Consider the following 40,567-nt stretch of genomic DNA (forward strand, 5'->3'; position numbering starts at 1 on the left):
TGCTGACCGCGCTCGACGTGTTCCGCTTCGGCAGCCTGCTGGTCGGAGCCGGCCTGCTGACCGGTGCGGTCCTGCGCTGGACAGTGCCGAGCGTCGGCATGCTCGCCGTCCGCTCGCGCTTCACGGACATCGCCACGTACGGGATATTGGGCCTCGCGATCGTTCTGCTGGCCATGATGGCCCAGCCCCATGCGTGGCTGGAGATCCCGTTCCTGAAGGACACCCTGCACTTCACGCTCACCAAGTAGCGCCGCCCCGCGAGGCGGGTGGCCCGCGCGAACGGCGGCCCGTCCCCTCCCCCGAGCAAGGACGAGCCGCCGTCGGGATCCAGCCTTCCGTGCCATGAACCGCCTGTTCAACGGCTGTCCGCGCGTTGTGGCACGGAAGTGACCGTTCCGCCACGGTGTCCGCGCGCTGCCACATGTGTGCCGACCATGTCGATACCCGACGAACCGGGGATACGTTACGAAGACCCCGTGCAAGCGGGTGCACGACCGACGGGACAGATGCTCCTGTGCGCCCCCACTCCGGGAACTGGGATCCTTAGTCAGCGCATCCCCATGGGTAGCCAGAACGGGTGCCGGACCGGGGACCGGACCGGACCGGCGAAGTCACCTGCGGGAACGGCGCGGGGGACCGACAGCACCAACCGGGGGGAAAGAGGGGGGAAGCAATGCCTCGATGGAAAACCTTGCCGAATGAGCTGGATCCGCAGATCAAGGAGTTCACGAGCCAGTTGCGGCGGCTCGTGGACCGCAGCGGCCTGAGCATCGCGGCGCTGGCCGACCGGACCGGCTACAGCAGGACGTCCTGGGAGCGTTACCTGGGCGGCCGGCTGCTCGCGCCCAAGGGTGCGATCGTCGCGCTCGCCGAGGTCACCGGCACCAGCCCGGTCCATCTCACCACCATGTGGGAGCTGGCCGAACGGGCCTGGAGCCGGGCGGAGATGCGGCACGACCGGACCATGGAGCAGATCCGCATATCCCAGGCACGCGCCGCGCTGGGGGAGTTCGGGGCGGCCGAGGCGGAGGCGACGAGCGGCACCAAGACGGCCCACAGAGGCGCCGGCACCACCGCGCCCCCGGGCGTCGCCGGCCCGGCGGCCATCGCACCGACGATCCCGCCCCAGCCGACGGCGTCCGACGCCGACGGACGGGAGAACGCGGACCGCGCCCCGGCCTCCGGGGCCAATTCCTGGGGAGTGGCGGGCTATCAGGGCCCCTCACCGGCGAGCGCCCGGCCCGCGACCGGTGCGCGGCCCGCGCCCCCGCCGGACGGTCCGGGCCGGACCCCGGGCACCCCGAACCCGGACGACGGGCAGCCGCAGGCGCCGCGGCCCACCGGCCGCGCCACCGGCAAGGGGGACAAGCGGCGGCTGACGATGTTCCTCACGGGTGTCGTCGGTGTCCTCGTCGTCGTCGCAGCCGTCTTCTTCTTCACCCACCAGGGCGGCGGCAAGAACGAGGGCGCCGCCAAGTCGCCCTCCCCGACGGCCAGCACCGACCCCAGCCTGCCCGCCGGGGTCAAGTGCAGCGGCTCCTCCTGCACCGGCAAGGACGCGGAGGCCATGGGATGCAGCGGCGACCTGGCGGCCACCGCCAAGACCGCCACCGTCGGCACCGCCGCCCTGGAGGTGCGCTACAGCAAGACCTGCGGTACGGCCTGGGGAAGGATCACCGGCGGTGCCAAGGGCGACCAGGTCCGGCTCTCCGCGGGCAAGGCCCGGCAGACGGGTGACATCACCACCGCCGGGGACACCATCGCGTACACGCCGATGGTCGCCGTGAAGGACGCGGCCGAGGCCAAGGCCTGCGCGACCCTCGCCTCCGGGCGGACGGGGTGCACGAACTGAGACCGGAAGCCAAGGCGGCAAGCGGAGAGCGGAACCGACGACCGCAAGCGGAGAGCGGACGCCCAGACCGCAGCGGGGAGCGGAACCGACGACCGCAAGCGGAGAGCGGACGCCCAGACCGCAGCGGGGAGCGGAAGCGGAGACCGCAAGCGGAGAGCGGAAGCGAGGGGTGGCGGCGCGGGCGAACCAATTCGGGCGGATTTCCGGGGACGGACGCATGGCCCGCCGGATCCTGGGCACGCGAACCGTACCCCCACGGGAGTCCGGTAAGCCGGTACCCCCCACCGGCGGCCGTCCCCGTCCTTTCTCTCCCGGACGGGCGGCCGCCTCTTCGTGACCCGTGACATCCGGCTTGTGGGGTGAGCCACAGGGCCCCGGACGTCTCGCATGCCGGATGCGCGATAGCCTGACCGCTGGATCTCTCTTGATGCCAAGAGATCGATCATCCGCACGGGGCAGCGAAAGCCCCACCGCCAGCTGTCATACGGAGAACGCCATGACCCGCACTCCCGTGAACGTCACCGTCACCGGCGCGGCCGGCCAGATCGGTTACGCCCTGCTCTTCCGCATCGCCTCCGGCCAGCTGCTCGGCGCGGACGTGCCGGTCAAGCTGCGCCTCCTGGAGATCACCCCGGCACTCAAGTCCGCCGAGGGCACGGCCATGGAGCTGGACGACTGCGCGTTCCCCCTCCTGCAGGGCATCGACATCACCGACGACCCGAACGTCGCCTTCGACGGCGCCAACGTAGCCCTCCTCGTCGGCGCCCGCCCCCGCACCAAGGGCATGGAGCGCGGCGACCTGCTCGAGGCCAACGGTGGCATCTTCAAGCCGCAGGGCAAGGCCATCAACGACCACGCCGCCGACGACATCAAGGTCCTCGTCGTGGGCAACCCGGCCAACACCAACGCGCTCATCGCGCAGGCCGCCGCTCCGGACGTCCCGGCCGAGCGCTTCACCGCGATGACCCGCCTGGACCACAACCGCGCGCTGACCCAGCTCGCGAAGAAGACGGGCTCGACGGTCGCCGACATCAAGCGCCTGACCATCTGGGGCAACCACTCCGCCACCCAGTACCCGGACATCTTCCACGCCACGGTCGCCGGCAAGAACGCCGCCGAGGTCGTGAACGACGAGAAGTGGCTGGCCGAGGACTTCATCCCGACCGTCGCCAAGCGCGGTGCCGCGATCATCGAGGCCCGTGGCGCCTCGTCGGCCGCCTCCGCCGCCAACGCCGCCATCGACCACGTGTACACCTGGGTCAACGGCACCGCCGAGGGCGACTGGACCTCGATGGGCATCCCGTCGGACGGCTCCTACGGTGTCCCGGAGGGCCTGATCTCCTCCTTCCCGGTCATCACCAAGGACGGCACGTACGAGATCGTCCAGGGCCTGGACATCAACGAGTTCTCCCGCGCCCGCATCGACGCCTCCGTCAAGGAGCTCGAGGAGGAGCGCGAGGCGGTCCGCTCCCTGGGTCTCATCTGAGCCTGCCTCCGGCGGTTTCGCCGCGAGCCTGCGCGGGCCCTGTTCCGGTTTCGTCCGGAGCGGGGCCCGCGCCCGTTTTCACCGCTACTGTCGAAAGCAGTACAGGGAGGGTGTTTCGGGGGGTTCGTGATGAGCGGCTGGAGCGGGTGGAACAGCGAGAAGGGGCGCGAGCCGGGGCCCGAGCGCGAGCCGGGTGAGGAGAGAGGCAGGGCGGCCGGGCCACCCGGGGGGCCGGTCACGCCGCCGCCCTGGGCGTACGAGGAGACGCGGACCGGCCCGCTGCCACCGCCCGCGGCCCCCGCGGGCCCCCCGGCACCTCCGCCGCCGACCTGGGCCACCGCCCCCACCCACGCCGGCGGCCCGTCCGTACCGGCACCGGTGCCCCCGCCGTCGTACGGCCCCGTCCCCGCCCCTCGGCGGGTCCCCGGCGGCCGGTTGATCGCCCTGGTCACCGCCATGGCCCTGGTCGGCGCGGGCGCCGGCTTCGGAGTCTGGTACCTCGGCCGGGACCGCGCCGGTACCGGTTCCCCGGCGGCATCCGCTCCGGCCACCGGCGTCACCGTCTCCGCCTCGGCGCCCGCCTCCACCGCCTCACCCGTCTCCACCACCCCGTCCGTCCCGAAGGAGACGACCGCCGCGGGCTACCGCCTCGTCCGCGACCCCGTCGGCTACACCCTCTCCGTCCCCGAGGGCTGGGCCCGGCGGCAGAAGCAGGGGGAGAAGGCGACCGTGGTCTTCTACGACTCCCCGTCCGACGGCCGCCAGTTGCAGATCTTCGAGCTGGCCGAGGCCACCGTGACCGAATCCCTGGACCTCGCCGAGAACGACCCGGGCTACGGCTACGCCCGCGAGCCCGGCTACCGGGCTCTCGCCCGCCGCTCCGGTGACACCTGGGCCGAGCTGTCGTACCGCTACGACGACCCGGACAAGGGTGCCCGCCGGGTCGTCGACCACCGCTTCCGGGCGGCCGACGGCACGCTGTACGCGATCCGCGCGAGCGGACCGGAGCAGCCCCCACGGACACCTCCTGCACGTAGCCGGTCAGGAGCGCTACTCGGTTCGCCTTGCGCCTTTTCTTCCGATTTCCCCCGTCCTTTCAGTGACGCCGCTTACTTTCGGCCCCCGATTGCGCATGCGAGCGAAGGGCTCTGGGCAGGTGGTGGCGGTCCCCGACCGTGACACGTCTGTGACATAGGGGAACGGAACAGGAACGGAAGGCAATACCGATCATGGCGGACAGAACGGAACGACAGGTCCAGGCGACCATCCACGCGGGAGGCGAGTGGCTGCGGGCGGTCTCGGGTGCCACGCGCGAGATCCTCGACCCCGCGGACGCCCGGCCGTTCGCCGTGGTGGCGGAGGGTGACGAGAAGGACGCGGAGCGCGCGGTGACCGCCGCGCGCCAGGCATTCGACCACGGCCCCTGGCCCGGCACACCCGTCGCCGAGCGCGCCGCCCTGCTGCGCCGCGTTGCCGACCTCCTCGTGCGCGACCGCGAGGAACTGGGCCTGCTGGAGAGCCGGGACGCGGGCAAGACCGCCGAGGAGGGCCGCGTCGACATCGACTGCGTCGCGGACGCCTTCCGCTACTTCGCCGACCTGGTCGCGGCCGAGGCCCCGGGCCGGGTCGTCGACGCGGGCTCACCCGACATCCACAGTGTCGTCGTCCATGAGCCGGTCGGCGTCTGCGCACTGATCACACCCTGGAACTACCCGCTGCTCCAAGCCAGTTGGAAGATCGCCCCGGCGCTCGCCGCGGGCAACACATTCGTGATCAAGCCCAGCGAGATCACCCCGATGACGACCATCGCGCTGGTCGGTCTCCTGGCCGAGGCCGGTCTGCCCGCCGGTGTCGCCAACCTCGTCACGGGCCCCGGTCACACGGTCGGCGCCCGGCTCGCCGAGCACCCCGACGTCGACCTGGTCTCCTTCACCGGCGGACTGGCCAGCGGCACCAAGGTCGCCCAGGCGGCCGCCCCGACCGTGAAGAAGGTCGCCCTCGAACTCGGCGGCAAGAACCCCAACGTGGTCTTCGCCGACGCCTGCGCCACCGACGAGGGCTTCGACACCGCTGTCGACCAGGCCCTCAACGCCGCCTTCATCCACAGCGGCCAGGTCTGCTCGGCCGGCGCCCGCCTCATCGTCGAGGAGTCGCTGAGGGACCGCTTCGTCGCCGAACTCGCCCAGCGGGCCCGGCAGATCCGCCTCGGCCGGGGCACCGAGCACGGCGTCGAGTGCGGCCCCCTCGTCTCCGAGCAGCAGCGCGCCAAGGTCGAGGCCTACGTCGCCTCCGCGCTGGCCGAGGGTGCGGTGCTGCGCTGCGGCGGCAGGCGTCCCGAGCCGTCACCCGAGCGTCCGGAGAGCGGCTACTTCTACGAGCCGACCGTCCTCGACGCCTGTCACCGCGAGATGAAGGTCGTACGTGAGGAGGTCTTCGGCCCGGTCCTCACCGTGGAGACCTTCCGCACGGAGGACGAGGCCGTGTTCCTCGCCAACGACACCGAGTACGGCCTCGCCGGCGCCGTGTGGTCCGCGGACGCCTCCAAGGCCCGCAGGGTCGCGGGCCGGCTGCGCCACGGCACCGTCTGGATCAACGACTTCCACCCCTACCTGCCGCAGGCGGAGTGGGGCGGCTTCGGCCGGAGCGGCACGGGCCGCGAGCTGGGACCGGCGGGTCTCGCCGAGTACCGCGAGACCAAGCACATCTACCAGAACCTCGCGCCGAAGCCGGTGCGCTGGTTCGCCGGCTGACCCCGGCTCCCCGGTCTCCGGCCTCTTCGACCCCCGACTCCTCGATCCCCGGCCGGGTGCACCTCCCGCAGAGCACGAGCCCGGGAGCGGGGCCCCACATCCCCGCTCCCGGACTCCGCCCGTCCTCCCACCCCCCAGGAGTAACCACCCGATGCCCGATCACACCCACGAATTCGACTACGTCGTCATCGGCGGTGGCACCGCGGGTTCCGTCATCGCCTCCCGCCTGACCGAGAACCCGGACGTCACCGTCGCCGTCATCGAGGGCGGCCCCAGCGACGTCGGCCGCGACGACGTGCTGACCCTGCGCCGCTGGATGGGCCTGCTCGGCGGTGACCTCGACTACGACTACCCGACCACCGAGCAGCCCCGCGGCAACTCCCACATCCGGCACAGCCGGGCCCGCGTCCTCGGCGGCTGCTCCTCGCACAACACCCTCATCTCCTTCAAGCCGCTCCCGTCCGACTGGGACGAGTGGGAGGCGGCCGGCGCCAAGGGCTGGGGTGCCGTCGCCATGGAGGCCTACTTCGCCCGCCTGAAGAACCACATCGTCCCGGTCGACGAGAAGGACCGGAACGCCATCGCCCGCGACTTCGTGGACGCCGCCCAGTCGGCGCTCGGCGTCCCCCGCGTCGAGGGCTTCAACAAGAAGCCGTTCACCGAGGGCACCGGCTTCTTCGACCTCGCGTACCACCCCGAGGACAACAAGCGCTCCTCCGCCTCGGTGGCCTACCTGCACCCGGTCATGGACGAGCGCCCCAACCTCCGTATCTTCCTGGAGACGTGGGCCTGCAAGCTGGAGCTGGACGGCACCCGCGCCGAGGGCGTGCACGTGCGCACCAAGGACGGCGAGGAGCTGCTGGTCCGGGCCCGCAACGAGGTCGTCCTGTGCGCGGGCGCCGTGGACTCCCCGCGCCTGCTGCTGCACTCCGGCATCGGCCCCCGCGAGGACCTCGAGGCGCTCGGCATCCCCGTCGTGCACGACCTGCCGGGGGTCGGCGAGAACCTGCTCGACCACCCCGAGTCGGTGATCGTCTGGGAGACCCACGGGCCGATCCCGGAGAACTCCGCGATGGACTCCGACGCGGGCCTGTTCGTGCGCCGCGACCCCGAGCACCAGGGCCCGGACCTGATGTTCCACTTCTACCAGATCCCGTTCACGGACAACCCGGAGCGACTGGGCTACGAGCGGCCGGAGTTCGGCGTCTCGATGACCCCGAACATCCCCAAGCCCAAGAGCCGCGGCCGCCTGTTCCTGACCAGCGCCGACCCGTCCGTGAAGCCCGCCCTTGACTTCCGGTACTTCACCGACGAGGACGACTACGACGCCCGCACCCTGGTCGACGGCATCCGCATCGCCCGCGAGATCGCCAGGACCGAGCCGCTCGCCGGCTGGCTCAAGCGCGAGGTCTGCCCCGGCCCGCAGATCCTGGGCGACGCCGAGCTGAGCGAGTACGCCCGCAAGGTCGCGCACACCGTCTACCACCCGGCCGGCACCTGCAAGATGGGCGCCGTCGACGACGAACTCGCCGTGGTGGACCCCGAACTGAAGATCCGAGGCCTCGACGGCATCCGCATCGCCGACGCCTCCGTCTTCCCGACCATGCCCGCCGTGAACCCGATGATCGGGGTGCTCATGGTCGGGGAGAAGGCCGTCGAACTGATCGGAGGTGAGGCCCGATGACTCTCACGGTGCCCACTCGCAAACCGCCCACCGACACCCCCGCCGAGACCCCCGTCTTCTCGGTCGAAGGCCTGTGGAAGGTGTTCGGCCCGAAGGCCGACCGCGTCCCGGCCGACCCGGAACTCGCCGCGCTCAGCCCCGCCGACCTGCGCTCCCGCACCGGCTGCACCGCCGCCGTCCAGGGCGTCTCCTTCGACGTGCGCAAGGGCGAGGTCTTCGTCGTGATGGGCCTGTCCGGCTCCGGCAAGTCCACCCTGGTGCGCTGTCTGACCCGGCTCATCGAGCCGACCGCGGGCACCATCGCCATCGACGGCGAGGACGTCCGCTCCATGGACCGCACCCGGCTGCGCGAGCTGCGCCGCCACCGCGCCGCGATGGTCTTCCAGCACTTCGGTCTGCTCCCGCACCGCACCGTCCTCGACAACGTGGCCTATGGCCTGGAGATCCAGGGCATGGCGAGGTCCGAGCGACGCGAGCGTGCCGCCGAGGTCGTCGCCAAGGTCGGGCTGGAAGGCATGGAGAAGCGCCGCCCCGGCCAGCTCTCCGGTGGCCAGCGCCAGCGCGTCGGGCTCGCCCGCGCCCTCGCCGTCGACCCCGAAGTCCTTCTCTTCGACGAGCCGTTCAGCGCCCTCGACCCGCTGATCCGGCGGGACATGCAGGACGAGGTGGTCCGCCTGCACCGCGAGGAGGGCCGCACGATGGTCTTCATCACCCACGACCTCTCCGAGGCCCTCAAGCTCGGCGACCGCATCGCCCTGATGCGCGACGGCCGCGTGGTCCAGCTCGGCACCCCGGAGCAGATCGTCGGCTCCCCGGCCGACGACTACGTCCGCGAGTTCGTCCGCGACGTCCCGCGCGAGCAGGTCGTCACCTGCCGTACGGCCATGCGTCCCGCCACCCCCGACGAGGCCGTCGACGGGCCCGCCCTGGCCCCGGACGCGACGGTCTCGGAGGCCATCGAAGCGGTCGCCCGCACCGGATCCGCGGCCCGCGTGGTGGACCGGGGCCGCTGTCTGGGGGTGGTCGACCACGAGCAGCTGCTCGCGGTCGTGGCCGGAACGGAGCGGCCCAAGGAGACGGCGTAATGGCGACGATCACCACCACGTCCACCTCCCGCCCCGGGCTCCCCGGCATCCTGCGCAGGCCCGCCACGCACAAGCTGCTCGCGCTGGCCGTCGTGGCCGCGGTCCTCGTCCCCCTGGTCAACAGCCGCTGGGGAAGCGGCAGCTGGCCGCACGCACTGACCGTCGACCTGTCCAAGCCGCTCGCGAGCGCCAGTGACTGGGTCATCGGCAACCGGGACAGCCACCCGCTGTTCCTGTACTTCTTCGGCTACATCAGCAACGCGGTCGTGCTCTGCGTACGCGCCGTGTACCTCACGCTGCTCGCGGCCGGCTGGGCCGGCGTCACCGTCTTCGGCGCCCTGGCCGCCTGGCGGCTCAGCGGCCCGCGCCTCGCGCTCGGCACCGCGGTCGCCTTCCTGACCTGCGGGTTCCTCGGTATGTGGGTGCCGACCATGCAGACCCTGGCGCTCATGGTGGTCGCGGTCATCGCCTCCGTGCTCGTCGGCGCGCTGCTCGGCCTCGCCGCCGGGCTCTCCGACCGGCTGGACCGCGCCCTGCGCCCGGTGCTGGACACCATGCAGGTGCTCCCGGCGTTCGCGTACCTCCTCCCCGTCGTCCTGGTCTTCGGCATCGGCGTGCCCGCGGCCGTCCTCGCCACCGTCGTCTACGCAGCCCCGCCGATGGCCCGCCTCACGGCGCTCGGCCTGCGCGGCGCCGACCCCGAGGTCCTGGAGGCCGTGGAGTCGCTCGGCGCCACCGCCCGCCAGCGGCTGCTGACCGCCCGCATCCCGCTGGCCCGCAAGGAACTGCTGCTCGGCCTCAACCAGACGATCATGATGGCGCTGTCCATGGCGGTCATCGCCTCCGTCATCGGTGCCGGCGGCCTCGGCGACCGCGTCTACCAGGCCCTCGCCTCCGTCGACGTCGGCGCGGCCCTCGCGGCGGGCATCCCGATCGTGCTGCTCGCGGTCGTCCTGGACCGCGTCACGGGCGCCGCCGGAGACGGCACCACCGGCTCCCGGACGATCGGCCGCCCGTACGCCCTCGCCGTCACCGTGGCCGTCGCCGTGGCCGCCCGCCTCCTCGGCCGCCTCGACTGGCCCGCCTCCTGGACCCTGGACATCGCCGAACCGGTCAACCGCGCCGTCGACTGGATGACCGCCCACCTGTACTCCGGCGTCCCGGTGATCGGCGGCACCGCCGACTGGGCGGCTCACTTCACCACCTGGATCCTGGACCCCGTGCGGTCCGGTCTGCAGTGGCTGCCGTGGTGGTCGGTGCTGCTCGTCGTGGCCGCGACGGCCTGGCTGATCGGCACCTGGCGCACCGCCCTGACCGCCGTCCTCGCCATGGCCGCGATCGGCGTTCTCGGGGTGTGGGGGCCGTCGCTCGACACCCTCTCCCAGGTGCTGGCCGCCGTTGCCGTCACCCTCGTCCTCGGCTTCGCGACCGGTATCGCGGCCGCCCGCAGCGACCGTGTCGAACGGGCCCTGCGCCCGGTCCTGGACGTCTTCCAGACCATGCCGCAGTTCGTGTACCTGATCCCGGTCGTCGCCCTGTTCGGGGTCGGCCGCGCGCCCGCCGTCGCCGCGGCCGTCGTCTACGCCCTCCCGGCCGTCGTCCGGATCACCGCGCAGGGCTTGCGCCAGGTCGACCCGGCCGCGCTGGAGTCGGCGCGCTCGCTCGGCGCCACCGGCCGCCAGCAGCTGTGGCAGGTCCAGCTCCCGCTCGCCAGGCGGTCCTTGCTGCTCGCCGTCAACCAGGGCGTGGTCCTGGTCCTCGCCGTCGTCATCATCGGCGGCCTGGTCGGCGGCGGCGCCCTCGGCTACAACGTGGCCTTCGGCCTCGCCCAGGGCGACCTGGCGACCGGCCTGGTCGCCGGTGCCGCCATCGTCTGCCTCGGCCTGATGCTCGACCGGGTGACCCAGCCGACCGAACGCCGCCCGAAGAAGGGAGCGTGACATGCGCTTCAGTACGACCCTCACGGTGGCCGCCGGCGCGTCCGCGCTCGCGCTGCTCACCGGCTGCGGTGCCGCCGACATGACCAAACAGGCCTCGCCGTTCGCCAACGCGCACGGCGCGAAGTCCGTGACCCTGTCCGTGCAGTCCTGGGTGGGTGCCCAGTCCAACGTGGCCGTCGCCCAGTACCTCCTCGAACACAAGCTGGGCTACCGCGTCGACACCGTCCAGGTGGACGAGGTGCCCGCCTGGGACGCGCTCAGCCAGGGCCGGGTCGACGCGATCCTGGAGGACTGGGGCCACCCCGAACAGGAGAAGCGGTACGTCGAGGACAAGAGGACGATCGCGCACGCCGGCGACCTCGGGGTGACCGGGCACATCGGCTGGTTCGTCCCGACCTACCTCGCCAAGCAGCACCCCGACATCACCAACTGGAAGAACCTCGACAAGTACGCCTCGCTCTTCCGCACCGCGGAGAGCGGCGGCAAGGGCCAGCTGATGGACGGCTCCCCGTCCTACGTCACCAACGACAAGGCGCTGGTGAAGAACCTCAAGCTCAACTACCAGGTCGTCTTCGCCGGTTCCGAGGCGGCTCAGATCACCCAGATGAAGCAGTTCGCCAAGGAGAAGAAGCCCTTCCTGACCTACTGGTACTCACCCCAGTGGCTGTTCCGGAAGGTCCCCATGACGGAGGTGAAGCTGCCGCCGTACAAGGAGGGCTGCGACGCGGACGCGGCCGAGGTCGCCTGCGCCTACCCGCACACCCCGCTGCAGAAGTACCTCAACGCCGGCTTCGCCAAGTCCGGCGGCAAGGCGGCGGCCCTCCTGAAGAAGTTCCAGTGGACGACCGAGGACCAGAACGAGGTCTCCCTGATGATCGCCGACCAGAAGCTCTCGCCCCAGGAGGCGGCGAAGAAGTGGGTGGACAGCCACCCTGCCGTGTGGAAGCGGTGGCTGTCCTGAGCCGGATCAGCGGAGCCGGGCGGCGATCTCTCCCAGAGCGGCCGTGGCCCGCCGCTGGAGTCCCGGTCCGAACGTGACGCGGCTGGCCCCGAGTTCGCCGAGCACGGCGGGCGAGGGGCCCGCGCCGTCCAGCCGGGCCACCATGTTCAGTGGCCCCTGGATGCCCGACCGCAGCAGCGGCAGTACGTCGACCGGGGCGAGGATCGGATACACGCAGTCCGCGCCCGCCGCCACGTACAACGCCGCCCGCTCGATGGCCCGTCGGGGATCGCCGTCGCCCCGTACGAAGGTGTCGACGCGGGCGTTGACGAAGAGCCGGTCCGCGGCGGCCGAGCGCACCTCGGCGAGGTAGTCGGCGTGCTCGTGCGGATCCTTGAGGACACCCCCGTTGCCCGAGTCCTCGAGGTTGCACCCCACGGCACCGGCCTCCAGCAGCCTTTCCACCAGCTCCCTCGGCACGAGCCCGTACCCGCCCTCGACATCCGCCGACACCGGCACGTCCACCGCCCGCACGATCCGGGCCACCGCCGCGAACATCTCGTCCGCCGGGGTCGCCCCGTCCTCGTACCCGAGGGAGGCGGCGACGCCCGCGCTGGGCGTGGCCAGGGCGGGGAACCCGGCCTCCACCAGCACCCGGGCACTGGCCGCGTCCCAGGGGCCGGGCAGCACCAGCGGGTCACCCTGGGCGCGCTTCAGGTGCAGCGCGCGGAACAGGTCTGCCTTGCTCATCGGCCGACCTCGCGGTCGAGCAACTGGGTGCGGCTCACCGGTGCTGGCCCGGCCGGTAATGGCCCGGGGTCATCCGGGTGCTCACACCGAACCGGTTCCACGCGTTGATCACCGTGATCGCGGCGATCAGCTGGGCCAGCTCGGCCTCCTCGAACTGCCCGGCGGCCCTCTCGTAGACCTCGTCCGGCACGAAGCCGTCGGTCAGCACGGTGATCGCCTCGGTCAGCTCGAGCGCCGCCAGCTCCTTGCCGGTGTAGCAGTGCCGCGACTCTTCCCATGCGCTGAGCTGCACGATCCGCTCCACGCTCTCGCCCGCCGCGAGCGCGTCCTTGGTGTGCATGTCGAGGCAGAACGCGCAGTGGTTCAGCTGCGAGGCCCGGATCTTCACCAGCTCGTACAGCGTCGGGTCCAGGCCCTGCCTGGCCGCCGTGTCCAGGCGGATCATGGCCTTGTAGACCTCGGGCGCGTGCTGCGCCCAGCGCAGCCGCGGGGCCTGTTCGGCGGCGTACTCGACGGTCTCCTGTGCAGTGGTCATGCTTCGACCCTAGGAGCGAGGAAGCCCAGGAGTATGGTCCATTTCCATGGCGAATTCATGGGCCACTCTGGGGGTAGACCTGCACCTGGAGCCGGCCGGGTCCAGCGGGCTGCGCCGCGGTCTGACCGACGCGCTGCGCGATGCCGTCCGCACCGGCCGCCTCGCCCCCGGCACCCGGCTGCCCTCCTCCCGCAGCCTCGCCGCCGACCTGGGCATCGCCCGCAACACCGTCGCCGAGGCCTACGCCGACCTGGTCGCCGAAGGCTGGCTCACTGCCCGCCAGGGCTCCGGAACCCGGGTCGGCGAGCGGGCGGCCCTCCCGCCGGCGGACACCGCACCACCCCGGCGCCGCGAACCGGAAAGGCCCCTCTACAACCTCGTCCCCGGCACCCCCGACCTCGCCGCCTTCCCGCGCACCGAGTGGCTCAAGGCCGCCCGCCGCGCCCTGGCCACCGCGCCCTTCGACGCCCTCGGCTACGGCGATCCGCGCGGCCGCCCCGAACTGCGCACCGCCCTCGCCGGCTACCTCGCCCGCGCCCGGGGCGTCCGCACCGACCCCGAGACCATCGTGATCACCGCGGGCTTCTCGCACGCCCTGCGCCTCCTCGGCCTCGTGCTGCGGGCACGCGGAGTGCGGACGGTGGCGGTGGAGTCGTACGGGCTCGACGTCCACTGGGGACTGCTGAAGGGCGCGGGTCTGGCGACCCGCGCGCTGCCGTACGACGAACTGGGCACGGACACCGGCGCGTTGGGCGACGAGGGGGCGGTGCTCGTCACCCCCGCGCACCAGTTCCCGATGGGCACACCCCTGCACCCCGGCCGGCGGACCGCCGTCGTGGAGTGGGCGCGCCGGACCGGCGGGCTGGTCCTGGAGGACGACTACGACGGCGAGTTCCGCTACGACCGCCAGCCCGTCGGCGCCCTGCAGGGCCGCGACCCCGACCACGTGGTCCACCTCGGCACCGCCAGCAAGTCCCTCGCCCCCGGCCTGCGGCTGGGCTGGATGGCGCTGCCGCCGTCCCTGGTGGAGGAGGTGGTCGCGGCCAAGGGACCTATCGACACCTGCGGGGTGCTTGACCAGCTGACCCTGGCCGAGTTCCTCACCTCCGGCGCCTACGACCGCCACGTGCGCTCCTCCCGTCTGCGCTACCGGCGCCGCCGGGACGCCCTCGCCGCCGCCGTCGCCGGCCGCGCACCCGAGGGCTCCCGCATCGAGGTGACCGGGATCGCGGCCGGGCTGCACGCGGTGCTGAGGTTGCCGCCGGGCACCGAGCAGTCGGTGATCCAGGCCGCCACCTGGCAGGGGCTGGCCCTGCACGGCCTCGCCTTCCACCGTCATGAGCAGGCTGTCGCCGAGCCGCTGGACGCGCTGGTCGTGGGCTACGGGACGCCGCCGGACAGCGCGTGGGCGGGGGCGCTGGAGGCGTTGTGCAAGGTGTTGCCGTGACCGCGCCTCCTCGGCCCGTCCGGCGTTCGAGGACGAGACCCGTCGGAGCGGTGGGGAAGGGGGCCTGGTCGGCCCAGCGGGCCGGCGGCCTCCGCACCGTCGGAGCGGCGGGGAAGGGGGGCCCGGTCAGCCCAGCGGGCCGGCGGCCTCCGCGGCTTTACCGCCGGCGGCCGGCGCCTCCCCGAACCGTGCCAGCGCCAGCGCGCCCGCCACCGCCACCGCGAACCCGAGCACCGCAAGCCAGGCCAGGCCCTCGCGGGTGCGGTCGCCGAGCCAGATGACGCCTACCGCGGCCGGGCCGATCGTCTCGCCGATCACCATGCCGGCCGTCGCCGTCGTCACCGATCCGCGCTGCAGGGCCGAGGTCAGCAGCATGAAGGCGGCACCTCCGCCGATCAGGAGGGCGTAGGCCGCCGGATCGGTGAGCAGGGCCACCGGCGCCAGATCGTCGATCAGACGGACCGACACCTCCACCACGCCGAAACCGAAACCGGCCCCGAGCCCCAGCACCAGGGCCCGCATGCGCCCGGACAGCCGGCCACCCAGCAGCGCGAGCACCAGCATGCCGACCGCCGTCGCGAGCATCGCGTACCCCAGGGCGTCCGGCCCGCCCTCGGCTCCCTCCGGCCCGGCCGCCAGCCCCAGCATCGCGAGCCCGGCGCACACCACCCCCACCGCGCCCCACTCCGTGCCGCTCAGGCACACCCGCAGCAGACGCGCCGCGACCACTGCCGTCACCGCGAGACTCGACGCCAGTGCCGCGCTGACCGCGTAGATCGGGATCGACCGCAGGGCCGCGATCTGGAACAGGAAGCCCAGCCCGTCCAGCGCCAGCCCGGCCAGATACCGCCACTGCCGCAAGGCCCGCAGCAGCAGTGCCGCCTCGCCGCCCCCGCCCGTACCGGCCTCCCGCGCGGCGACCGCCTGCAGCACCGTCGCCGTACCGAAACAGACCGCCGCGGCCAGCGCGCACACCATTCCCCAGAGCACGAAGCGACTCTAGGGGAGCGCCGCTAGACCTCCAGCACCGCCCGCAGCTGGGCGAGCCCCCAGTCCAGGTCCTCCTCGCCGATGATCAGCGGCGGGGCGATCCGGACCGTGGAACCGTGGGTGTCCTTCACCAGCACCCCGCGGTCCATCAGCCGCTCCGACACCTCCCGGCCGGTGCCGAGTCCCGGGGCGATGTCCACGCCCGCCCACAGCCCCCGCCCGCGCACCGCCGTCACGCGGCCGGTGCCGAGCAGCCCGGCGAGCTGCCGGTGCATCCGCTCGCCCAGCTCCGCCGCCCGCGCCTGGAACTCGCCGGAGCGCAGCATCGCGATCACCTCCAGCGCCACCGCGCAGGCCAGCGGATTCCCGCCGAACGTCGACCCGTGCTCGCCCGGCCGGAACACCCCGAGCACCTCTGCGCTGGACACCACCGCCGACACCGGCACGATCCCGCCGCCCAGCGCCTTCCCCAGCACATACGCGTCGGGTACGACGCCCTCGTGCTCGCACGCGAACGTCCGCCCGGTCCGCCCGAGCCCCGACTGGACCTCGTCGGCGACGAACAGCACGTTCCGCTCGCGCGTGAGCTCCCGCACCCCCGGCAGATAGCCGGCCGGCGGCACGATCACCCCGGACTCGCCCTGGATCGGCTCCAGCAGCACGGCGACGGTGTTCTCGGTCATCGCCGCCTTCATCGCCGTCAGATCCCCGTACGGCACGATCTCGAACCCCGGCGTGTACGGCCCGTAGTCCGCGCGGGCCTCCGGGTCGGTCGAGAAGCTGATGACCGTCGTCGTACGGCCGTGGAAGTTGCCGCCCGCGACCACGACCTTCGCCATCTCCGCGGGCACCCCCTTCACCCGGTACCCCCACTTCCGGGCGGTCTTCACGGCGCTCTCCACGGCCTCGACGCCGGTGTTCATGGGCAGCACCATCTCCATGCCGCACAGCTCGGCCAGCTCCGTGCAGAACGCCGCGTACCGGTCGTGGTGGAAGGCGCGCGAGGTCAGCGTCACCCGCTCCAGCTGCCGCCTGGCCGCCTCGACCAGGCGCCGGTTGCCGTGCCCGAAGTTGAGCGCCGAGTAACCGGCCAGCAGATCCAGATACCGCCGCCCCTCCACGTCCGTCATCCACGCCCCCTCCGCCGTGGCCACGACGACGGGCAGCGGATGGTAGGTGGGCGCACTGTGCGCCTCGGCGGCGGCGATGAGGTCTTCAGCAGTGGTCACGGCCTCTCCCGGAAAAGACGGTGAGCCCCTTCCTATCCTCGCTCGCATGGTGGACGCGGGACCTCCCGCTCCGGCGCGCCCGGTAGGCTGATCAACGGGCCGTGACTGGCGCGCTGGGATGGGACGGACCATCGGGGAGCGGCCCGAGCGGGAATTCAGTGCCGTGCGCCTGGGCCGAACGTGAACGCTGAACGCACGCCGTCCGGAGGTCCCCATGCCAGAGCAGCAGCCCCTCTCCACCGAGTCCACCGCCTTTCGTGCCGCCCTCGACGTCATCCGCGCCGTCGAGCCGGCAGTGGCCGACGCCATCGGCCAGGAGGTGGCCGACCAGCGCGAGATGCTCAAGCTGATCGCCTCCGAGAACTACGCCTCCCCGGCCACCCTGCTGGCCATGGGCAACTGGTTCAGCGACAAGTACGCCGAGGGCACCATCGGGCGCCGCTTCTACGCCGGCTGTCGCAACGTCGACACGGTGGAGTCCCTGGCCGCCGAGCACGCCAAGGCGCTCTTCGGCTCCCGGCACGCCTACGTCCAGCCGCACTCCGGCATCGACGCCAACCTCGTCGCTTTCTGGGCCGTCCTCGCCGACCGCGTCGAGGCCCCGTTCCTGGAGAAGACCGGCGCCCGCCAGGTCAACGACCTCACCGAGGCCGACTGGGCCGAGCTGCGCCAGGCCTTCGGCAACCAGCGCATGCTCGGCATGTCCCTCGACGCGGGCGGCCACCTCACCCACGGCTTCCGTCCGAACATCTCCGGCAAGATGTTCGACCAGCGCTCCTACGGCACCGACCCGGCCACGGGCCTCATCGACTACGACGCCCTGCGCGTCCAGGCCCGTGAGTTCAAGCCGCTGATCATCGTCGCCGGCTACTCCGCGTACCCGCGTCTGGTGAATTTCCGGATCATGCGGGAGATCGCGGACGAGGTCGGCGCGACCCTGATGGTCGACATGGCCCACTTCGCGGGCCTGGTCGCGGGCAAGGTCCTCACCGGTGACTTCGACCCGGTCCCGCACGCCCAGATCGTCACCACGACGACCCACAAGTCCCTGCGCGGCCCGCGCGGCGGCATGGTCCTGTGCGACGACTCCCTCAAGGACCAGGTCGACCGCGGCTGCCCGATGGTCCTCGGCGGCCCGCTCCCGCACGTCATGGCCGCCAAGGCCGTCGCCCTCGCCGAGGCCCGCCGGCCCTCCTTCCAGGACTACGCCCAGCGCATCGTCGACAACTCCCGCGCTCTCGCCGAGGGCCTGATGCGGCGCGGCGCCACCCTGGTCACCGGCGGCACGGACAACCACCTCAACCTGATCGACGTGGCCACCTCCTACGGCCTCACCGGCCGCCAGGCGGAGACGGCCCTGCTCGACTCGGGCATCGTCACCAACCGCAACGCCATCCCGGCCGACCCGAACGGCGCCTGGTACACCTCCGGCATCCGCATCGGCACGCCCGCCCTCACCACCCGCGGCCTGGGCACGGCGGAGATGGACGAGGTGGCGGGCCTCATCGACCGCGTCCTGACCACCACCGAGCCGGGCACCACCAAGTCGGGCGCCCCGTCCAAGGCGGCCCACGTGCTGGACGAGAAGGTGGCGCAGGAAATCGCCCAGCGAGCCACGGACCTGGTCGCGGCGTTCCCGCTCTACCCGGAGATCGACCTCGGCTGAGCCGGCCTGAACGGGCGCGGGGAACTGCGCGACCGGTCCCACACGGTCCGCGGTTCCCCACGCACCGAACCCCCTCGAGCTCTCTGAGACAATGAGAGACATGGCGACTGACCGACCCCGCGTGCTCTCCGGAATCCAGCCCACCGCCGGCTCGTTCCACCTCGGCAACTACCTGGGCGCCGTCCGCCAGTGGGTGGCCCTGCAGGAGTCGCACGACGCGTTCTACATGGTCGTGGACCTGCACGCGATCACGATGCCGCAGGATCCGAAGGAGCTGCGCGCCAACACCCGCCTCGCCGCGGCGCAGCTGCTCGCCGCAGGACTGGACCCGGATCGCTGCACCCTCTTCGTGCAGAGCCACGTCCCCGAGCACGCCCAGCTCGCCTGGATCATGAACTGCCTCACCGGATTCGGCGAGGCGAGCCGCATGACCCAGTTCAAGGACAAGTCGGCCAAGCAGGGTGCCGACCGTGCGTCCGTCGGTCTGTTCACGTACCCGATCCTGCAGGTCGCGGACATCCTGCTGTACCAGGCCCACGAGGTGCCGGTCGGCGAGGACCAGCGCCAGCACATCGAGCTGACCCGTGACCTCGCCGAGCGCTTCAACGGCCGCTTCGGCCAGACCTTCACCGTCCCGAAGCCGTACATCCTCAAGGAGACGGCGAAGATCTACGACCTGCAGGAACCGTCGGTCAAGATGAGCAAGTCGGCGTCCACGCCGAAGGGCCTGATCAATCTGCTCGACGAGCCGAGGACGACGGCGAAGAAGATCAAGAGCGCGGTCACGGACACCGACACGGTGATCCGTTTCGACGCCGAGAACAAGCCGGGCGTGAGCAATCTGCTCACCATCTACTCGACCCTCACCGGGACGGGCATCGCCGACCTGGAGGCGCAGTACGAGGGCAAGGGCTACGGCGCGCTCAAGACGGACCTCGCCGAGGCCATGGTCGAGTTCGTGACGCCGTTCCGGGAGCGCACCCAGCAGTACCTGGACGATCCCGAGACGCTCGACTCGATCCTGGCCAAGGGCGCGGAGAAGGCGCGCGCCGTCGCCGCGGAGACGCTCGCCGAGGCGTACGAGCGCGTGGGCTTCCTGCCGGCGAAGCACTGACCGGCGCCCCGGGCACCCCGGGGCGCGGGGAGGCGCCCGGGGGGCACGAGGAGGCGCCCGGCGGCACCGAGGAGCACCGCGGCGCACGCCGCACACGTGTCCGAGAGGGCAGAGCGCTGCACATCACTTCTGCTGCGCCTGCCCACAGGACATCCGTGGCCGTACAGTCGATAGCCGACGGCACGGACGAAGACGACCGAGAAGACAGCACGCGACGACAGGAGACGACGTGGGGACCGTAACGATCGGCGTGTCGATCGCGGTCCCGGAGCCTCACGGCAGCCTGCTCCAGGAGCGGCGCGCGGGCTTCGGCGACGCCGCGGCTCACGGCATCCCCACCCACCTCACCCTGCTGCCGCCGACCGAGGTGGACGAGGCCGACCTGCCCGCTGTCGAGGCGCACCTCAGCGGGGTCGCCGCGGCCGGCCGCCCGTTCCCGATGCGGCTGTCCGGGACCGGCTCCTTCCGGCCCCTGTCGCCGGTCGTCTACGTCCGCGTGGTCCAGGGCGCCGAGGCGTGCACCTGGCTGCAGCAGCGGGTCCGAGACGCCTCCGGGCCGGTGGCGCGCGAGCTGCAGTTCCCGTACCACCCGCACGTCACGGTCGCGCACGGCATCGACGAGGCGGCGATGGACCGCGCCTTCGCGGAGCTGGCCGGCTTCGAGGCCGAGTGGCCGTGCACCGGGTTCGCGCTTTACGAGCAGGGCCCCGACGGCGTGTGGCGCAAACTGCGGGAGTACACCTTCGGGGGATCCGTGGTGCCGCCGCAGGGCGGCCAGGCCGATGTCGAGCGCGGGACGATCGCCAGCCGGTAGCCCCGCACGGTCAGAGCGGAAGTCTCCGGAACACGGCACGTGGCGCGTGCCGCACGGCCGACATCACCAGGCGCAGGGCGCCCGGTACCCACACCGTCTCCGAGCGGCGGCGCAGGCCGAGTTCGACGGCCGTGGCGACCGCCTCGGGGGTGGTGGCGAGCGGCGCCGGGACCAGGCCGGCCGTCATCCGCGTACGGACGAACCCAGGGCGTACGACCATGACGTGCACGCCGGTGCCGTACAGCGCGTCGCCGAGGCCCTGGGCGAAGGCGTCGAGCCCGGCCTTGCTGGAGCCGTAGATGAAGTCGGCGCGGCGGGCGCGCTCACCGGCGACGGAGGAGAGGACCACCAGGGAGCCGTGGCCCTGGGTCTGCAGGGCGCTGGCGGCGACCAGGCCGGCCGAGACGGCTCCGGTGTAGTTGGTCTGGGCGACCCGGACCGCGCGCAGGGGCTCGCGTTCGTCGTGGGCCTGGTCGCCGAGGATGCCGAAGGCGAGCAGCACCATGTCGATGCCGCCCTCGGCGAACACCTTGTCGATGACCGCCTCGTGGGACTCGGGGTCGAGAGCGTCGAAGGCGACCGTGCGGACGTCGGCGCCCAGGGTGCGCAGGTGCCCGGCGGCCTCTTCCAGGGCGGGCGAGGGGCGGCCGGCCAGCCACACGGTACGGGTGCGGCGGGCGATCAGGCGGCGGGCGGTGGCCAGCGCGATCTCGGACGTGCCGCCGAGGACGAGCAGGGACTGGGGCAGGTCGGTCGCATCCTTCATGACAACTGACCGTATAGCCCGCATATGACCGTCTTGCCGAAGAAACGCGGTGTTGACGCTCACTCGGAGCGGGCACAGTCCGATCATGGACTGGCTGAAGAAGCTTCCCGGGATCGGGCCGATCGTCACCCGGCTGACGCTCACGCACGCCTGGCGGTCCTACGAGCGTCTGGACCGGGTGAAGTGGACGCGGCTTGCCGCGGCGATGACCTTCGTCAGCTTCGTCGCGCTGTTCCCGCTGCTGACGCTGGCCGGGGCGATCGCCGCCGCCACGCTCAGCGAGTCGCAGCAGAAGAACCTGCAGAACAAGATCGCCGAGCAGATCCCCGGACTCTCCGACCAGTTGGACATCAACTCCCTGGTGCAGAACGCCGGCACCGTCTCAGTCATCGCCGGCGCCGTGCTGCTGTTCACCGGCATCGGCTGGGTCGGGCAGGTGCGCGACTGCCTGCGCACCGTGTGGGAGCTGCCCGACAGCGAGCAGAACCCGCTCATGGCCAGGGTCAAGGACGCGGGCATCCTGGTCGGTCTCGGCGGGGCCGTCGTCGCCACGCTCGCCATCTCCACCGTGGCCTCGGCCATGGTCGGCTGGATCACCGACCAGCTCGGCATCGACCGGATGAGCTGGGGCAGTGTGCTGCTGCGCACCGCCGCGTTCGCCGTCGCCGTGCTCGCCGACTTCCTGGTCCTGCTCTGCGTCCTGACCCTGCTGCCCGGCGTCGAACCCCCGCGCCGCCGCCTGCTGGTGGCCGCTCTCACCGGCGCGGTCGGCTTCGAGCTGCTGAAGCTGCTGCTCAGCGGCTACATCCAGGGAGTCGCCGCGAAGAGCATGTACGGCGCGTTCGGCGTCCCGGTGGCCCTGCTGCTGTGGATCAACTTCACCGCGAAGCTGGTCCTGTTCTGCGCCGCCTGGACGGCGACGCAGAGCAAGGAGACCGCATCGCAGGACGTCAGGACCGCGTCCGACGGCGCATCAGATCCGGCAGTGGCCAACGGCGGTTGACCAGGAACACCGCGCCGCCGAGCAGCACCAGCAGCCCGCCGGCGACGGCCAGGGCGGTCCCGACACCGCCGGAGTCGTGCCCGGTGGTGGCGCTCACCACCGAGCCGGACCCGCCGGTCCCCTGGGCCTGTCCGACCGGGGCGGTGGCGCCGGGCGGGTCGGTGGGCCTGCCGGCGCTCTTCGGCGGGACCAGCTCGCCGACCGGCTGGACCTTGCCGGCCGCCTGGAAGCCCCAGTCGAACAGCTTCGCGGTCTCCTTGTAGACCTCGTTGTGCTCGTGCTTCTCCGGGTTCATCACCGTGACCAGCAGCACCTTGCCGTTCCGTTCGGCGACGCCGGTGAAGGTGGCACCCGCGTGGGTGGTGTTGCCGTTCTTCACACCGGCGATGCCCTGGTAGACGGGCACATCGGTGTCACCGCTCAGCAGCCGGTTGGTGTTGCGGATCTCGGCGGAGCCGAAGGTCGCGCTCACCGTCGAGCAGTAGTCGCGGAAGTCCTTCTTCTGCAGTCCGGAGCGGGCGAACAGCGTCAGGTCGTACGCCGACGACACCTGCTCCGGCTCGTCGTAGCCGTCCGGGCTGACCACGTGGGTGTCCAGGGCCTGCAGTTCGTCGGCGTGTTCCTGCATGTCCTGGACGGTCTGCGCGACACCGCCGTTCATCGCGGACAGCACGTGCACGGCGTCGTTGCCCGAACGCAGGAAGACGCCGAGCCACAGGTCGTGAACGGTGTAGCTGTGGCCCTCCTTTATCCCGACCACGCTGGAGCCGGCACCCATGCCCGCCAGGTCGGACGGCACCACCTTGTGCTCCGTCGTCTTCGGGAACCTCGGCAGCACGGTGTCCGCGAACAGCATCTTCAGGGTGCTCGCCGGGGGCAGCCGCCAGTGCGCGTTGTGCGCGGCGAGGACCTCGCCCGACTCGGCGTCGGAGACGATCCAGGAGCGGGCGGTGATGTCCTTGGGGAGCACGGGCACGCCCTCGGCGAGGTTCACCTGCGTCCCGGGCTGTCCCAGCCGGGCGCCGCCGACCTGGGACATCTGCGCCGGGGGAGTGGCCGTCGGGCTCGTCAAGGGGGTCGGGGCCGCGAGGGCGGCGGGTGCGGTGACGGAGAGGGACAGCAGCGTGGCGGTGGTGACCAGCAGGGATCGCCTGACGGTCTTCTTGGGTGCGGGCACGGTCGAGAACGTACCTGGCACGCGCCGCGAAGTCCCGCCCAGCACCCCACCCCGGACACGCAACCGCACGGCGGACGGCGATACTGGTCCCATGCTGTGCTCATCCGGGGGGCACTGCATCCGATTGCTGCTGTGCGGCGGGCCGGATCCCCGGCCGCCCGCGGGTGCCCGGCATTGCGTGGAAAGGTCAGTCCCAGTGAAACTCAGCCGCCCGGTCTCCTGGTTCCTGCTCGCCTTCGGGGTGTGGAGCTGGGTCATCTGGGTCACTTTCGTCAAGAACCTGGTCAAGGACAGCAGCGGGCTCGCCTTCGACGACGGTCACCCGACCGCGTACTTCTGGGTGCACCTGCTGCTGGCGGTCGTTTCCTTCGTATTGGGGACGGTCATCGGGGTCATCGGGTTGCGCGGACTGCGCGCACTGCGCCGCACGTCATAGCGGGGGTTACGGCAGCGTGGTCATCGTCTTCGTCCTCGTCGCGCTGGTCGCCCTCGCCGTTGTGGCGCTGGGGCACTGGTACGTGTGGCGCCGCCTGGTGCGTGACACGACCCGCGGCCCGGGCCTCGCCCGCCGCGCCGGCACGGCGGTCTTCGTCGCCGGCCCGCTCCTGATGATCACGGCCTTGGTCGCCGAACGCTCCGGCGCCTCCTTCTGGCTGCAGCGCACACTCGCCTGGCCCGGCTTCCTGTGGATGGCGCTGGCGCTGTACCTGCTGCTGGCGGTGGTGGCGGGAGAGGTCGTACGGCCCCTGCTGCGGCGATTCCTGGAGCGGCGGGCGCGCGCCGCGACCCCCGTACCCGAGCCGGAAACCGTACCGGCGGGGCCGCCTCCGAGCGAGCCGGAGTCCCTGTGGGTGGCGAGCGAACCGGAGGCCCCGCGGGCGGCGCGGGAGGCAGTGCCCGCGCCCTCCCGCCGTCTCTTCGTCTCCCGGGTCGTCGGCGGGGCCGCGGCGACCGCCGCAGTCGGCACCGTCGGCTACGGCACCTACGGTGTGCTGCGCGGGCCGCGTGTGAAGCGTGTCACTGTGCCGCTCGCCAAGCTGCCGCCCGCCGCGCACGGTTTCCGGATCGCGGTCGTCAGCGACCTCCACCTGGGCCCCGTCCTCGGCCGCGGGTTCGCCCAGCGGGTCGTCGACACCGTCAACGCCACCCAGCCCGACCTGATCGCGGTCGTCGGTGACCTGGTGGACGGCAGCGTGAAGGACCTCGGCCCGGCCGCCGCGCCCCTCGCCCGGCTCACCGCCCGGCACGGCGCCTACTTCGTCACCGGCAACCACGAGTACTTCTCCGGCGCCGAACAGTGGGTCGCCGAGGTACGGACCCTCGGTCTGCACCCGCTGGAGAACGCCCGCACCGAACTGCCGTACTTCGACCTGGCCGGGGTGAACGACCTGCAGGGCGAGAGCGAGGGCCAGGGACCCGACTTCGGGAAGGCGCTCGGTGACCGGGACCCGGCGCGCGCGTGCGTGCTCCTCGCCCACCAGCCGGTGCAGATCCACGAGGCCGTCCGGCGCGGCGTCGACCTCCAGCTCTCCGGCCACACCCACGGCGGCCAGCTCTGGCCCGGCAGCCTCATCGCGGCCGCCGCCAACCCGACCGTGGCCGGTCTCGAACGCTACGGCGACACGCAGCTGTACGTCAGCAGGGGCGCGGGAGCCTGGGGGCCGCCCACGCGCGTGGGGGCGCCGTCGGACGTGACGGTCATCGAGCTGGCCGCCACACGCGCCTGACCAACACCGCCCCCGTGCCTGTGAAGGTGCTGTGAAACCGGGTCGAAACAACGCCTCGGTAAGTTCTTGCCCATCTGGTCAGAAAGCCCTTCCCCCCGGTGAAAGCCGTGTGATTGGGTGAGCCGCGTCACTTAGGGGTGTGGCGACATTGTGCTGCCAGGGGTAGGGCCCTGGAGGGCCGGGGGAGGGCACCACCATGCGATCTGTTCGCATGCGTATTCTCGTGACGCTGCTCGTACTCGCCGTCGTGGGAATCGGCGGCCGGCAGTTACTGCCGTCGCAAGAGGACAAGAACAAGACCATCACGGTCGGCACGACGGACGCCGTCACGTCACTGGACCCGGCCGGCGCCTACGACGCCGGTTCCTGGGCCCTGTTCAGCAACGTCTTCCAGACGCTGCTGACCTTCGAGCCGGGCGGCGTCGAACCCGTCCCGGACGCGGCGAAGGGCTGCGCCTTCGAGGGCGGCGGCCTGAAGACGTACCAGTGCCGACTGCGCGACGACATCACCTTCCCGAGCGGACGCAGGATGACCGCCGAGGACGTGAAGTACTCCTTCGAACGGGTGAAGAAGATCAACTCCGACGTCGGTCCGGCGTCCCTGTTCTCCACCCTCGGCTCGGTGACCGTCGACAGCGCGACGACGGTCACCTTTCATCTGGTCTCGCCGGACGCCACCTTCCCGCTGAAGATCGCCACCGGCGCCGGTTCGATCGTCGACAAGGACGCCTACCCGGCCGGCGCGCTGCGCACCGGCACCGGTGTCGACGGCACCGGCCCGTACACGCTGACCTCGTACACGAAGAACAAGAAGGCCGTCCTCGAGCCGTACCACAACTACAAGGGCTACCTGAGCGGTACCGGCCGCCCGATCGAGCTGCGCTACTACGCCGACTCCCAGAAGCTCAGCAGCGCCTGGAAGGCCAAGCAGGTCGACGTCGCCACCCGGACGCTGCCGCCGAACGTGCTCTCCGAGCTGAACCCGAGCGACCCGAAGCAGCGCGTCACCGAGTCCGACAGCTCCGAGACCCGCAACCTCTACCTCAACACCCGCGCGAACTCCCCGCTGCACGACGTGCGCGTGCGCCGCGCCATGGCCTGGCTGGTCAGCCGTGAGCGGCTGGCCACCAAGGTGTACGAGGGCACGGTCGACCCCCTGTACGCGCTGATCCCGACCGGCATCACGGGCCACACCACGTCCTTCTTCGACGACTACCCGACGCAGAGCACCGCGAAGGCGCGGGAGCTGCTCACCCGGGCCGGGGTGACCCTGCCGGTGCACTTCACCTTCGGCTACGGCAAGAACCGGGGCGCCGGTGCGGAGGAGGCCGCCGAGCTGAAGAAGCAGTTGGAGGCGGGCGGCCTGTTCAAGGTGGACGTCCGGGGCTATGAGTGGACCGACTTCCAAAAGCGCTGGGCCACCGGGAAGATGGACGCCTGGGCGGTCGGCTGGGTGGCCGACTACCCCGACGCGGACACTTTCGGCTCCCCGCTCGTCGGCACCGGCTCCACCATGAGCACCGGCTACAGCAACAAGCTCGTGGACACCCTCATCCTGCACAGCCAGCAGTACGCCGACCGCACGCGGGCCGCGGGCGACTTCCGCGACATCCAGGCGGACGTGGCGACCGACGTGCCGCTGATCCCGCTGTGGCAGCGCAAGGAGTACGTGGTCAGCACCGAGGACGTCGGCGGCGGCCAGTACCTGACGGACGGCACGGGCGTGTTCCGCCTGTGGCGTCTGCAGTGGATCTGAGCGACTCCTTCCCGGGGCGCGGTCAGTCCTCGCGTCGCGCCCTGGACCCCGGGTCCGGCAGAGCCTTCGTCATGCCCGGCAGGAAGTCCGTGAACAGCTCGTGGACTTCGAGCACCAGGGGGCGCAGCACCCGGAAGCGGGCCAGGGCGACCCCGCGGGCGGTCAGCCGTGCCCCCCGGCGCGCCAGCCGGTAGCTGCGCTCACGTCCCTCGGTCCGGTCGAACACCCAGTACAGGACGAGCCCCATCTGGGAGAGCCACATCAGCTCCGGGAGGACGTCCCGGAGCTCGGGTGCCACCTTGGACCTGGACCCGGCCAGTACCTCGCGGTGGACGCTGATGGCCTGCTCGCGGGCGTGCTCGCTCTCGGGTGAGAAGGGGCTGAGCGGGCTGTCGGGGTCGGCGGCGTTCTTGAAGAACTGCACCGCGAACTCGTGGTACGGCTTGGCGATGTCCAGCCACGCGGTCAGCACGCCGGCGAGCCGTGCCTCCAGGTCGGTCTCCCGGTCGAGGACCTTCCGGACCGCCACCTGGTGCTCGGCGGCGATCCGGTCGTAGAAGCCCTGGATCAGGTGCTCCTTGCCCTCGAAGTAGTAGTAGGCGTTGCCGACGGAGACGCCGGCCTCCTTGGCGATGGCCCGCATGGTCGTCTTGTCGTAGCCGCGCTCCTGGAAGAGCCGCATCGCGGTCTCCAGGATCAGCGCACGGGTCTGCTCGGACTTGCTCTGGGGGCCGGCCTCGGGGCCGTCGTTCTTCGCGGGCACGGTAGGAGCCTAACCAGTGGCGCAGGCGCCCTCGGAGCAGGACGGCGGCTCATGGGTCCAGCCCCGGCTGGGGTGGTACGACCACCCGTCGGCCCTCCGGTAGATCCGCTGTCCGCCCCACTGCGCACCCCGCCACTTCGCGGCCGCCAGCACCGCCCCGCGGGCCAGCCTGGCCCCCGCCGGGGTGCTCAGCCGGTGGGCGAGCGGGCGGTGTTCGCGCAGGGCCCACAGGACGACGATCCAGGCGCGGGACCCCTGGTAGACCTGTCCGGCGTCGCCGATCGCGGTGATCTCGTCGAGGGTGGCGGCGTGGTCGAGCCCCGGGAAGCGCCGGCGGGCCTCGGCGGACCCGGCCGGAACCAGCTCCAGCGGCACCAGCTGCGACTGCCGTACGAGCCAGCCGCGCAGGTGGGCGCAGAGGGCGCACTCGGCGTCGTACAGGACGGTGAGCCCGCGGACCGGGACGCCGGCGGCGCCCCGGCCCTCGGTGGAGGTCACGGTGGTCACGCCCCGACGGTCGGCGGGAGCCAGCCCTGGGGGTTCACCGGGGGCTGCTGCTCCCGCTCCAGGAGCCCGCGCCGGCGGATCTTGTTGAGCACGTACACGTTGCCCAGGTGCATCACGCCGAGCACCAGCAGCACCACGCCGAGCTTGGCCGACAGGGCCTCGAAGATGCCGCGGGTGTCGTCGATGTCCCCGCTGTCGCTCAGGTACAGCGCCACGAAGCCCAGGTTGACGAGGTAGAAGCCGACCACCAGGAGGTGGTTGACGGCGTCGGCGAGCTTCTCGTTGCCGCGCAGCACGTCGGCCAGGAAGACGCGGCCGTTGCGGCTGAGCGTGCGGGCCACCCAGATGGTCAGCGCGATGCTGACGGCCAGGTAGATGACGTAGGCGATGACGGTGCGGTCCATGCCCCACCCCTTCTTGAACGCGTTCAAAACGCTGACAGGCATGACTGTAGACCTGCTTTTGAACATGTTCAACTCAAGGCTGGGAAGATCCTCGTCTCAGCCCCTGCGGCCCAGCGCCGGGCGCTTGCTGTAGTCCGTGAACCCCAAGATGTTCCCCCAGGGGTCGGCGATCTCGACCGTCCAGCCGGTGGCCACGGAGGACACCTCGTCCAGCGGCGCGATTCCGGCGGCGGCCAGTTCCTGCGCGGCCGCTCGGGCGTCCGGCACCTCCAGCCACAGGCGCGCCGAGGGCCAGGGCGGCGGCCGGTGCCCCAGCCCGTCCTCGACGCGCAGCAGGATGCCGGGCGTCTCGCCGCCCACCTTCAGCTGCGCGATCCCGCCTTCGTCGAACCGGAATCCGACGGTGAACCCGGCCCGCTCGTAGAACCCGACGGCCTCCGCGAGGTCCCCGACGGGCAGCAGCACGTTGTCGAACCCGAGCAGCTCGTACGACTCTTCGTCTGACATGCCATCAGATTAGGTGTCTTCCGGGAACGGCCAAGGGGGCTGACCGGAGAGGGGGGAACGGGGTCACTCGTTGGAGGGAGAGAGGCCGGGGGAGGGGACGCTGTCCGCATGGCGCAACGGCCGTGGGACGCACTGACCGGCCGGTTCCGGGATCGCGCAGGGGCCGGCTGGGTACGGGCATATGCCCGAGGGCCCCGTTTCCAGCTGCCGGCTGGAAACGGGGCCCTCGCAGGCGTACTGCGGACGACCTCAGTAGCGACGCGTGATCAGCGCGCGCTTGACCTCCTGGATCGCCTTCGTGACCTCGATGCCGCGCGGGCAGGCGTCCGTGCAGTTGAAGGTCGTGCGGCAGCGCCACACGCCGTCGCGGTCGTTGAGGATCTCCAGGCGCTGCTCGGCCGCCTCGTCCCGGCTGTCGAAGATGAAGCGGTGGGCGTTCACGATCGCGGCCGGACCGAAGTACTGGCCGTCGTTCCAGAACACCGGGCAGGACGACGTGCACGCGGCGCACAGGATGCACTTCGTGGTGTCGTCGAAGCGCTCGCGGTCCTCGGGGGACTGCAGACGCTCGCGCGTCGGCTCGTTCGTGTCCTTGGTGATCAGGAACGGCATGACGTCCCGGTACGCCTGGAAGAACGGCTCCATGTCCACGATCAGGTCCTTCAGGACCGTCAGGCCCTTTATGGGCTCGATCGTGATCGGCTTCTCGGGGTTGATGTCCTTGATCAGCGTCTTGCAGGCAAGACGGTTCTTGCCGTTGATCCGCATCGCGTCCGAGCCGCAGATGCCGTGCGCGCACGAGCGGCGGAAGGTCAGGGTGCCGTCGACGTCCCACTTGATCTTGTGGAGGCCGTCGAGGACACGCTCCTTCGGGTCGATCTCCAGTTGGAAGTCTTCCCAGGTCGCCTCCGCCGAGACCTCCGGGTTGAACCGGCGGACCCGGAAGGTGACGGTGATGTAGGGGGAGTCGGCGAATCCGGGCTCGGGCCGGCCGGCCGCGTCTTCCTTGTCCAGAACGGGGGTTGCCATCAGTACTTACGCTCCATCGGCTGGTAGCGGGTCTGGACGACCGGCTTGTAGTCGAGACGGACGGTTTCCGAGCCGTCGGCGCCGACCTCGCGGTACGCCATGGTGTGGCGCATGAAGTTGACGTCGTCGCGGTTCGGGTAGTCCTCGCGGTAGTGACCGCCGCGGGACTCCTTGCGGGCCAGGGCCGACACCGCCATGACCTCGGCCAGGTCGAGCAGGTTGCCCAGCTCGACCGCCTCGAGGAGGTCCGTGTTGAACCGCTTGCCCTTGTCCTGGATCGCCACGTTCTTGTAGCGCTCGCGCAGCTCGGCGATCTTCTCGACCGCCGTCTTGATCGTCTGCTCGGTGCGGAACACCATGACGTTGGCGTCCATGGTCTCCTGCAGCTCGCGACGGAGCGTGGCCACCCGCTCGTTGCCGGTTGAGTTGCGCAGCCGCTCGATCTGCTCGATGACGAGGGACTCCGGGTTCTCCGGCAGCTCGACGAAGTCCGCCTTCGCCGAGTACTCGGCGGCGGCGATGCCCGCGCGGCGGCCGAAGACGTTGATGTCCAGCAGCGAGTTGGTGCCGAGGCGGTTGGCGCCGTGCACGGAGACACAGGCGACCTCGCCGGCCGCGTACAGACCCGGGACGACCGTGGTGTTGTCCGCCAGGACCTCACCCTCGACGTTCGTCGGGATGCCGCCCATCGCGTAGTGCGCGGTCGGCTGGATCGGGATCGGGTCCGTGTAGGGCTCGATACCGAGGTACGTGCGCGCGAACTCGGTGATGTCCGGGAGCTTGGCGTCCAGCTGCTCCGGCGGGAGGTGCGTGAGGTCCAGGTAGACGTGGTCGCCCTCGGGACCGCAGCCCCGGCCCTCGCGGATCTCCGTGTAGATGGAGCGGGAGACGACGTCACGGGACGCGAGGTCCTTCATGACCGGCGCGTACTTCTCCATGAAGCGCTCGCCGTCCTTGTTGCGGAGGATGCCGCCCTCACCACGGGCGCCCTCCGTCAGCAGGATGCCCATGCGCCAGATGCCGGTCGGGTGGAACTGGAAGAACTCCATGTCCTCCAGCGGCAGGCCCCGGCGGTAGACGGCGGCCTGGCCGTCACCGGTCAGGGTGTGCGCGTTGGACGTGACCTTGAAGAACTTGCCGCAGCCGCCGGAGGCGTAGATCACGGCCTTCGCCTGGAAGATGTGGATCTCGCCGGTCGCCAGCTCGTACGCGACGACACCGGCCGACCTCTTGACGCCGTCGACCTCGGTGATCAGCTGGTCCAGGACGTAGAACTCGTTGAAGAACTCCACGCCCTCCTTGACGCAGTTCTGGTACAGCGTCTGGAGGATCATGTGGCCGGTGCGGTCCGCGGCGTAGCAGGACCGGCGGACCGGGGCCTCGCCGTGGTTGCGGCTGTGACCGCCGAAGCGGCGCTGGTCGATGGTGCCGTTCGGGGTCCGGTTGAACGGCAGGCCCATCTTCTCCAGGTCGAGGACGGCGTCGATGGCCTCCTTCGCCAGGATCTCGGCGGCGTCCTGGTCGACCAGGTAGTCACCGCCCTTGACCGTGTCGAAGGTGTGCCACTCCCAGTTGTCCTCCTCCACGTTGGCGAGCGCGGCGGCCATGCCGCCCTGCGCGGCGCCCGTGTGGGAGCGGGTCGGGTAGAGCTTGGTCAGCACGGCGGTGCGGCTGCGCTTCGTCGCCTCGATGGCCGCGCGCATGCCCGCGCCGCCGGCGCCGACGATGACGGTGTCGTACTTGTGGATCTTCATGTTTCTCGCAGCCCCGTGCCTAGCGGATGTTCGGGTCGAAGGTGAAGATCACCAGCGTGCCCAGCAGGATGGTGAACACCGTGGCGGTGTAGAGCAGGCCCTTGAGCCACAGCCGGGTGTTCGCCCGCTCGGCGTAGTCGTTGATGACCGTGCGCAGGCCGTTGGCGCCGTGCAGCATCGCGAGCCACAGCATCAGCAGGTCCCAGACCTGCCAGAACGGGGACGCCCAGCGGCCGGCCACGAAGGCGAAGCCGATCTTGGACACACCGCCGTCCAGCACCAGCTGGATCAGCAGGTGGCCGATCACGAGGACGACCAGCACGATGCCGGACAGGCGCATGAAGAGCCAGGCCGCCAGCTCGAAGTTGCCCCGGGTCGACTTCGGGGACTTCTTCGTGCGCTTGCGCGGCGCCTCGATCAGCGGGGCCGGGTTGTCGACGGAGTAGACCGGAGCGCCCTCGACGGGGCCGACTCCGGAGGCGGGGGATTCAGTCGTGGACATCGGCGTCAGCTCCCAAAGAGGACACGGGCGGCGTGGCCGAGGACCGGGTAGATCGCCCCGGCCATCAGGACGATCCAGACACCCATCACGGTCCAGAACATCTGCTTCTGGTAGCGCGGGCCCTTCGACCAGAAGTCGACGGCGATGACGCGGAGGCCATTGAGCGCGTGGAAGAGAATGGCGGCGACGAGGCCGTACTCCAGCAGCGCGACGATCGGCGTCTTGTACGTGGCTACGACCTTGTCGTAGTCCTCGGGGGAGACACGGACGAGTGCGGTGTCCAGCACATGAACGAACAGGAAGAAGAAGATGAGGACGCCGGTGACTCGGTGAGCCACCCAGGACCACATTCCTTCCCGGCCGCGGTACAGCGTTCCAGCCGGCACGGAAGAACCCTCCGGGTGCGGGGACTAGGGCCGCGCCGGCTTCACTGTCGGTCGGGCCCGGCCGGGTACGGTCCACCGGCCCCCAGCATCGTATCCGTGTGGTGCGGTGAGGCTTACGGGGGGCCTACTTGTGTGATCAAAGTGGCACGCGGTTGGGCTAGCGGGGAGCGGCTACGAGGGTGGGTTGCCCTGTTATTTGCCGGGTGCGGATGCATTGGGGTTGGCCACGCCCCGCGGTGGAGCCGCTGATGGATGCGGCCCCGCGCCCCTCAGGCAGGTCGCCAGCCTGGTTCTGGCAAGGCGCCGGAGTTCGTCCGCCGCCACGATCCGTTCCTCTTCGGGATCGTTCGTCAATCGTGATCGGATGCCTTCGAGGATCCGGTCGATGACCTCGTCCGGGTGTACATCACCCGGACAGATGACGAACGTGTGTCCGAATCGAGCCTCATAGGCCGCGTGAGCCGCGCTCAGGGCCATGTGGGCGGCCGAGTAGGTGTCGTCCGGCAGCTCGGGAAGCGACTCGCCCGCCAGGGCCTCGCCCAGATCGCCCGGGGACAGGTCGTACGCGGCCTCGTCGGCCGCTGCCAGGAGGGAGTCCAGGTCGGGGTAGGGGCGGTGGTCGGCCATGCGGCGGGCCCAGCGCAGGCTGTGCAGGCAGTGGAGGAGCAGGGCGCGGGCCTCGTCGGCGGGGGCGGCGTTGAAGGCGTCCAGCGGTTTGGGGAGATACGGGAGACGGTGCGCAGGCAGCGTGGGTCCTCGCGTCACATGTGGTGTGGCAGGGGGGATGCCGTGAAAGGGGCGTCGTCACATTATCGAGAGTGGTCACTGTGTGTCCGAGGGATGCCTGAATTTCACTCGGACGGGAGAGTTTCAGAACGTCTCGGTGACGAACGATCCGGCGATCGGTCGTACGTTGGCTGAGTGAGCCAGCACAGGCGCCGGGCCTCGGCGCAGCAGGTGAGGCGGAAGCAGGCGGTCGTGGCCGCCGCGTTCGTGGGTACCGTCGCGCTCGGCGTGGGAGTGGGCGTGTGGGCCTCGGCGGACGGCGGCAGACCGGAGGAAGGCGTGGGGCGGGCGTCCGCGGACTCCGCGTCCCCTCGCGCCACCACGCCGAGCAGCCCCACCCCGAGCCGGTCCTACCCGCTCTCCCAGGCGCCGCGCACCATCCCCGCGGTGCGCTCCCACACCCCGGCGCGCGGTCCCGGCTGGCGGGCGCAGCGGGGCGAGCGGGTGGTGGTGAGCGATCCGGAGCTGGCCGACGAGGGACGGCTGATCGCCGGCGAGCTGGGGCTGTCGTACGCGGGGGAGAAGGACGACGTGCGCTCGGGTGACGTCCGGCTCGCGCTCGGGAACGGGGGCGGGAACCCGGAGTCGTACACCATGACCGTCCGAGGCGGCCGGGTCGACATCAGCGGGCCGGGCGACGCGGGCGTCTTCTACGGCACCCGCACCCTCAAGCAGGAGGTCCACGGTGGCGGTACGGCCCCGGAGGGCGTCGTACGCGACGAGCCCGCGAAACCGGTGCGCGGCTTCATGCTGGACGTGGCGCGCAAGCCGTACACCGCGTCCTGGATAGAGGACCGGATACGCGAGCTGGGCGACCTGAAGTTCAACGAGTTGGGGCTGCACTTCTCCGACGACCAGGGCTTCCGGATCGAGTCCAGCAGCCATCCCGAGATCGTCTCCAAGGACCACCTGAGCAAGGCCCAGGTCAAGCAGATCGTCGATCTGGCGGCCGCCCGGCACATCACCGTGGTGCCCGAGATCGACTCGCCCGGGCATCTGGGCGCGGTCATCGCCGCCCACCCCGACCTGCAGCTGCGCAACGTGAGCGGGGTCGCGACGCGGGGCGCGATCGACATCTCCAAGGACGCCTCGGCGAAGATCGTCAATGACCTGCTCAACGAGTACGCCGGCCTGTTCACCGGCAGCCAGTGGCACCTCGGCGGCGACGAGTACCAGGCGCTGACCGTGGCCGACCCGCAGGCCTCGTACCCGCAGCTGGCGACCGCCGCCCAGCAGAAGTACGGCTCCGGCGCCACCGTCGCCGACCTCGCGACCGGCTGGCTCAACGACCGGGCCGCCACCGTGCGCGCCCACGACCGGACCATGCGGGTGTGGAACGACGGCTTCTTCCGGAACACCTCGGTGCAGCCCGACAAGGACCTCCAGGTCGCCTACTGGACCGGCAAGGAGAACGGGGCCCGGCAGCCGGTGGAGTACCTGAGCGCGGGCCGCACGGTGCTCAACTACAACGACGAGTTCCTGTACTACGTCCTGGGGCAGCCGCAGACCTTCGTCTATCCGACCGGGCAGCGCATCTACGAGCAGTGGAACCCGCGGGTGCTGCGCAAGACGGTCGCGGTACCGGCGCACTACGACGCGCAGATACTCGGCGGCTCGTTCGCGGTGTGGTCCGACGTGCCCACCGCCCAGACCGAGGCACAGGTGGCCGCCGGGATCCGGATGCCGCTCAGGGCCACCGTGCAGAAGCTGTGGGCCCCGGGCGCACCCGCGCTGTCCTGGGCCCAGTTCAAGGCGCTGGCGGACCGGCTGGGCTGAGCCCCCCGAGTGGACGCACGGGGCTGACGAACCGTATCTTCCGCGTGCCGCACCACATACACACGGGGGACACGGGGGTCTCGGTCATGTCCGTTCCACACCATCCGCACCTGCGCTCACCGCTCGGGCTGGGCCAGGCCACCGTCGCGTTGCTGGGGCTGGTCGTTCTGAGCGATGTGTTCGCCCTCGGGGCCGGCCTCGACGTCCACCGGGTGTCGGACGACCTCGCGGCGGGCGCCTCCTCCTTCGAGGCGGCGCCGATGTCCGGGCCCGCGCACCGGGCGGACACCCTGTACATGGCGGCGGGGCTCGTGCAGACGGCGGTGTGGCTGGCGTGCGGCGTCGTGTTCCTTTGCTGGCTGTACCGGCTGCGGCTGAACGCCGAGGTGTTCAGCCCCGACGGTCACCGCAAGCCGCGCGCGTGGGTGATCGCGGGCTGGATCGTGCCTCTGGCGGGCTTCTGGTACCCGCGCCGGATCGTCCTGGACATCTGGGACGCCAGCCGGTCCGGCGGCGGGCGTGCCCGGCACGGGCTGGTCAACGCCTGGTGGGCGCTGTGGCTGCTGGCCACCACGGCCGAGACGCTCATCGCGGACGGCTACGACTCGGCGCGCACCGCGGCGCAGTTCCGTGACGCCGCGCTCCAGGGGATGGTCGTGGACACCATCGACATCGTGGCCGCCGGGCTCGCCGTCCTCCTCGTCCTGAGGCTGACCCGGATGCAGCACCAGAAGGCGCTCGCCCGACCGATACCGTCCCGGCTCTTGGCTGAAAACCCTCTGCTGTGACACTCTCTCGCCGTCGCACGCAGTAAGGGGAAGTGCGGGCTCCGTAAAGACGGCGCCCTGGCGAGGGAGGCTTCCATGAGCCTGGTGGAACTGATCGCGCAGGCCGACGAGCGCGGGCTGGCCGCGAGCGGGCTGGCTTGTTTGGATCGGTGCGTGCCCCTGCTGGGCGGTGACGACGAGGCGCTGCGCCCGCTGTGGGCGAGCCTCGCCGACGGCTCCGAGTGGGCCGGGAGCCTGGAGAAGGCCCGGGGTGCGCTCGGCTCGGCGGAGTCCGGCGAGGACGAGGCCGCGCTGCTCGCCCGCCGCATGCTGGAGGCGGCCCCGGCCGACCGTACCGCCGAGGCGGTACGGGCCTGGGCCGACGCCTGCTCCGTCGCCTCCCTGCGCATCCACCGGCTCCTCGACCCCGCCACCGACGGCACCTCGTCGGCCGACGCCCTGGAGGCCGGGCGTGCGGGCGGCACCGAGGACGTGTCCCCGCTCGTCGCCGCCGAGCTGCGGCGCCAGGTCGCCGTCCTGGAACTCCTCGCCGAGCACGGCACGAACGGCCTGCGGGGCGCCCTGGACGTGTCCGTCGAGGGCCGCCGGGTGCTGCGCGCGGTGGTCTCCCGCCGGGCCCGCGGCCGCCGCTGACCCGGGTTTCAAACCTCCGCTCACGGGCGAGTCCTGTGACCGTCGTGCGGCGGTCCTGCGCCGGTTGCGGAAACGGCCCGGATCCGCGTGACGGATGCCCGGCCGCGCCCGCTCTTTCCTATGTGACAGCGCACTACGTGACAGCACAGCAGGAGACCAGGCCGCACGCCGCGGCGAAGCCCGTGCGGTGGGCGGCGGACGCGGTGGCGACCATGCGCGAGGGCGCGCGGGTGCGGCTCGACTACTCGGCGCAGAGCCTGTGGCGGGTGGACCGGATGATCGAGGAGATACGGCGCGAGGGACCGCCGTACGCGGCGGTCGAGACCGTGCTGCGCGGCTTCGGCGCCTACGCCGGCGAGGTCGTCGTGCGCCAGACCGGCGCCGAGTGGTGGGCGAGCGGCGGTGACCACTGGATCCGCACGCCCGACGGCCGGCTGTGGGACCCCCTCGACGAGGCCCGCCGGTGTTTCGCCGGCCAGGGCTCGCTGCGCCTGCTGTGCCGGGACGCGACCGCCTCCGGCTGAGACGCGTCCGGCCGGGACCCCCTCGCTCGAGCGGGCCCCGGCCGGACGGATCACGGTGTCGCCACGGCGTCAGGGTCGTCCCCAGTGCCGCGTCGGTCGGCGTCCCGAGGACGGTCTTGCTCAGCACCGTCGTCTGCGCGTAGCCGAGCCCCGTGCTGTTGCTCGGCAGGTACATCAGGATGCCGTCGCCGCCGTCCTCGCCCGCGACGCCCAGCGTCAGGTCGGCACGCCCGTACCCGGAGAGATCGGTCAGCGACACCGACGAGCCGAGCTTGTCGTCGGTCTCCGTGGAGCCGGGCACGCCGGAGGTGTCCTGGGAGACGGCGACCGTGCCGGAACCGGTCAGGCCGGTGGCACTGCCCTTGACGAGGATCGCGGAACCCGCGTTGGAGCGGTTCACCACATCACGGGTGATGTCCTCCCCGGGAGCGCCCGCGAGCACGTCGGGGTGGCCGTCGCCGTCGTAGTCGCCGATCGAGACGGAGGCGCCGAGCGCGTCGCCGGACTCGTCGGCGCCGGGCACCCCGGAGGTGTCCTGGTGGATCGTGGTCATGCCGGTGGTGGTGAAGCCGGTCGCCGAGCCGCGCACCAGCGTGACCTGGCCGCCCGCCTTGCCGCCGGACTCGCTCGTGTACGGCTGCCCGATGACGACGTCGTCGTAGCCGTCGGCGTCCACATCGCCGGCGGCGACCGACCGGCCGCCCTTCACCGAGATGACGCCCACCTTGGTCAGGCCGTCGGCCGAGCCCGCGAACCGGACCACACGCCCGATGCCGCCCGCGTCCCGGTAGTTGAGGGCCACGTCGGAGTAGCCGTCCCGGTTGAAGTCGCCGGTCGCGGCGTCCAGGTAGGCGACCGAGCCGGTGGCCGTGGTCAGCGTGCCGGAGGTGGTGGCCCCACCGGTGAGCCGGACGTTCCAGTTGCCGCCCTTGCCGGTGCCGGCCGCGAAGACGTCCGCCTTGCCGTCCCCGTTGAAGTCACCGACGGCGACGGTGGAGCCCAGGTTGGCGCCGGTCGCCGTGACACTGCCCGAAGTGGTGTAGGAGACGCCGGAGTTCAGGGCCGGCCCGTACAGGACCGTCACCGCGCCCCGATCGGCGTGGCCGCTGGTGTCGTCCTCGCCGGGCGCGCCGATCGCGAGGTCGGCGTAGCCGTCGCCGTTGACGTCGCCCCAGGCGGTCGCCGCACCGAAGCCGTCACCGGACTCGGAGGAGCCGGGCACGCCCGGGCTGCTCTGGGTGAGCGTGACCTTCTTCGAGGTGACCGGCCCGTCGGTCCCGCCCGGCACGACCGTCACCGAGTTCGCCTTCGGGGTGCCGGCCACCAGGTCGGGCAGGCCGTCCCGGTCGACGTCCGAGGTGGGCAGGGCGTGCGAGACGCCCGGCGTCTTGGCGAGCGTGGCGATCAGGGACAGCTTCTTGTACAGGTTGTCGCCGGGGCAGGCGGTGGCGTTGGTGTCCCGGTGACCGAAGACGCGCGGCACCACCTGTCACAGGTGCCACTTACACAGCGCTCGGTTCTGACCAAACGTCACTCGGCCGGCATCGCCGGAACGGTCAGGAGACGGCCGGGCCGTTGCCGGCGGGCACGGGCACGGCGTGCCGCGCGCCGCGCGGATCCTCGCCCGAGACGCCCGTATCCGCCCGGCGCGCATCCGCGTATCGCCATCGGCTGACGGAGCCGCCGCCGTGTGCGGCGCGACCGCTGAGGGCTGTGACAAATCTGTGAGCTCCGACGCTGATCACGGTGAGGACACGGGCGGCCGTGTCGCACGATGCGGATTCGGTGCGAGCGCGGGCAGGGGCCCGGGCGGGGTACGGACGGGGACGGTTCTTGGGCCAGGGAAAAGAACCCCGTCGCCTGCAGGCGCGCGACGGGGAGCTGGGCGCGGCCGTCGCGCGGGCCCAGGACGGGGACGAGACCGCGTTCGCGGTGGCCTACCGGATCGTGCAGCCGGGCCTGCTCGGCTATCTGCGCGGCATCGTCGGCGACGAGGCGGAGGACGTGACCTCCGATGCCTGGCTGGAGATAGCCCGCGACCTCGGGAGGTTCCGGGGCGACGGCGCCGGCTTCCGCGGCTGGACCGCGACCATCGCCCGGCACCGGGCGCTGGACCACCTGCGCAGACAGCGGGTACGGCCCCGGGCGACGGCGCTCGAACAGGACGTACTGGACCTGCCCGGACCGCACAGCACGTACGAGCAGGCGCTGGAGGCCCTGTCCACCGTGCGCGCACTGGAGCTGGTCCGCGGGCTGCCGCGCGACCAGGCCGAGGCCGTCCTGCTGCGGGTGGTCGTCGGTCTCGACGCCCCCGCCGTCGCCCGCGTCCTCGGCAAGCGCCCCGGCGCGGTCCGCACGGCCGCGTACCGCGGACTGAAACGTCTCGCCCGCCAACTGGGCGTCCAGGACTGCGCGGACGCGGGTGTGACGGATGAGGGCTCCCGGACGCTCGGGGAGTCGAAATGAACGGCGACGGCCACCGGCCGTATACATCGACGAGAACCAGTGGGGCGAGGCCCCCGGCAGGTCAGAGGGACCGGGCTGGACGGACCAGGAACGGGAACGGGCATGGGTGAACGGCACAGCGGCGACGGGCTGCCCGGACGCCGGCACGTGCACCCTGGCGGCCTCGTCGTGGGACCGGTGCCGGCCGACGGGGACGCCGAGTTCGAGGCCGGGCTCGCCGCCGTTCTGCGGCTGGACGCTGTCGACCCCGAGGCCGAGGAGCGCGCCGTGGCCGCGTTCCGCACCGCCCGGGACTCCGGGGCGCACCGGACGCGGACTCGGCGTCGGGACGACTGGCGACCCCGGCAGGAGCGCCGCGCGCGGCTTTCGCTGAGGGCCACGCTCTCCGTGCTCCTCGCGAGCCTCACGCTGGGCGGCGTCGCCTTCGCGGCGATCGGCTCCGCCGGATCCGAGGGGCACGACGCCGGCGGTGACCGGCGCCCTGCCCACCCCTCCGCGAGCGCCCCGGGACAGCCGGCCGCCAACCCGGCGGCCCCCGCGTCCGTGACCCCTTCGGTGCGCCCGGACCACCCGGCCACCGCCCAGGACACCCTGGCCCACTGCCGCGCCTATGAGCAGGTCAAGGACCACGGCAAGGCGCTGGACGCCACGGCCTGGCAGCGGCTCGTCACGGCCGCGGGCGGCGAGCAGAACATCGCCGCCTACTGCGCCGCGCAACTGGCGCGCACGAACGGGCCGGACGCGGACAAGACCAACAAGCCACACAACAGCGGCAGCAACGGCGGCAGCGGCACCGGCGGCAGCGGCACTGGCAGCAGCACGGACAACAGCGGCAACAGCGGCAGCAACGGCGGCAGCGGCACCGGCAGCAGCACGGGCAATGGCGGCAACAGCGGCAGCAACGGCGACACCGGCACCGGCAGCAGCACGGACAACAGCGGCAGCAACGGCGGCAGCGGCACCGGCAGCGGCACGGGCAATGGCGGCAACAACGGCGGCAGCGGCACCGGCAGCGGCACGGGCAATGGCGG

Annotated in this window: 38 protein-coding genes, 1 pseudogene and 1 riboswitch (1 of these 40 only partly in view); of the genes and pseudogenes, 23 read left to right on the top strand and 16 right to left on the bottom strand. The window is 71.7% G+C overall.

All coding sequences use genetic code 11. From position 1 onward, the window contains the following. The 9 genes from ACFZDC_RS10995 to ACFZDC_RS11035 form a co-directional block, all read left to right on the top strand. Positions 1–248, top strand: partial view of a DUF3017 domain-containing protein gene (locus ACFZDC_RS10995; RefSeq protein WP_391322390.1) — the 3' portion only. 223 nt of this gene lie to the left of the window's left edge; 248 of the gene's 471 nt are visible here — the last part of the coding sequence; its start codon lies beyond the left edge, outside the window; it ends in the stop codon at positions 246–248. Between the two features lie 443 nt (positions 249–691). After that, a complete protein-coding gene (locus ACFZDC_RS11000) occupies positions 692–1,852 on the top strand; it encodes a helix-turn-helix domain-containing protein (RefSeq protein WP_391322392.1) in 1,161 nt (386 codons plus the stop codon). Between the two features lie 496 nt (positions 1,853–2,348). After that, complete coding sequence (locus ACFZDC_RS11005) at positions 2,349–3,338, top strand: malate dehydrogenase (protein ID WP_391322394.1); 990 nt, start codon at positions 2,349–2,351, stop codon at positions 3,336–3,338. A 129-nt stretch (positions 3,339–3,467) separates the two neighbouring features. Next, a complete protein-coding gene (locus ACFZDC_RS11010; RefSeq protein ID WP_391322396.1) occupies positions 3,468–4,517 on the top strand; it encodes a hypothetical protein in 1,050 nt (349 codons plus the stop codon). A 50-nt stretch (positions 4,518–4,567) separates the two neighbouring features. After that, a complete protein-coding gene (locus ACFZDC_RS11015) occupies positions 4,568–6,088 on the top strand; it encodes an aldehyde dehydrogenase family protein (RefSeq protein ID WP_391322398.1) in 1,521 nt (506 codons plus the stop codon). Positions 6,089–6,239: 151 nt separating this feature from the next. Next, a complete protein-coding gene (locus ACFZDC_RS11020; protein ID WP_391322400.1) occupies positions 6,240–7,772 on the top strand; it encodes a GMC oxidoreductase in 1,533 nt (510 codons plus the stop codon). Then, positions 7,769–8,857, top strand: a complete 1,089-nt coding sequence (locus tag ACFZDC_RS11025) for a betaine/proline/choline family ABC transporter ATP-binding protein (RefSeq protein WP_391322402.1) — start codon at positions 7,769–7,771, stop codon at positions 8,855–8,857. Before ACFZDC_RS11020 ends, ACFZDC_RS11025 begins: the two co-directional genes overlap by 4 nt. Continuing rightward, complete coding sequence (locus ACFZDC_RS11030; protein ID WP_391322404.1) at positions 8,857–10,797, top strand: ABC transporter permease subunit; 1,941 nt, start codon at positions 8,857–8,859, stop codon at positions 10,795–10,797. The genes ACFZDC_RS11025 and ACFZDC_RS11030 overlap by 1 nt, the downstream gene beginning before the upstream one ends. 1 nt (position 10,798) lies before the next feature. Next, positions 10,799–11,758: a glycine betaine ABC transporter substrate-binding protein gene (locus ACFZDC_RS11035; RefSeq protein WP_391322406.1), complete on the top strand. Its 960-nt coding sequence runs from the start codon at positions 10,799–10,801 to the stop codon at positions 11,756–11,758. Positions 11,759–11,764: 6 nt separating this feature from the next. On the opposite strand, the gene ACFZDC_RS11040 is transcribed toward ACFZDC_RS11035, so the two are convergent. Both ACFZDC_RS11040 and ACFZDC_RS11045 read right to left on the bottom strand, forming a co-directional pair. After that, a complete protein-coding gene (locus ACFZDC_RS11040) occupies positions 11,765–12,487 on the bottom strand; it encodes an isocitrate lyase/phosphoenolpyruvate mutase family protein (RefSeq protein ID WP_391322408.1) in 723 nt (240 codons plus the stop codon). A 34-nt stretch (positions 12,488–12,521) separates the two neighbouring features. After that, complete coding sequence (locus ACFZDC_RS11045) at positions 12,522–13,022, bottom strand: carboxymuconolactone decarboxylase family protein (protein ID WP_391322410.1); 501 nt, start codon at positions 13,020–13,022, stop codon at positions 12,522–12,524. A 46-nt stretch (positions 13,023–13,068) separates the two neighbouring features. Here ACFZDC_RS11045 and ACFZDC_RS11050 point away from each other — a divergent pair, with 46 nt between their 5' ends. Continuing rightward, positions 13,069–14,469 carry an aminotransferase class I/II-fold pyridoxal phosphate-dependent enzyme gene (locus ACFZDC_RS11050; RefSeq protein WP_391322411.1) on the top strand — a complete coding sequence of 467 codons (1,401 nt, stop codon included), beginning with the start codon at positions 13,069–13,071 and terminating at the stop codon, positions 14,467–14,469. Positions 14,470–14,595: 126 nt separating this feature from the next. Here ACFZDC_RS11050 and ACFZDC_RS11055 read toward each other — a convergent pair whose 3' ends face one another. Together ACFZDC_RS11055 and rocD are read right to left on the bottom strand one after the other, a co-directional pair. Next, the gene (locus tag ACFZDC_RS11055) at positions 14,596–15,447 is read right to left on the bottom strand and encodes a DMT family transporter (protein ID WP_391322817.1); all 852 of its coding nucleotides are present in this window, start codon (positions 15,445–15,447) and stop codon (positions 14,596–14,598) included. A 35-nt stretch (positions 15,448–15,482) separates the two neighbouring features. Continuing rightward, positions 15,483–16,736: an ornithine--oxo-acid transaminase gene (rocD, locus tag ACFZDC_RS11060; protein ID WP_391322413.1), complete on the bottom strand. Its 1,254-nt coding sequence runs from the start codon at positions 16,734–16,736 to the stop codon at positions 15,483–15,485. A gap of 43 nt (positions 16,737–16,779) precedes the next feature. Continuing rightward, positions 16,780–16,870, top strand: a riboswitch (ZMP/ZTP riboswitch). Between the two features lie 32 nt (positions 16,871–16,902). On the opposite strand from rocD, the gene ACFZDC_RS11065 reads away from it, so the two are divergent. The 3 genes from ACFZDC_RS11065 (at position 16,903) to ACFZDC_RS11075 (ending at position 20,282) form a co-directional block, all read left to right on the top strand. After that, a complete protein-coding gene (locus ACFZDC_RS11065; RefSeq protein WP_391322415.1) occupies positions 16,903–18,354 on the top strand; it encodes a glycine hydroxymethyltransferase in 1,452 nt (483 codons plus the stop codon). Between the two features lie 100 nt (positions 18,355–18,454). Then, positions 18,455–19,468, top strand: a complete 1,014-nt coding sequence (gene trpS / locus ACFZDC_RS11070) for a tryptophan--tRNA ligase (protein WP_391322417.1) — start codon at positions 18,455–18,457, stop codon at positions 19,466–19,468. 229 nt (positions 19,469–19,697) lie between these two features. Next, positions 19,698–20,282 carry a 2'-5' RNA ligase family protein gene (locus ACFZDC_RS11075; RefSeq protein ID WP_391322419.1) on the top strand — a complete coding sequence of 195 codons (585 nt, stop codon included), beginning with the start codon at positions 19,698–19,700 and terminating at the stop codon, positions 20,280–20,282. Positions 20,283–20,292: 10 nt separating this feature from the next. On the opposite strand, the gene ACFZDC_RS11080 is transcribed toward ACFZDC_RS11075, so the two are convergent. Continuing rightward, positions 20,293–21,048, bottom strand: a complete 756-nt coding sequence (locus ACFZDC_RS11080; protein ID WP_391322421.1) for a decaprenylphospho-beta-D-erythro-pentofuranosid-2-ulose 2-reductase — start codon at positions 21,046–21,048, stop codon at positions 20,293–20,295. An 85-nt stretch (positions 21,049–21,133) separates the two neighbouring features. Between ACFZDC_RS11080 and ACFZDC_RS11085 the strand changes: the two genes are divergently transcribed. Then, positions 21,134–22,051 (top strand): YhjD/YihY/BrkB family envelope integrity protein, encoded by a 918-nt coding sequence (locus ACFZDC_RS11085; protein ID WP_391322423.1) that lies wholly within the window; start codon positions 21,134–21,136, stop codon positions 22,049–22,051. On the opposite strand, the gene ACFZDC_RS11090 is transcribed toward ACFZDC_RS11085, so the two are convergent. Beyond that, positions 21,999–23,228 carry a D-alanyl-D-alanine carboxypeptidase family protein gene (locus tag ACFZDC_RS11090; RefSeq protein ID WP_391322425.1) on the bottom strand — a complete coding sequence of 410 codons (1,230 nt, stop codon included), beginning with the start codon at positions 23,226–23,228 and terminating at the stop codon, positions 21,999–22,001. The genes ACFZDC_RS11085 and ACFZDC_RS11090 overlap by 53 nt on opposite strands. Before the next feature lie 196 nt (positions 23,229–23,424). Here ACFZDC_RS11090 and ACFZDC_RS11095 point away from each other — a divergent pair, with 196 nt between their 5' ends. The 3 genes from ACFZDC_RS11095 to ACFZDC_RS11105 all read left to right on the top strand — a co-directional run bounded on the left by ACFZDC_RS11095 (position 23,425) and on the right by ACFZDC_RS11105 (position 26,711). Beyond that, on the top strand, positions 23,425–23,664 hold the full coding sequence (locus ACFZDC_RS11095) for an SCO4848 family membrane protein (protein WP_356818531.1): 240 nt from the start codon (positions 23,425–23,427) through the stop codon (positions 23,662–23,664). A gap of 16 nt (positions 23,665–23,680) precedes the next feature. Beyond that, entirely contained in the window at positions 23,681–24,955 is a 1,275-nt protein-coding gene (locus tag ACFZDC_RS11100) for a metallophosphoesterase (RefSeq protein WP_391322427.1), read from the top strand. A 211-nt stretch (positions 24,956–25,166) separates the two neighbouring features. Continuing rightward, positions 25,167–26,711 (top strand): ABC transporter substrate-binding protein, encoded by a 1,545-nt coding sequence (locus tag ACFZDC_RS11105; RefSeq protein WP_391322429.1) that lies wholly within the window; start codon positions 25,167–25,169, stop codon positions 26,709–26,711. Positions 26,712–26,733: 22 nt separating this feature from the next. On the opposite strand, the gene ACFZDC_RS11110 is transcribed toward ACFZDC_RS11105, so the two are convergent. The 9 genes from ACFZDC_RS11110 to ACFZDC_RS11150 all read right to left on the bottom strand — a co-directional run bounded on the left by ACFZDC_RS11110 (position 26,734) and on the right by ACFZDC_RS11150 (position 33,328). Then, a complete protein-coding gene (locus ACFZDC_RS11110; protein WP_391322432.1) occupies positions 26,734–27,474 on the bottom strand; it encodes a TetR family transcriptional regulator in 741 nt (246 codons plus the stop codon). 9 nt (positions 27,475–27,483) lie between these two features. After that, positions 27,484–27,981 (bottom strand): DCC1-like thiol-disulfide oxidoreductase family protein, encoded by a 498-nt coding sequence (locus ACFZDC_RS11115; RefSeq protein WP_391322434.1) that lies wholly within the window; start codon positions 27,979–27,981, stop codon positions 27,484–27,486. After that, positions 27,978–28,385, bottom strand: coding sequence for a hypothetical protein (locus ACFZDC_RS11120; protein WP_391322436.1), 408 nt, complete (start codon positions 28,383–28,385; stop codon positions 27,978–27,980). The genes ACFZDC_RS11115 and ACFZDC_RS11120 overlap by 4 nt, the downstream gene beginning before the upstream one ends. A 96-nt stretch (positions 28,386–28,481) precedes the next feature. Further along, the gene (locus tag ACFZDC_RS11125; protein WP_391322438.1) at positions 28,482–28,892 is read right to left on the bottom strand and encodes a VOC family protein; all 411 of its coding nucleotides are present in this window, start codon (positions 28,890–28,892) and stop codon (positions 28,482–28,484) included. 249 nt (positions 28,893–29,141) lie between these two features. Then, complete coding sequence (locus ACFZDC_RS11130) at positions 29,142–29,921, bottom strand: succinate dehydrogenase iron-sulfur subunit (protein WP_391322440.1); 780 nt, start codon at positions 29,919–29,921, stop codon at positions 29,142–29,144. Further along, complete coding sequence (gene sdhA / locus ACFZDC_RS11135) at positions 29,921–31,675, bottom strand: succinate dehydrogenase flavoprotein subunit (protein WP_391322442.1); 1,755 nt, start codon at positions 31,673–31,675, stop codon at positions 29,921–29,923. The genes ACFZDC_RS11130 and sdhA overlap by 1 nt, the downstream gene beginning before the upstream one ends. 19 nt (positions 31,676–31,694) lie before the next feature. Next, positions 31,695–32,177, bottom strand: coding sequence for a succinate dehydrogenase hydrophobic membrane anchor subunit (locus ACFZDC_RS11140; RefSeq protein ID WP_391322443.1), 483 nt, complete (start codon positions 32,175–32,177; stop codon positions 31,695–31,697). A 5-nt stretch (positions 32,178–32,182) separates the two neighbouring features. Next, the gene (gene sdhC, locus ACFZDC_RS11145) at positions 32,183–32,563 is read right to left on the bottom strand and encodes a succinate dehydrogenase, cytochrome b556 subunit (RefSeq protein ID WP_037856824.1); all 381 of its coding nucleotides are present in this window, start codon (positions 32,561–32,563) and stop codon (positions 32,183–32,185) included. 192 nt (positions 32,564–32,755) lie between these two features. Continuing rightward, entirely contained in the window at positions 32,756–33,328 is a 573-nt protein-coding gene (locus ACFZDC_RS11150; protein ID WP_391322446.1) for a 2-oxo-4-hydroxy-4-carboxy-5-ureidoimidazoline decarboxylase, read from the bottom strand. A 192-nt stretch (positions 33,329–33,520) separates the two neighbouring features. Here ACFZDC_RS11150 and ACFZDC_RS11155 point away from each other — a divergent pair, with 192 nt between their 5' ends. From ACFZDC_RS11155 to ACFZDC_RS11170, 4 genes are all read left to right on the top strand, one after another. Next, on the top strand, positions 33,521–35,125 hold the full coding sequence (locus ACFZDC_RS11155) for a family 20 glycosylhydrolase (protein WP_391322819.1): 1,605 nt from the start codon (positions 33,521–33,523) through the stop codon (positions 35,123–35,125). An 86-nt stretch (positions 35,126–35,211) separates the two neighbouring features. Then, positions 35,212–35,913: a DUF4328 domain-containing protein gene (locus ACFZDC_RS11160; RefSeq protein WP_391322448.1), complete on the top strand. Its 702-nt coding sequence runs from the start codon at positions 35,212–35,214 to the stop codon at positions 35,911–35,913. Between the two features lie 75 nt (positions 35,914–35,988). Beyond that, entirely contained in the window at positions 35,989–36,546 is a 558-nt protein-coding gene (locus ACFZDC_RS11165; protein WP_391322450.1) for a hypothetical protein, read from the top strand. A 137-nt stretch (positions 36,547–36,683) separates the two neighbouring features. Continuing rightward, complete coding sequence (locus ACFZDC_RS11170) at positions 36,684–37,070, top strand: hypothetical protein (protein ID WP_391322452.1); 387 nt, start codon at positions 36,684–36,686, stop codon at positions 37,068–37,070. A gap of 388 nt (positions 37,071–37,458) precedes the next feature. On the opposite strand, the pseudogene ACFZDC_RS11175 reads toward ACFZDC_RS11170, so the two are convergent. Further along, a pseudogene (locus ACFZDC_RS11175) lies at positions 37,459–38,556 on the bottom strand (FG-GAP-like repeat-containing protein); the annotation flags it as partial. 347 nt (positions 38,557–38,903) lie between these two features. Here ACFZDC_RS11175 and ACFZDC_RS11180 point away from each other — a divergent pair. After that, complete coding sequence (locus tag ACFZDC_RS11180; RefSeq protein WP_391322454.1) at positions 38,904–39,536, top strand: sigma-70 family RNA polymerase sigma factor; 633 nt, start codon at positions 38,904–38,906, stop codon at positions 39,534–39,536. A gap of 102 nt (positions 39,537–39,638) precedes the next feature. After that, the coding region (locus ACFZDC_RS11185; RefSeq protein ID WP_391322456.1) for a hypothetical protein at positions 39,639–40,567 on the top strand (929 nt) is incomplete at its 3' end.

Origin of the sequence: Streptomyces sp. NPDC007905, assembly GCF_042959345.1 — a bacterium.
Classification (GTDB): Bacteria; Actinomycetota; Actinomycetes; order Streptomycetales; family Streptomycetaceae; genus Streptomyces.

Bases quoted from the DNA above. Each gene is read 5' to 3' on its own strand.
- ACFZDC_RS11005 (WP_391322394.1), top strand. From the start codon at position 2,349: ATGACCCGCACTCCCGTGAACGTCACCGTCACCGGCGCGGCCGGCCAG.
- ACFZDC_RS11010 (WP_391322396.1), top strand. From the start codon at position 3,468: ATGAGCGGCTGGAGCGGGTGGAACAGCGAGAAGGGGCGCGAGCCGGGG.
- ACFZDC_RS11015 (WP_391322398.1), top strand. From the start codon at position 4,568: ATGGCGGACAGAACGGAACGACAGGTCCAGGCGACCATCCACGCGGGA.
- ACFZDC_RS11020 (WP_391322400.1), top strand. From the start codon at position 6,240: ATGCCCGATCACACCCACGAATTCGACTACGTCGTCATCGGCGGTGGC.
- ACFZDC_RS11025 (WP_391322402.1), top strand. From the start codon at position 7,769: ATGACTCTCACGGTGCCCACTCGCAAACCGCCCACCGACACCCCCGCC.
- ACFZDC_RS11030 (WP_391322404.1), top strand. From the start codon at position 8,857: ATGGCGACGATCACCACCACGTCCACCTCCCGCCCCGGGCTCCCCGGC.
- ACFZDC_RS11035 (WP_391322406.1), top strand. From the start codon at position 10,799: ATGCGCTTCAGTACGACCCTCACGGTGGCCGCCGGCGCGTCCGCGCTC.
- ACFZDC_RS11040 (WP_391322408.1), bottom strand. From the start codon at position 12,487: ATGAGCAAGGCAGACCTGTTCCGCGCGCTGCACCTGAAGCGCGCCCAG.
- ACFZDC_RS11045 (WP_391322410.1), bottom strand. From the start codon at position 13,022: ATGACCACTGCACAGGAGACCGTCGAGTACGCCGCCGAACAGGCCCCG.
- ACFZDC_RS11050 (WP_391322411.1), top strand. From the start codon at position 13,069: ATGGCGAATTCATGGGCCACTCTGGGGGTAGACCTGCACCTGGAGCCG.
- ACFZDC_RS11055 (WP_391322817.1), bottom strand. From the start codon at position 15,447: ATGGTGTGCGCGCTGGCCGCGGCGGTCTGTTTCGGTACGGCGACGGTG.
- rocD (WP_391322413.1), bottom strand. From the start codon at position 16,736: ATGCGAGCGAGGATAGGAAGGGGCTCACCGTCTTTTCCGGGAGAGGCC.
- ACFZDC_RS11065 (WP_391322415.1), top strand. From the start codon at position 16,903: ATGCCAGAGCAGCAGCCCCTCTCCACCGAGTCCACCGCCTTTCGTGCC.
- trpS (WP_391322417.1), top strand. From the start codon at position 18,455: ATGGCGACTGACCGACCCCGCGTGCTCTCCGGAATCCAGCCCACCGCC.
- ACFZDC_RS11080 (WP_391322421.1), bottom strand. From the start codon at position 21,048: ATGAAGGATGCGACCGACCTGCCCCAGTCCCTGCTCGTCCTCGGCGGC.
- ACFZDC_RS11085 (WP_391322423.1), top strand. From the start codon at position 21,134: ATGGACTGGCTGAAGAAGCTTCCCGGGATCGGGCCGATCGTCACCCGG.
- ACFZDC_RS11105 (WP_391322429.1), top strand. From the start codon at position 25,167: ATGCGTATTCTCGTGACGCTGCTCGTACTCGCCGTCGTGGGAATCGGC.
- ACFZDC_RS11120 (WP_391322436.1), bottom strand. From the start codon at position 28,385: ATGGACCGCACCGTCATCGCCTACGTCATCTACCTGGCCGTCAGCATC.
- ACFZDC_RS11125 (WP_391322438.1), bottom strand. From the start codon at position 28,892: ATGTCAGACGAAGAGTCGTACGAGCTGCTCGGGTTCGACAACGTGCTG.
- ACFZDC_RS11130 (WP_391322440.1), bottom strand. From the start codon at position 29,921: ATGGCAACCCCCGTTCTGGACAAGGAAGACGCGGCCGGCCGGCCCGAG.
- sdhA (WP_391322442.1), bottom strand. From the start codon at position 31,675: ATGAAGATCCACAAGTACGACACCGTCATCGTCGGCGCCGGCGGCGCG.
- ACFZDC_RS11140 (WP_391322443.1), bottom strand. From the start codon at position 32,177: ATGTCCACGACTGAATCCCCCGCCTCCGGAGTCGGCCCCGTCGAGGGC.
- ACFZDC_RS11160 (WP_391322448.1), top strand. From the start codon at position 35,212: ATGTCCGTTCCACACCATCCGCACCTGCGCTCACCGCTCGGGCTGGGC.
- ACFZDC_RS11165 (WP_391322450.1), top strand. From the start codon at position 35,989: ATGAGCCTGGTGGAACTGATCGCGCAGGCCGACGAGCGCGGGCTGGCC.